This is a genomic window from Agrobacterium deltaense RV3, from assembly GCF_900013505.1.
In the GTDB taxonomy this organism is placed as follows: domain Bacteria; phylum Pseudomonadota; class Alphaproteobacteria; order Rhizobiales; family Rhizobiaceae; genus Agrobacterium; species Agrobacterium leguminum.
Genome location: NZ_LT009745.1, coordinates 1,928,609 through 1,986,279 on the forward strand (window position 1 = coordinate 1,928,609; position 57,671 = coordinate 1,986,279).

Sequence of the window (57,671 nt, forward strand, 5' to 3'; positions counted from 1 at the left end):
ACAAGCCCGAGCATGACGAAAGAGAGCTTTCAAAACCTTTCCAGGTCTAACCCACAGCGAACCGCAGGCTGTATCGAAGGCAACGGCTCCGGATATGGAGGTTACATCCCCTGCGGGCCGCGATTCATCGCCGCGATACCGGTGCGGCAAATCTCGATCAGGCCGAGCGGCTTGATGATCGCCACGAACTGGTCGATCTTCGACGACTTGCCGGTGATCTCGAAGATGAAATGCTCCACCGTCGCATCCACCACCTTGGCCTGAAACGCATCGGCAAGGCGCAGCGTCTCGGCACGGTCCTCGCCGGAACCGGCGACCTTGATGAGCGCCACTTCGCGCTCGATAGGCCGCTCCTGCCCGAGTTCGCGGGCGCGAACGGTGAGATCGAGAACCCGGTGCACCGGCACGATGCGCTCAAGCTGGGCCTTGATCTGCTCCAGCACGATGGGCGTGCCGCGCGTGACGATGGTGATGCGCGACAGATGCGCCTCATGTTCCGTTTCCGAAACCGTCAGGCTCTCGATGTTGTAGCCGCGGCCGGAGAACAGGCCGATGACCCGGGCGAGAACGCCCGGCTCGTTGCTGACGAGAACCGACAGCGTGTGGTTTTCAACGGCGGCCGTTTCCTTCTGGATGAAATAGGCCGAGCCGGTGGGTTGTAGGTGTGCGTTCATGTCCTTTTCCTCTCCCGGCTCAGACTAGCTGACGGCCCTTGGCGTCAATGGCGTTGGCAACCGCTTCATCCGTCGCCTCATCCGGCAACAGCATCTCGTTATGGGCTTTACCAGACGGGATCATCGGGAAGCAATTGGCAAGATTGGCGACGCGGCAATCGAAGATGACCGGCTTCTTGACCGCGATCATTTCTGCAATCTTGTCGTCCAGTTCCTTTGGATCGTCGCAATACATGCCGACCGCGCCATAGGCTTCCGCCAGCTTGACGAAATCGGGCATGGCTTCCGTATAGGAGTTGGACAGGCGGTTGCCGTGCAGCAGCTGCTGCCATTGGCGCACCATGCCCATATACTGGTTGTTGAGGATGAAGATCTTCACCGGCAGACCGTACTGGATGGCGCAGGACATTTCCTGAATGCACATCTGGATCGAGGCGTCACCGGCAATATCGATGACCAGCGCGTCCGGATGCGCGACCTGAACGCCGATGGCCGCCGGCAGGCCGTAACCCATGGTGCCGAGACCGCCCGAGGTCATCCAGTGGTTCGGCTCCTCGAAACCGAAGAACTGCGCCGCCCACATCTGATGCTGGCCGACTTCGGTGGTGATATAGGTGTCGCGGCCCTTCGAGGCCTCATAAAGCCGCTGCAAGGCATATTGCGGCATGATGACATCGTTGGAGTTCTTATAGGCGAAGGAATTGCGGGCGCGCCAGCGCTCGATCTGCGCCCACCAGTCGGCCGTCTGAGCCTTCTCAACCTTCTTCGGCAGAGCGCGCCACAGGCGAACCATATCTTCCAGAACATGGCTGACATCGCCGATGATCGGCACGTCGACGCGAACCGTCTTGTTGATCGAGGACGGGTCGATATCGATATGGATCTTCTTCGAATTCGGCGAAAACGCATTGATGCGGCCGGTAATTCGGTCGTCGAAACGCGCGCCGACGCAGACCAGAACGTCGCAATCATGCATCGTCATATTGGCTTCATAGGAACCGTGCATGCCCAGCATGCCGAGCCAGTTCTTGCCGGAAGCCGGATAGGCGCCGAGACCCATGAGCGTCGAGGTGATCGGGAAGCCGGTCAGCTCCACCAGTTCGCGCAGCAGCCGGGTTGCCTCCGGACCGGAATTGATGACGCCGCCGCCGGTATAGAAAACCGGCTTCTTCGCCTTCGACATCAGGTCGATGGCGGCATGAATGGCGTTCAGATCGCCCTGAACCTTCGGCTTGTAGCTCTCGTGCTGGGTGGCGGCGGAGGGCGGCGTATAGGTGCCGGTGGCGAACTGGATGTCCTTCGGAATATCGACGACGACAGGACCGGGACGACCCGTCTGCGCGATGCGGAAGGCTTCATGGATGATGCCCGCCAGCTCGTTGACGTCCTTGACCAGCCAGTTGTGCTTGGTGCAGGGGCGCGTGATGCCGACGGTATCGCATTCCTGGAACGCGTCGGAACCGATGAGCGTGGTGGGAACCTGGCCGGACAGGCAGACGAGCGGAATGGAATCCATCAGCGCATCCTGCAGCGGCGTGACCGCATTGGTGGCGCCGGGGCCGGAGGTGACGAGCATGACGCCGACCTTGCCGGTGGAACGGGCATAACCTTCGGCGGCATGGCCTGCGCCCTGCTCGTGGCGCACGAGGATATGCTGGATGTCTTCCTGCTGGAAAATCTCGTCATAGATCGGAAGCACGGCACCGCCCGGATAACCGAAGATGTGCTCGACGCCATTGTCCTTCAGCGCCTGCAGAACGATCTCCGCACCTGTCATGCGATTGCTGTTTTCCGTATTGTCCTTATCCGTCATTGCCTGTTTCCATCCCGCTTTGGCTTTGGATATCGAGGAGCCCGAGGGCCTGTTTGAAGACATAAAAAAAGGCCCCTAGAGGAGCCTCGTTCAGCGCATGGGTGCTTTCGCCGGATGGTTACACCATCCTGCCCATGCGCCGTCCCACCACGATAAGTACGTTAAGATTTTTCATGGGCCGGAGTGTTAGCCACAAAAGCCCCAGCCGTCAACGCATATTGCAGGAAAAAATCGCCGTCGCCTTCTTTTATTACCTGAAAGGCTGCTTGCGCGAAATTTTCGAACGCAGCCGATACACATGTTGTTAAGCATAATCTTTTAATATCGAGAACGCAGATACTGCCCGAACCACCGCGATCATCCGCATGTACCGGGAAAAAATGTGAGTAACGACACGTTTCATAATGCGTCCCGCATGGACGAAAACGAACGGCGATCCGGCCAGCAGCCGGCGAACCGCATGCTGGGCCGCGTCATCGCCTGTAACGGTGCGCATGCCACCATCGCCGCCGAAACGGAACCCGGCACCACCGATGTCTCGCAGCTCTGGTCCGTCGGACGCCTGATCTCCATCGAAATGGGTACGAGCCGTGTGGCGGCGCTGGTTTTTTCCATGCGAACCGGCGAGGACTACTGGGCGGCGGACAGGCCGAACAGGCTGCTGATAGAGGTTGAACTGGTTGGCGAAGTCTATCGCACCGAGGACGGCAGCGAGCGCTTTTCCACCGGCATCTCCCGTTACCCCTATCTCGGTGCAGTGGCGCATCGCATCCGCACCAGCGATCTTGCCAAGATTTACGACAGCGGCAAGCGCGACGCCTGCACGATCGGCAGGCTGACCCAGGACGACACGATCAACGCCACCATCAGCATTCCCCAGATGCTCGCCAAACATTTCGCCGTCGTCGGCTCGACGGGTGTGGGCAAGACCACCGCCGTCTCGCTGCTTCTGAACAAGGCGATCGAGACCGACCCGAAGCTGCGCGTCCTCATTCTCGATCCGCACAATGAATTCGCGGCCGCCTTTCCCGATCATTCGGTCGTCATCGACACCGATACGCTGGATCTTCCCTTCTGGCTGATGCGCCTTGAGGAATTTGCGGAAGTGATTTTCCGCGGCCGCAAACCCGTACCTGAAGAAATGGATGTCCTTCGCGACCTCGTTCCGGAAGCGAAAAAGGCATTTCGCGGCACCGAGGGTTCCGCCGTGCGCCGCACCTCCGACAAGAGCGCGATCACGCCGGATACGCCGGTGCCCTATCGCATGGCCGATCTTCTCGCCTTGATCGACGAGCGTATCGGCCGGCTGGAAGGGCGTGGCGAAAAACCCGCGCTGCGCTCGCTGAAAGGCCGCATCCTCTCGGCCATCAACGACACGCGCTATAATTTCATGTTCTCCAGCAATACGATCAGCGACACCATTCTGGAGACGGTCGCGCATATTTTCCGCATTCCCGGGGAAGGCAAACCGATTTCGGTGTTCCAGCTCTCCGGCATCCCCTCCGAAGTGGTGAATTCGGTGGTCTCCGTCCTCTGCCGCATGTCCTTCGAACTGGCGGTGCTGGCGCGCGGCTCGCTGCATATGCTTGTCGTCTGCGAGGAAGCGCACCGTTATGTGCCCGCCGACCCCGAGCGCGGCTTTTTCCCCACCCGGCAATCCATTGCCCAGATCGCCAAGGAAGGCCGTAAATACGGCATTTCGCTCGGCGTCATCAGCCAGCGGCCAAGCGAGCTGGACCAGACCATTCTGTCGCAATGCTCGACCGTTTTCGCCATGCGGCTGTCGAACGAGATCGACCAGAAGATCATTCTCTCCGCCGTACCGAACGCATCGACCTCGACCACCAGCTTTCTGTCTTCCATCGGCAATGGCGAGGCCATCGCCTTCGGCGAGGCCGTCAGTGTACCGATGCGCATGCGTTTCGACCGCGTGGCCACGGCCAAATTGCCGAAAGCAAGCGGCACCATCAGCCATACGAACCATGAAACCCCGGACACGGTCGATCTGAACAACATCGTCACCCGCATGCGCGCCACGGCCAAGCCTGTCATCACCGGCTTCCAGCAAAGCGTCGAAGCAGCCTTTTCCGATCTGCCGGAGCCGGCAGCCGCACCACGGGAGACAGACGATATCGACCGCTGGAAGCGGGAACTGGGAACGGCCGCACCGGAGGGATACGAGCCGTACCGCCCGGACATGCTGCCCGGCCGCACACTCTCCGCATCGCCAAATCCGGCGGCACCCGATGCGGCCTCCGGCGCCGTCAACGAATTGCGCAAGGCGAGTTTCCAGATGCAGGCACAGAATGGCCCACCGCCCGATGCACGTCCTTCGCTCCGCGAAAGCCTGCTGAAGAAACCGCTCGGCAGTCTCTACCGGAAAGACTGATGGGCGCTCTCACGGCTGGATACGTGTCCAGTCGTCCCCCATCTGGTTGCGAAACCAGGTCATCTGCCGTTTGGCATATTGACGTGTCGCGGCCGCCGATTTTTCGATCACCTCCGCCTCGCCGATGCGCCCGGCCAGCATATCGGCAATCTGGGCAACGCCGATCGCCTTCATTGCGGTGGCATCGGATGCGAGGTTGAGCGCGAGAAGCGCCTGCACCTCCTCCACTGCCCCGCTATCCATCATCATCTCGAAACGCCGGTTGATGCGGTCATGCAGCACCGGCCTTTCCGGCAGGACGACGAATTTTTGCGCCCGCTCGGGATCGACGATCATCGGGCCGCTGGCGCGCTGAAAATCCCGGATCGACTTTCCGGTCGCCTTGAGCACCTCCAGCGCCCGGACGATACGCTGGCCGTCTCCCGGCTGCAGCATATCCGCCATGGCCGAATCGTGCCGTGCGAGTTCGGCATGGAGCGCAGCCGCCCCCTCCCCGATCAGCCGGGCGCGCAGCCCATCGCGGATGTCATCGGGAATGGCGGGCATATCGGAAAGCCCACCCGTCAGCGCCTTGAAATAAAGCCCCGTACCGCCGACGACGACGGGCAAACGCCCCTGCCCGCGCAAATCCGCAAGCAGGGCAGAAATCTCCCGCAGCCATTCGCCCGTTGAATAGAGGCTGCTCGCCGGCACATGGCCATAGAGAAGATGCGGCACGCCCTCCATCTCGTCTTCGGACGGCCGCGCGGTCAGCACCCGCAGCGTGTCGTAAACCTGCATGCTGTCGGCATTGATGACGACGCCGTCCCGCTCCCGCGCCAGACGAAGCGCAAGCGCGGACTTGCCGCTTGCCGTCGGGCCGGTTATCAGGATCGCATCAAAATTCTCATCAAGGTTTTTCATCATGGCTCTCGTTGCCACGCTTATCGCCAATCCGTCAAATCCTGTTCTGACACCGGCCCTCGGCGAGGCGGCCGCAAAGGCCGCCAACGCATCGGGCCTTTATTGGCTGGCCGATGGCATCGCCTGCGATATCGCCCTGCCCTCCGGCACCGCAGCCGAGCAGGCTCGCAGTGCGATTACAGCCACGCTTGCCGGCCAGCCAGTCGATATCGTTATCCAGGAACAGGATCAGCGCCGCAAGAAACTGCTGATCGCCGATATGGATTCGACCATGATCGGCCAGGAATGCATTGACGAGCTGGCCGCCGAAGTCGGGCTGAAGGAAAAAGTTTCCGCTATTACCGCCCGCGCCATGAATGGCGAGATCGCCTTCGAACCCGCACTGCGGGAACGTGTGGCGCTGCTGAAGGGCCTGCCTGTCTCGGTTATCGACGATGTCATCGAAAAGCGCATCACGCTTACCCCCGGCGGCAGGGAGCTGATCGCCACCATGAAGGCCAAGGGCTATTATACCGCCCTCGTTTCCGGCGGCTTCACCGTCTTCACCGGCCGCGTCGCCGCCATGCTGGGTTTTGACGAGAACCGCGCCAATCTGCTCGGCGAAGCCGATGGTGAGCTTGACGGCACCGTGGCCGAACCCATCCTCGGCAAACAGGCCAAGGTGGATGCGCTGAACGATATTGCCGCAAAGCTCGGCATCTCGCCGGAAGAGGCGATGGCGGTCGGCGATGGCGCCAACGATCTCGGCATGCTGCATCTGGCCGGCGCCGGCGTTGCCCTGCACGCCAAGCCGGCAGTGGCCGCCGAGGCGCAGATGCGCATCGACCATGGCGACCTGACCGCGCTTCTTTACATCCAGGGCTATCGCAAGACGGATTTTGTCACTCCATGATCATCCGAGAGACGCCACGACTCATTCTGCGCGAGTGGAAGGAGAGCGACCGTGACCTGTTCCGCGAAATCAACGCCGACGAAAAGGTCATGGAGTTTTTCCCCTTCCGCCGCAGCCATGCGGAAGCGGACGCCGTGCTGGAAACCATCAACGGCATGATCCGCGGCAGCGGCTATGGCTTTTATGCCATGGAGCTGCGTGAAACCTGCGAAGTCATGGGCTTCTGCGGTATCTCCCCGGTCATGAACCTCGATCCCCCCTTCCCGGTCGGCACCATGGAGATCGGCTGGCGGCTCGCCACCCGCTTCTGGGGCCACGGCTATGTCACGGAAGCGGCGCAGTCGCTGCTCGTCATGGCCTTCGATGAAAAGGAAACGCCGGAAATCGTCTCCTTCGCCGTCCACGACAACCACCGTTCGACGGCGGTGATGGAGCGCATCGGCCTGAAGCGCGATCCTTCGCGCGACTTCGACCATCCGCGCGTGCCGGAAGACACACATCCGCATCTGCGGCCGCACGTCACCTATGCGCTGACGCTGGAAGAATGGCGGGCGCGATAAGACACCTGCCCGCCGGTTCCCAAGGTCATTTCACCGCGGCATTGCCGCCATCGGCGAACAGAGCGGCACCGGCGACGAAGCTCGCCATGGGGCTCGCGAGGAAAAGCGCTACCCGCGCAATTTCCGGCGGCTCAGCGATACGTTTCATCGCATGCAGGCCGGCGGCCCATTCCTTCTGGGCGTCGTCTCCCGCAGCAGCTGTATCGACCCCGCCGGGCAGCAGCGCATTGGCGCGAATGCCTTTGACCGCATAATCGGCGGTGATGCCTTTCACCAGCCCCATCAACCCCGCCTTGGCCGCGCCATAAGCCGCCATGCCCGGTATGCCGGCGCTGGTGCCGACAAAGCTTGAGGTAAAGACGATGGAACCGCCACCCCGCATCAACATCGGCGGAATCTGGTAACGCGCGCCCAGAAAGGCGGAGGTGAGATTGACATTGAGCGCATGATCCCATTCCGCAGGCGAAATCTCCGCCAGCGGTTTCATGGCTCCCACCGCTCCGGCATTGTTGACGCCAATATCGAGGCCACCGAAGACGCTTATGGCCGCATCCGCCAACCGGGCATGGGTTTCGGCAATACCGGCATCGCCGGCAACCGTGTGGACGCAACCGCCGGCCTCACGAATGTCGGCGGCAACCTCATGCAGGGCCTTTTCGCCGCGCGCATTGATGACAACGGCCGCACCTTCGGCGGCAAACAGCATCGCCGTCGCCCGGCCGATGCCGGATGACGCGCCGGTGATGATGGCAACCTTGTTTTCGAGTAATTTCATATCCTTGGCCTCCGTTCGATGGAGACCAAGAATTAGAGAGCAGCCGGGATCACAACCACCCGATTCCTGCCTGACCGGGCGGAAAGCGCCTTATTCCAGCGGCAGCGCCACGACGCGCAGATTGCCCTGCGCATCGGCCACCATCATATGCGCATTCTTGCGGCCTTCGGATTTCAGGCCGTTGACGCGCACCAGCACGTCACCCGGAACCTCCATGAAATCCTGCCCGACCTCGACGATGATATCGCCGGCCTTCATGCCCTTCTGTTCGGCGGGCGAGCCCGGATCGACGCTCGCCACCAGCACGCCTTCGACGCTTTCGGCAATGCCCTTTTCGGTGCGCAATTCGTTGCTCAGCACCACGAGGTTCATGCCGAGCACGCTCTGCGGCGCCTCGCGCACTTCCGGCGTCTGGTCCTGCGCCTGATCGTCGGCGCCGCCATCATCTTCCGGTGCAACCACACCGCCATCGCCGTCTTCACTCTGCTGATCTTCGGTCGAGGCCTTTTCGTCGGTCGTATCCTGCAATTGCCCGAGCTTGACCTTGACGGTTTCCTCCTTGCCGTCACGCAGGATCACCACATCGACCTCCTTGCCGACCGGGCTTTCCGCCACGATCCGCAAGAGGTCGCGCATCTCATGAATATCCTTGCCGTCGAATTTCAGCACGACATCGCCGGCCTGGATCGGGCCGTTCTCCACCGGTCCGCCCTTGGCGACGCCGGAGATCAGCGCACCCTTGGCGCTGTCCATGCCGAGGCTTGCCGCCACATCGTCGGTGACCGGCTGGACACGAACGCCAAGCCAGCCGCGGCGCGTCTCGCCGAACTCGATGAGCTGCTGGACGATATTCTGGGCAAGCTCCGTCGGCACGGCGAAACCGATGCCGATCGAACCGCCGCTCGGGGAAATGATTGCCGTATTGATGCCGATAACCTCACCCTTCATGTTGAAGAGCGGACCGCCGGAATTGCCCTTGTTGATGGCCGCATCCGTCTGGATGAAATTGTCATAGGGACCGGCATTGATGTTACGCCCGCGCGCGGAAATGACACCCACCGTCAGCGAGCCGCCAAGCCCGAAGGGGTTGCCGATGGCCATCACCCAGTCGCCGATGCGCATGCTGCGCGAATCGCCGAACTTGACGGCCTTCAGCGGCGTTTTCGGCTCCACCTTCAACACCGAAAGGTCGGTCTTGGTATCGGTGCCGACCAGCGTCGCCTTGAGCTTCGAGCCGTTCGGGAAAATCACCTCGATAGCGTCAGCACCCTCGATGACATGGTTGTTGGTGACAACGTAGCCGGCCGGATCGATGACGAAACCCGAGCCCAGCGAACTCACCTTTTCGCCACCCTCGGGCTTCTGGCTGTCGAAGTAGTCCTTGAAGAATTCCTGGAACGGTGAACCTTCCGGCAGCTTTGGCGGAACGGGCCCTTTGCCCTCGGTCTTGACGTTCTGCGACGTGGAAATATTCACGACCGCATCGAGAAGCGGCTCGGCGAGATCTGCCACCGATTCCGGCCCATGGCTCTGCGCTCTCGCAGCAACCGGTGCCGTCAGGCTGCCTGCCACAAGCGCGATGCCCGCGACTGCGGCGATGCTGCTGCGAAAAGGCGAAAGAAGGGTCACGGCCATAAGCGTCCTCGCGTTTCAAATAGTCTTGCCCTGCATATATCGGCAAAGCATAAGGCGGAATGATGAAGTGTAAAAATACCTTTTCGTGAACAGGCGGGGGACGCCTTGCCCTTAGCCACAGCATTGGCACGAAAACGGACCAAAAAGAAAGGGCCGGTAAAACCGGCCCCTCCAAAATCATTTTTTCCGCTATCAGTTCGCCGGCGCTGGCGCAGGGGCAGCCGGAGCGGCAGGGGCCGCACCGTCGATATTGTTGAAATAACGGAAGAAGGTCGAGTCCGGGGACAGAACCAGCGTCGTGCCGTTGCCGTTCAGCGCATTGGCATAGGCGGACATGGAGCGATAGAACTCGAAGAAGTTCGGATCGCGCTGGAAAGCCTCGCCGAACACCTTGTTGCGCTCCGCATCGCCTTCACCGCGCAGCACTTCGGACTGACGGCGGGCGTCGGATTCCAGCTCGACGACCTGACGGTCGGCGATGGCGCGGCGGCGCTGCGCCTCTTCGTTACCGCGGGCGCGGATCAGTTCGGCCTCGGCCAGACGTTCCGACTTCATGCGCTCGAAGGTCTGCTGCGAGACTTCCTGCGTCAGGTCGGTACGGCGGATGCGGACATCGACGATGCTGATACCGAGCGATTCCGCATCGGGACGCAGATCGTCACGCACTTCCTGCATCATCGATGCACGTGCGTCCGAAAGCGCCGATTCGAAGCCGCGCAGACCGTAGACCCGGCGCAGCGAGGCGTCGAGACGGGTACGCAGACGCGATTCCGCCGACATCTGGTCACCTGAGACCGTCTGCCGGAAGCGGCGCGCATCCGTGATGCGATAGACCACGAAGGCATCGACCTCGTAGAACTTGCCGCCGGAAACCTGAACGCGAATATTGTCGTGATCGAAGCGCAGCGCCCGGTTCTCGATATATTGTACCCGGTCGGCATCCATGAAGGCGAAGGGCAGCTTGAAATAGAGGCCCGGCGCGGTTTTCACATCCTGGATTTCACCGAAGCGGACAACGATGGCCTGCTGGCGCTCGTTGACGACGAAGATCGACGAGTAACCGAGGAAAAGCACGACGGCGAGGCCGACGAGAATGGCAGAAAGACGGTTACCCATATCAGTTGCCTCCCTGCTGTGCTGCGCCCGGATTGTTGCGCATGATCTCGTTCAGAGGCAGATAAGGCACCACGCCCTGTTTTTCGTCGATGATGATCTTGTTGGAACCCTTCAGGACCTGCTCCATCGTTTCCAGGAACATGCGCTGGCGGGTCACGTCCGGCGCGGTGCGATACTGGTCATAGATGGAGACGAAGCGCTGCGCCTCACCCTGCGCCTCGTTAACGACGCGCGACTTGTACGCATTCGCTTCTTCGAGGATCTGCGCGGCCTGACCGCGAGCGGCGCCGAGCTTCTGGTTGGCGTACTGGTTGGCTTCCTGAACGAAGCGGTCTTCGTCCTGTTCGGCACGCTGCACTTCATCGAAGGCATCGGCCACTTCGCGCGGCGGCGCCGCATCTTCGATCGCCACGGCATTGATGGAAATGCCGGCGCCATAACCGTCCATGGTGGACTGGATGATGGTGCGCACATCCGCCGCAATCGCCTGACGGTTATCGCGGAAAATGTCCTGTGCCGGACGACGGCCGACGACTTCGCGCATGGCGCTTTCGGAAACCTGCTGCAGGGTTTCGGCCGGGCTGTCGACGTTGAAGAGATAGGATTTCGGATCGGAAACCGTATAGAGCACCGAGAACTGCACGTTGACGATGTTCTGGTCGCCGGTCAGCATCACGCCGCTAGACGAAGACGATGAGGCGCGCGAGCCGATATTCTGCTGCTGCTCGGTGACCTTGACGATTTCAACCGTCTCGATCGGCCACAGATGGAAATGCAGACCGGGCATCGAGATTTCGTCCTTCGGGCGGCCGAAACGCAGTTCCACGCCGCGCTCGTCCGGCTGGACGGTATAGATGGACTGGATGCCGAGGAAAACCAGCACGACGAGAACCACGATGGCAACTGCGCCGCCGTTGAAGCCGCCGGGCAGCACATTCTTGAAACGGTCCTGGCTGCGCCGGATGATCTCTTCCAGATCGGGCGGGCCGCCATTGCCGCCGCCACCGCCGCGAGGCCGGTTAGGCCCCTGCCCCCATGGGCCGCCACCGCCGCCCTGGTTGTTTCCTCCACCGCCGCCGCCCCAAGGGCCGCCGCCGCCATTCTGATTGCTCCAGGGCATCAATACCTCTTTATAAAAGCCTCTCCCGGTTCCGTTCGAAAGCGATTGCTCGCGTGCGGCGGGAATATCGACCCGTTATAGGAAGGAGAAGCGTCCGTTTCAACGCAGAGGTGGTAACTAAATACCCAATCAGGGTAAATAGTTCACTTTGACGCGGCTCTTCGCACATAAGTGGTAAACAGAACCGGATAATTGTCCTTTTCCCCTGCGGGAGCAGGGATTTCCTCGATTTTCTCAAAAACGGCAGGATCGATTTCCGGGAAAAAAGTGTCGCCATCGAGCTTTACCGCGACATGGGTGACGGAAAGTTGATCGGCGAAGGGCATGGCCTGACGGTAAATCTCGCCACCACCGGCCACGAAGACCTCATCCACACCCAGTTCCACAGCCTTGCTTGCGGCAAGCTTCAAAGCCTCCTCCAGCGAGGAGACGACATCCACACCTTGCGGCCGGTAATCGGCATTGCGGCTGACGATGATATGCGGGCGGCCCGGTAATGGACGCTCGCCGACGGATAAAAACGTCTTGCGACCCATGATGAGCGGCTTGCCCATCGTCATCGCCTTGAAGCGCTTGAGGTCGGTAGAGAGTTTCCACGGCATGTCGAGGTCGCGGCCGATGACGCCGTTTTCGGACACTGCAACGATGATGGTGACGCGCGGTTCGCTCATACCGCGATCGGCGCCTTGATGCTTGAATCGGCCTCGTAGTTTTCCAGCGTAAAGTCTCCGAACTTAAAGGCGAAAAGGTCCTTCACATCCGGGTTGAGGCGCATCGTCGGCAGGGCCTTGGGCGTGCGGGTCATCTGCAGCTTCGCCTGCTCGAAATGATTGGCATAGATATGCGCATCGCCGAGCGTATGGACGAAATCGCCCGGCTTCAGGCCGGTGACCTGCGCCACCATCAGCGTCAGAAGCGCATAGGAGGCGATGTTGAACGGCACGCCGAGGAAAATGTCGGCCGAGCGCTGATAGAGCTGGCAGGACAGCTTTCCATCGGAAACATAGAACTGGAACAGGCAATGGCATGGCGGCAGCGCCATCTCGTCCACCAGCGCCGGGTTCCAGGCCGAAACGATGTGACGGCGGGAATTCGGATTGGTTTTCAGGCTCTCGATCAAAAGCGCGATCTGATCGACATGGCGACCGTCCGGCGCGGGCCAGGACCGCCACTGCGCACCATAGACCGGGCCGAGATCGCCGTTCTCGTCGGCCCACTCATCCCAGATGGAAACGCCGTTTTCCTTGAGATAGGCGATATTGGTATCGCCCTTAAGGAACCACAGCAGTTCATGAATGATGGAGCGCAGATGCAGCTTCTTGGTGGTGAGAACCGGAAAACCTTCGGAAAGGTCGAAACGCATCTGGTAACCGAACACCGAGCGCGTGCCCGTACCGGTGCGGTCTCCGCGGTCGGAGCCGGTTTCCATCACATGCCGGAGAAGATCGAGATATTGTTTCATGCGTTCTGCCGCCGATTCCCTGATATCAGGGCAATATAATAGCACAGGGCGGCAGAACCAATCATCTAATGCGGGCTTATCCCCGCTAAATCAAAGCGACTGGAGTTTGCCCAGTTCCTTGGCGACCAGATAATAAAAGGTCACGCGCGATTTGGAGCGGTCCGCAGCCATGGCCTTGGCAACGGCATCGATTGCCTGATCGGCCGTGCCGTCGGTCACACCGAGCTTCTTGCCGCACCAGCTCGCCTTCACACGTGCAAGCTCTTCCGGATCGGAAGCGGACACCAGCGAGGAATCCCGGTTGCGCAGGGCGATGCCGAGATGTTTGACGATCTTGCCGACCACCGCTTCGTCGGCTGCTGCGTCGTATTTCTTCACATCTGCGAGATAGTCAGTCATGTCCACTCCTTCGTGTGTCCCCGGCCCGGTGTTGCTTCTGGTGACCGGTTGCATGGACAATGGGACAGCAATCCCTCGTCGTCAAGAATTGTCTAAAGTGCGGGCCGCAATCACGAAACCTTTTCATGGAATTGTCATCGCCCCCCTTTTCTCAGGCGGTCGAAACGCCTATATGAGCCTTGCCGGGGCAACCCGGCTATGGCGATAAACGGTCGGTGTAATAAACCTATTGGACCCGGGGGCGGTACCCGGCGCCTCCACCAAAAACCGGCGGACTTTCATGAAACGAAGGCCGGCTTTTGATGGGGGCGAAATAGGATCGACAAGGGCGTAAAGATCGAACTTTTGCTCGGCATGATACCGCCGTTATCGGGTCACAAGTGTAGTTGCAAACGACAACAACGCTAAGGAATATGCTCTCGCTGCCTAATGGCGGTGCGGGAATTCCGCTCTAAAGTCCTCACGGCTAGCCCCGTGAGGCGGGGTTCGGAGGTACCTGGCAACAGAAACCTCCACCTTCTCCATTTTGCCTGAATTGGTTATATGATAGCTGACTCGCAATCGGCATCGGCTTTTCCGTTGCTGCCGTTCAGGACATTGCGTATACTTGGTCAACGCGTGAGCGTCAGGATCGGAAATGATCCCGGCTCAAGGATTACGCGAAGATTCAAAGTGTTACAGCGTCCTTGGCGCGCAAGCCGCGCCGTGCATTAAAAGACGTTCGAATAAGGGAAAGACAGGACCGCATGGGGCAGGATCATATCCGTTACGACATTCTCGCACAGGATGCCCTTCGCGGCGTTATTCGTAAGGTTTTGGGTGAAGTGGCCGCAACCGGTCGTCTGCCCGGCGACCACCACTTTTTCATCACCTTCCTGACCGGCGCGCCGGGCGTGCGGATTTCCCAGCACCTCAAGGCGAAATATGCCGAGCAGATGACCATCGTTATCCAGCATCAGTTCTGGGACCTGAAAGTAACCGAAACCGGCTTCGAAATCGGCTTGTCCTTCTCGGATACGCCGGAAAAGCTGGTGATCCCCTATAACGCCATTCGCGGTTTCTACGATCCTTCCGTCAATTTCGAGCTCGAATTCGACGTGCCTCTGGCCGAAGAGGAAGAAATCGAAGACGCAGAGATCACCGCTTATCCCGTTTCCCATGAGGCCAAGCCCGCTGCCGCTTCCGAGACGCCCAAATCCGGAGAGGAAAAGAAGGAAGGCTCGGTCGTTTCGCTGGATGCCTTCCGCAAGAAGCAATAACGGCTTTTACGCAGCGCTTACGAAACCCGAGGAGACATATCCCCATGGCGGCCGATATCGTCAATCTGCGTCAGTTTCGCAAACAGAAAGCCCGTAGCGAAAAAGAAAAGCAGGCGGAACAGAACCGCCTGTCCTTCGGCCGCACCAAGACCGAAAAAAATCTTACCTCGGCCCTGAACGAAAAGGCCGAAAAGGCGCTCGATCAGGGGCGGCTCGAAAAAAACGATGACGGGACCGGCAAAGACTGACGGGCCAGCCGGACGCCGCGGATTTCGGGACTATCGGAAAAGAATCGCAAAACAGGGACTTGCCGGGGAGACATGATTCAGACCTCCAACCGGTTTCACCGGAGACCGATCTGATGATCCGCAAGCACTCCGCGACGTTGCACGGCCACCGCACCAGCATTTCACTCGAGGATGCCTTCTGGGACGAGCTGAAAACCATTGCGGAAAGACGCAAGATCAGTTTCGCGGCCCTGCTTGCCGAAATAGACGACAACCGCTCCGCCGACAGCAATCTGTCCTCGTCACTGCGGGTTTATGTGCTGAACTGGCTGAAAACCCGCTGAGGTTTTCCCGGCGTCAGTAAAGGTGGATGCCTCTATCCGGATTTGTCCCCCGGACTACAAAAATTACTGCCAAAAACTCGTAACGCCGTGAAAGCATTCATTAAACATTGGCGGCCTAGTCTGCGCTGCAAGGCATTTCCCGTATTGCGTAGCCTTGCTTTCAAATACTGTTTCCAGACCTTTGCCATCCCTCACATCCACCGCAAAGCGTTCCCGGGTTTCCGCCATCAGGGAACGAGTTTACCGTGAGATTCTAGACTCATGCTCGAGGATGATGCAACGTTCCGGGACAGGTTTCCCACTTTCGCAATATGAAGGCCGATCAGCCCTCCCCTGCCCGCAAGCTCACGGCGTCGCGGGAGCATTTTCCGGCGCCAGTTGCCGGATGGCATTTTCCGTCGGAGGCACCACCAGAACCGGCGCGGATTGCCGCTCGGGCGTCGGCTGTTGCCCCTGTTCCTGCTGTTGCTGTTGCTGTTGCTGCTGCAACCGCTCCTGCTGTTCCTTTTCCTGACGCAGACGTTCTTCGGCTGCCGCCTTCAAACGCGCCTCTTCTTCGGCCTTGGCCTTGGCTTCCGCCTCCGCCCGTTCCTTCTCGGCCTGCCGCTCGGCCGCCTGCGAGCGATAAAGCGCCACTTCGCGGCGCAGGCGCTGCTTTTCGAGAACGCTGGCCTGCATGGCCTCCACTCGACGGCGTTCCTTTTCGAAAGCCCGGAGCGACAGGTAATTGCTGAGCGCCGAAACGTCGGTCGTCAAAGCCGGCGCGGCAAGCGGACCGTTATAATTCAGGCGCACCGAAGGCTCGGCCCCCGCAACCGTTTCGGTGCCGGGATTGAACATGAGATCGAGATCGCCGTTCACCGTCGAAGCCGCAAGATCAACCGTTGCATCGGCCGTCAGCGTTACCGGATCGATCCCCGCACGCAAATTCTTGAAATGAAGCGCGCCGCCATTCAGCGAGAACGGCAAGGCCACATCGCCTAGACCGATTTCACCCTGCCACAGGCTCTGGTCCACCAGCGGCCGCACCTTGGGCGCGTCGATCGGCTGCTGCAAGCCATCGGCCGCCTGCAGGATCGGCGGCAGGGTACCGGGATTTAACCCCTTCAGCACCAGCCCACCGACCCGGATTTCACCCGAGCCGCCTGCCGATTTCAGCATTTCACCGACGCTCTTGCCGGTCGATTCGGCCGTCAGGTCGATGGCGACCCGGCCTGCCGCAACCGGCCCGTTGGCATTCGCCCACAGGATCGGCTCCGGATTGGCGTCGGTCACCGCGATCTTGGTGCGGAAAATGCCCGCCCCCTCGCCCGTCGACATGGCGAGCCGTCCCGTGAGTTTGCCGCCCATGAAGGTGCCGGTAACTTCGTCGAGAGAGAGGCTGCCCGCATCATGCGTGACCTTGGCCGAAACACCCGTGACCGTGCCGAAAGTGCCGGCCTCGAAGCTCTCCGCTTTCAAGGCAAGCGAAGCCTTGAGCTGCGGGAAGGCGGCCATGGCCAGAGGCTTGGCGTTGAGCGCCCCGGTTTCCGGATCGATCACCGGCCCATAGATCGCATCACCCAGCCAGGCGAGATCGGCGGTTCTGACCGCAAGATCGCCGGTGACGGGATAGGGCGCGGCGCGCTGGAAGGTCAGATTACCCGAGAACGGATTTCCGCCCGCCTGCCCGCCTATCGAGGAAAGCGCGATCTTCTGCCCATCCACCGCCACTTTCGCGTTGGCCTTCAACGCCATGCCGCCGCCAAGCTGCGGCAGACCGACGGCATTCATGATGAGATAGGGCTCGATGTCGGCGCTTTCGAGCGCCACGTCGGCGCTGCCCTCACCGAAATTGGCGGATGAAACGGCAAAGGAACCGTTCATCGAAAAATGCGTGCGCTCCGTCGAGAAGCGCAGTTCCGTTTGGGCGGGCGAGCCGAGCGTGCCGTTGAGCTTGATGGACAAAAGGCCCTCGCCATCCGCATCAAAGGGCAGCGGATCGAGCCCCGCCTGCCCGAACAGGATGGCCGTCGACTGGTTTTTCAGAACCGCTTCCAGCGACATGGCGGTATCATCGGTGATCGACAGGAAATCCGGCATCTTGGCCACGGCCGACAGCCGGCTGCCATTGACCGTGCCGGAAACGGCGACATTGGCGCCGCCATTTTCGCTATTGACGGAAACGTCCATTGCCAGGTCGGAATTGGCGTACCACGGCGCACTCGCCGCCAGACGGCTGAGGAATGGATGGTTCGGCAACTTCTGCTGCAGCATGGTGAAGAACGGCTGCATATCCGCCGCATGCAGGTTCACCGTGCCCTTGCCCGCATATTTCAGCAGCGAACCCTGCAGCTCACCCCTTGCCCTGACTTCCGCACCGGCGATGTCTCCGGCCGTCATGTTCTCCAGCGAGAGAACGCCGCCCGCCATGGTGAAGGCGGTCTCGACATGATTGGCGGTCACACCGGCCATGTTGAACCGGTCGGCCTTGAATTTCGCGGCAATGCGGTGGTCGAGCACGGAACTGCCGACCTGATCGCCAAGCGCCAGACTGCCGAGCGCCTTCAGCGCATCGAGATCGATTTCATTGCCGGCAAGATCGATGGAAAGATTGGAAGTCTTGCCGTCGGAGCGCCGCTCCAGCTCCCCCTTCAGCGACGCATCGCCGACTGCAAGCTCCAGATTGTCGAAACGCTGGTTGAGCGTCGTCAGCGAGACATCGGCGGAAAAACCGGCGGCATTGAGCTGGCGGATCGCCGGATCGACGGAACCGGAAAGCCAGTTCGCCAGACCCGAGGGCTGATTGGAAGCGAGAAGCAGATTGCCGTTGAAGGCAGGGCCGCCGAGAAGCGTCAGCGACCCCTTGGCTTCGAGCTGCGTCCGGCCCGGCAGGGTCGCAACCGCATTCACCACCTGCCAGCCGCTGCCTTCAGGGCGCACATCCAGCCTGATGTCGCGAATGGTCGTATCATCGGAAACGAGCGCCGGAAGGCTGATGCTGGCCTTGCCCGGCACCGGCGGCACCGGAATGCGGGCCACCATGGCCGCAAAGGCCTCGATACGCTGGCGCACCGAGGCGGTGGGCTGGCGCGAGGTCTTGCCAGCCTGCACGACGGGCGGCGCAAAGCGAGCGACATCGATCTGCTGGCCATCGGCCGTCAGCAGGAATTCCGGCTTGGCGCCGGTATCAAGCGTCGCTTCCCCTGTCACGACATAGGGATTTTCGCTGCCGCCGAGCTCCATTCGGTAGCTCGGTATGCGCACGCTTTCATTGGTGAGTTCAAAGCTGCCGCGGGTGCGGGGCGAGGAAAACAGCGATTGTCCGGCCTGCTGCTTCTGCTTTTCGTCTTCGCGGAAACTGAAGGAGAAAGAACCGCTATAGGCCGGCTTTCCCGCCGTTGCGGCAATTGCGCCATCGAGATCGACCTCGACCGGGTGTTCGTCCGGCACCAGCCGCATCCTCAGCCCCATGCGGCCGGCGGCATAATCCGGCTCGCTGCTGGAGAGCGAGAAGGAGCCCGGATGTCCGTCGACGGCGGCGCGTCCCTCCGCCTTCCATGGCCCGGCCAGCGAATTGGCGGACATGTCGGCATTGAGACCGGTCACGACACGGTTGCGGCCGGATTGCTCATCGATGAATTCGATCTGCCCGCCTTCGATCTGTACGCTTTCCAGAACCACGGTGCGGGCGGGAATTTCCGCCCGGCTGCCACGCATCCAGTCCAGCGTGCCGTCCTTAAGCAGCCTTATCTTGGCCTTGGGTTCCTCGATGCGCATGTCGAAGATACGCGCCTCGCCCGAGAGGAAAGGCGCAAGCTCGGCATCCATGGAAAAACGCGCGACCTGAATGAGCGGCGATCCATCCGCATCCGTTCCGGCGCGCACATCATGCAATGTTACCGAAGGAAAAGGCAAGATACGGGCTTCGACGCGGCCATGCACCACCACCTTCTTGCCGAGAATACGGCTTGCCTGATCCTCGAAATCGCGGCGGAAATCCGTCCAGTCGACGAAATAGGGAATAAGCAGTGCCGAAAACAGCACCACGGCCAGCAGTCCGCCCAGAAAAACCAGAATACGTCCGAGCACTGACCTGCATCTCCCTTCGCGAACGCTGCAAACCTATTCTTTTCTGCCTTAACGGCAAGCAGCCTTTTGTACCAATCAAATATGAGAATGATCAGACAAGCCGGAACAACTTGCCCGGATTGAAGATGTTATCGGGATCGAGCGACGTTTTGATGGCGCGCATGAGATCCAGTGCATTGCCGGCCTCTTCGGCGAGGAAACTCATCTTGCCCTGGCCGATGCCGTGTTCACCGGTGCAGGTGCCGTCCATGGCGATGGCGCGGCGGTTGAGACGGGCGACGAAGGCTTCGGTTTTCGCCACACTTTCCGCGTCCTTGCCATCGAACAGAATAAGGACGTGGAAGTTCCCGTCGCCCGCATGGCCCACGATGGGTGCCAGAAATCCGTTTTCCTGAATATCCCGCTGCGTTTCCACCACGCAATCCGCGAGCCGCGAAATCGGCACGCAGACATCGGTGGAAAGCCCGTCGAGATGCGGCGCGAGCGCGCGGGAAGCCCAGTAGGCATCGTGCCGCGCCTTCCAGAGCTTGTTGCGCTCGGCAGCGTCGCTCGTCCAGCGGAAGTCGACGCCGCCGCATTCGGCGGCGATCTCGGCGAACTGCTGTGATTGCAGCGCCGCCGTTTCCTCGGTGCCGTGGAACTCCACAAAGAGTGTCGGTTTCTCGGCGTAGTTCAGACCAGAATAGGCGTTGCAGGCCCGCACCTGCACTTCGTCCAGCAATTCGATGCGGGCGACCGGAACCCCCATCTGGATCGTCATGATGACGGCATCGCAGGCCGCCTTGATGCTGTCGAAAGTGCAGACCCCGCCGGCGATCTTTTCCGGAATACCCTGAAGCCGCAGCGTAACGGAAGTGATGACGCCCAGCGTCCCCTCGGCACCCACGAAAAGCCGCGTCAGATCGTAACCCGCAGATGATTTGCGGGCGCGGCGGGCGGTGCGGATTTCCTCGCCATTGGCGACGACAGCCGTGACGGCCAGCACATTGTCCTTCATCGTGCCGTAGCGCACGGCATTGGTGCCTGAAGCCCGCGTCGAGGCCATGCCGCCGATGGAGGCATTGGCGCCGGGATCGATGGGGAAGAACAGGCCGGTATCGCGCAGATAGACATTGAGGTCCTCGCGCGTCACGCCAGGCTCCACCGTCACGTCAAGATCTTCGGCATTCACCTCAATGATGCGATTCATCCGGCTGAAATCGATGCAGATTCCGCCATTCGGAGCATTCACCTGCCCTTCCAGCGAAGACCCCGTTCCGAAGGGAATGACCGGCACCTTGTATTGCGCGCAGACCTTTACCACGGCCTTCACATCGTCCGCACTCTCGGCGAAAACGACGCCGTCAGGCGCCTGCAGCGTCAGATAGGTGGTGCTGTGGCCGTGCTGTTCGCGAAACGCCTGTCCAGTCTGGAGCCTGTCGCCAAGCTGTTCCTTCAGCACCGCGAGTGCCGACGCGATGCCCTCTTCGTTCCGCTTTCCCGCCACCACATCTTTCAGCGCCATCGTCCGTCTCCACCGCAACATCTGCCCGTAAAGGATTCGATCCGTTACGAAATTCCGTCAGGTGGTATGGGATAAGGTTAACGCTTTGTCCAGCATCGCGATTGCGCCAAACACTGTTTCGCGGCAACCGTTTTTATTCCGCCGCCAGCAGCGGCTTGTCCTCTTCCAGCGCCTTGCGGCGGGCGGCAAGTTCAAGCTCGCGGTGAAGACGGATTTCCTCATCCGCCTGCGGTTTCGCGAAGCGGGCGATCAGCAGGTAGGAGACCGGCGTGATGTAAAGCGTCACCAGCGTCGCAAAACCGAGGCCGCCGACGATGACCCAGCCGAGCGCGATGCGCGCCTCCGCGCCCGCACCCTGCGCCAGCACCAGCGGCACACCGCCGAGAATGGTCGCAATCATCGTCATCATGACAGGGCGCAGACGAATGCTGGTAGCCTTTTCAATGGCTTCCCGCACGGTTGCGCCCTGATCGCGCAGATGATTGGCGAATTCCACGATGAGAATACCGTTCTTGGCCATCACCCCGACAAGCAACACAAGCCCGATCTGGCTATAGACGTTGAGGCTTGAACCGGTAACGAGCAGCGCGATGACCGCGCAGGCAAGGCCTAGCGGCACCGTCGTCATGATGATGACCGAGCTCAGCACGCTTTCGAACTGCGCAGCAAGCACGAGGAAGATGATGGCGATGGCAAAACCGAAGGTCAGCAACATGCCGCTCGAATTTTCCTCGAGCGTCGCCGCTTCGCCCAGCGGCAGCAGGCGTGCGCCGGCCGGCATGACGGATTGCGAAAGCTCATTCACCTTTTGCAGCGCCTCACCCAGCGAAACGCCGTCCTTGAGATTGGCGGTAAAGCCGACGGAGGGAAGCTGCTGCTCGCGGTTGAGCTGCGGCGCAACCGCATTTTCCTTCAGCGTGGCGATGACCGACATCGGCACGATCTTGCCGTCGCCCGTCTTCAGGAAGACGTTTTCCAGATCGGTCGGATCGTTGATCGGCCGGGTGGAGGACAGGAGCCGCACCGGGATCGCATCGCCATCCACGAAGACGTCGACAATCGAGCGCCCTTCCAGCAGCGACTGCATGGCGCGCGACAGGCCGGTGATATCGATGCCGAGATCCGACGCACGCTCGCGGTCGATGGAGACGGAGATTTGCGCCTGATTGGGTTCATTGTCGAAACGCGGCGTATCGAACAGGCCGCTTTCCTCCATGGAAAGCAGCAATTTCTGCGTCGCCTCGGTCAGCGCGGCATAGTTGCTGCCAACCATCGCCATCTGCAATCCGTTGCCGGCACCGCGAATTCGCAGGCTGTTCGGCTGCATTGCATTGCCGCGCAGCGCCGGCACCCTGTTGGCGGCGGAGGTGACATCGGCGGCAATCTGGTTCTGCGTGCGCTCACGATCTGCCCAGGGCGCAAGCGTCAGCACCATGAAACCGGTATTGGACGAGCCGTTCATGCCGGTGATGGAGTAAATATTGCGGATTTCACCGCTGTCGCGCAGCGGCTGCAGGTTTTCTTCGATCCGCTGCAACTGGTCGCGGGTATATTCGAGGCTGACGCCCTGCGGCGCGGTGACCCGCATCATGATCGAGGCGCGGTCCTCGCGCGGCGTCAACTCGTTCTGGATCATGCCGAAGGCGATCCACGACAGGCCGGAAAAGATCAGCGCCACGACGATGACGATCAGCGGATTGTTGAGGCAGGCGGAAAGTGTCGTTTTGTAGGTGGAGGCAAAGACATTGCCGAACCATGCGAGCGGCCCCGTCGGCTCCTTCAGCCCCTCCTTCAGCATGCGCGAGGCGAGCATCGGGCAGAGCGTCAGCGCCACGATGGAGGACAGGCCCACCGCGAAGGCCAGCACGAAACCGAATTCACGGAACAGGCCGCCAAGCTGGCCCGGCAGGAAGGAGAGCGGAATGAACACGGCGGCAAGCGTCGCCGTCGTCGCGATGACCGCGAAGAAGACTTCCTGCGTGCCGAGAACGGCAGCGGCCCGCGGCCCCATGCCTTCTGCCCGGCGGCGCACGATATTTTCCAGCACGACGATGGCGTCATCGACCACGAGACCGGTCGCAAGAACGATGGCAAGCAGCGTCAGAATATTGACCGAGAAGCCGACCATATAGATGGCGACGATAGTGCCGATCAGCGCGACAGGCATGGTGATCGCCGGAATGAGGGTCGCACGCCAGTCGCGCAGGAAGAGATAAAGCACGACGACGACGATGATCGCCGAGAGACCGAGCGCCAGCTCGACCTCATGCAGCGCGCCTTCGATGAAGACGGCATCGTCACTGGTGACGACGATACGCGTACCTTCGGGCAGATTGGCCGACATGGCGTCGACGGCGGCCTTCACGCCGGTCGAGATGCTGAGCGTGTTCGACTGCGCCTGCCGGATGACACCGAGACCGACACCCTGCACGCCGTTGGAGCGCAGCGAGGTGGATTCATCATCCGCGCCCAGCATGACGGTCGCGACGTCCCTGAGGCGGATATTGTTCTTGATCAGGAGATTGGAGAAATCCTCGGGCTTCGTCAGGCTGGCGGTGGCGCGCACGACGATGTCCTGCGTCGTGCTTTTCAGCGACCCCGCCGGCACGTCGAGGGCTGCGCTGGCAAGCGCGTTCGAAACATCGGTCACCGTCAAACCGCGGCTGGCGAGCGCCGCCTGATTGAGATCGACACGGAAAACCTTTTCCTGATCGCCGTAAAGCTCCACATCGGCCACGCCGTCGACGGCAGCCAGACGGTCGATGATCTCGTCATCCACCAGCTTGGTCAGGTCTTCCATGCTGAGCGTGGAGGAAGTGACGGCAAGGCGCATGATCGGCTGGCTGTCGGAATCCGCCTTGATGATCTGCGGCTCGTCGGCATCGTCAGGCAACTGGTTGGTGACGCGGCCGATGGCGTCGCGCACATCGTTGGCGGCAACCGCCAGATCGACATTGTCGCCGAATTCCAGCGTCACGCGGCTGGTGCCGAATTGCGAGTTGGACGAGATGGACTTGACGCCGCTGACCCGCGCCACCGCACCTTCGATGGTTTGCGTCACTTCCTGATCGATGGTTTCGGGCGCCGCCCCCTCATAGGTGGTCCTGACGCTGATCGTCGGCCGGTCGACGTCAGGCAGTTCACGCACTTCAACGCCCACCAGCGCTGCAAGGCCGGCAACGACCAGCAGCGTGTTGAGAACCGCCGCCAGAATCGGCCGGCGCACGAACAATGCCGTAAAGGCGAGCTTGGAATCCTGCCCGGAGGGTGGCTGCGTCGTCATTGGCTGGCAACCTCTTCAGGCTTCGGCTGGTTGCCAACGCGGACCGCGCCGCCTTCCCTCACACGCTGAAGGCCCTCTATCACGACAGGTTCGCCATCCGCCAGCTCCGCCTTGACGAGAACGGCATCGGGATTGCGCTGCACGATCTGCACCCGCACTTTGTTCGATTTATTGTCGGCCACGCGCCAGACGTAAGAGCCTTCCGCATCCCACTGCACGGCGAGTGGATCGACCGAGGCATAAGTTTCCCCGGCAAAACGCATGGTGACGCCGAAGGACATGCCCGCCCTCAACTCGTCCTTCTCATTGCCGAATTTCGCCCGGATACGGATCGTGCGGCTTGCCTCATCGACGCGGTTGTCGACGGCCTCGATCTCGCCCTTGAAGGTCTCACCCGGCCGGGAAATGGACGTCGCCTCCACCGGCATGCCGACCTTGATCGCGGTTGCGAACCGCTCGGGAGCCCAGAAATTGACGAGAATTTCTGAACGATCATCGATGCTGACGATGGTTGATTGCGTGGTGACGTTATCGCCGATATTGGCGGCGACGATACCCGCCACACCCTCTATCGGCGCAACGATGTCGCGCCGCTTGAGATTGAGTTCGGCCGTGCTCAGCGCAAGCTTGGCGGCTTCCTCGGCAATCTGCGCATCCAGCACATCGAGGCGGGAGACGGATTTCAGGTTCTTGTAGGAATTGGATTTTTCAACGGCGCTGCGCAGCGCCACCTGCGCCTTGTCGCGCTCGATCACCTGCTCTTCATCGTCGAGCCGCGCCAGCACCTGCCCCTTCACGACACGAGCGCCGGACGACGTGCGAATTTCAGAAAGCGTGCCGGAAGCCTGCGGCATGACGACAACCGACTGGATCGCCTCGCCATTACCGATGGCGTTCAGCCGGTCATTGACCGTGCCTTTCTTCACCGGGGCCGTCACCACCAGTGTGGCGTTGCCGTTGCGGCGCGCACCGCCGGCGTTTTGACCCGAACCGGGCGTAGCGGCGGCAACCTCGACGGCGCTGGCAGGCGTTTTGCCAAGCCCCATGCTGGCGAGCACATTGCGGGCTTCGGGCGAATAGAAGCCCCAGAGACAGAGCCCCGCTCCCACCACGGCAACACTGACACCCACCTGTTTCCAGACCCGCATATATTTCTCCGGTTGATCCGCGCAGCATAAAGCATTCCCGAAAATCTGCGTTCCGGGACAGATGCAGTATTCCTGCTTGGCTGAGGCAAGGCAACGCACAAATCCGTTCCTTACGTAATTGTAATTTGGGCGCAATTGCCGCCAGAAGCAGCCAATCCGCAATCCATCCGTGCATTCCTGTCGCAAATATTCGCCATTGGGCTAATCTGCGCCCTCGATACGCCATAACCGGAGGGAGCCATGAGCACCGTGACGAAGACCGAAAACCCGGAAACCGACCCGCGCGTCAAGGCGGTGTTCGATGACATCCGCGCCACCCGCAAATCGGATTTCATCAACAATATGTGGCTCTACCTCGCCTTCGATGCCGATCTGCTTGAACAGACATGGGGTGAGGTCAAGGCGGTGATGGCGACACCTTCGGCGCTCGATCCCGTGGTGAAGGAAATGCTCTATATCGCCGTTTCCGTCACCAATGGCTGCTCCTATTGCGCCCATTCCCACACGGCAGCAGCAAAAGCCAAGGGCATGACCACCGAACAACATGCCGATTTGCTGCGCGTCATCGCGCTTGCCGCCAAGACCAACCAGCTTGCGGTGGCGTTGCAAGTGCCCGTTGACCCCGCTTTCGACGCCGACAGGCAGACATGAACGAAAAAAATGCCTTGGAATGGGCGTTTTGACGGTTGATACCGGAATAAAAGCAGAACACGGTTCTGGCCTTTATATCCCGAATCACTACATTGGGCCGCATGAGCAACAGTTTTGACGATATGCCGTTCTTCGATGAGGAACCCGCCGCACCGCGCAGGGCAACGAACAATGCCGGTGCGGAAAGCGGCGGCGGGCTTGGCATTGCCGCCCGCGCCATGGCGGCGCGCGATCAGACGCGTGCTGCGCCCGACTATCTTTCCGGCCTCAACCCGGAACAGCGCGATGCCGTGGAAACGCTGGACGGACCAGTTCTCGTGCTCGCCGGCGCCGGCACCGGCAAGACCCGCGTTCTGACCACCCGCATCGCCCATATTCTGGCCACCGGCCGCGCCTATCCAAGCCAGATTCTTGCCGTGACCTTCACCAACAAGGCTGCCCGCGAGATGAAGGAGCGTATCGGCGTTCTCGTCGGCGGCGCTGTCGAGGGCATGCCCTGGCTCGGCACCTTCCACTCCATCGGCGTCAAGCTTTTGCGCCGCCATGCCGAACTCGTCGGCCTGAAATCGGACTTCACCATTCTCGATACCGATGACGTGGTGCGGCTGATCAAGCAGCTCATTCAGGCCGAAGGGCTGGACGACAAGCGCTGGCCGGCGAAGCAGTTCGCCGGCATGATCGACGGCTGGAAAAACAAGGGCCTGACGCCGCTGGACATTCCGGAGGGTGACAGCCGCGCTTTCGCCAATGGCAAGGGCCGCGAACTTTACACCGCCTATCAGAACCGCCTGAAAACGCTGAACGCCTGCGATTTCGGCGACCTTCTGATGCATCCGATCAGCATCTTCCGCCGCCACACCGATATTCTGAAGGAGTATCACCAGAAGTTCCGTTACATTCTGGTGGACGAATATCAGGACACCAATACGGCGCAATATATGTGGCTGAGGCTGCTTGCCCAACGCGCCAAGGGCGAACCGCAGAACGTCTGTTGCGTGGGTGACGACGACCAGTCGATCTATGGCTGGCGCGGTGCGGAAGTGGACAATATCCTCCGCTTCGACAAGGATTTCCCCGGCGCCAAGGTCATCAAGCTCGAGCGCAACTACCGCTCCACCGAGCATATTCTCGGCGCGGCCGGCCATCTGATCGCCCATAATGAGGGCCGTCTCGGTAAGACGCTCTTCACCGAACGCAGCAGCCCGGATGACGAAAAGGTCGTGGTGCATGCCGCCTGGGATTCCGAGGAGGAAGCCCGCGCGGTCGGCGAGGAAATCGAACAGCTTCAGCGCAAGAACCATAATCTGAACGACATGGCGATCCTCGTTCGCGCCTCCTTCCAGATGCGCGAGTTCGAAGACCGTTTCGTGACGCTTGGCCTCAATTACCGCGTCATCGGCGGCCCGCGCTTTTATGAGCGCCTCGAAATCCGCGACGCCATGGCTTATTTTCGCGTTGTCTGCCAACCAGCCGATGACCTGGCTTTCGAACGTATCGTCAACACGCCCAAGCGTAGCATTGGCGAAACCACCAAAAGCGCCCTACATGCCTATGCCCGCGCCCGCGATATTCCCATGCTGGCGGCAGCAGCTGACCTCATCGAAACCGACGAACTGAAGCCACAGGCGCGTAAGGCGCTATTCGATGTGGTGCAGAATTTTCGCCGCTGGCAGGGCCTCTTGGAAAATACCGAGCACACCACGCTTGCCGAGCAGATTCTCGACGAAAGCGGCTATACCGCCATGTGGCAGGCCGACAAGACGGCCGAAGCGCCCGGACGGCTTGAGAACCTGAAGGAACTCATCCGCTCGATGGAGGCCTTCGAGAGCATGCGCGGCTTCCTCGAGCACGTCGCCCTCGTCATGGATGCAGAGCAGAACGAAAATCTCGATGCCGTCTCCATCATGACGCTGCACTCCGCCAAGGGTCTGGAATTCGACACCGTCTTCCTGCCCGGCTGGGAAGAAGGCCTGTTCCCGCACCAGCGGGCGCTGGACGAAGGCGGGCGCTCCGGTCTGGAAGAAGAACGCCGCCTCGCTTACGTTGGCATCACCCGCGCCAAGAAGCTCTGCCATATCTGGTTCGTGTCGAACCGGCGCATTCACGGGCTGTGGCAATCCACCCTGCCCTCGCGTTTCCTCGATGAATTGCCGCCCGCCCATGTGGATGTCGCGGCGTCCGACAGCAGTTACGGCGGTTATGGCGGACGCGGGGGCTACGGCCAGTCGCGTTTCGACAAGGCCGATCCTTTCACCAACAACTATTCCACCCCCGGCTGGAAGCGCGCGCAGCAGAACCGCAGCGACGCCACCCGTGACAATTGGGGCACGCGCTCCGGCCATGCGGTGGAACGGATCGGTTATGGCGAAAGCGGCCCGCGCACCCGCACGATCGACGGCGAACTGGTGGCGAAATCCGTCGCCGACACGCCATCGAAATTCTTTGTTGGCGACCGCGTCTTCCACCTCAAATTTGGCAATGGCAACATCGCCGCCATCGAAGGTAACAAGCTGACGATCGACTTCGACCGCGCCGGGCAGAAGCGCGTGCTGGACGGATTTGTGGAAAAGGTCTGATTCGGCAACCATGAGTGCCTGAAGGGTGCTTTTTCCATAGCCCGCGTCATGCCGTTGCAATAAAGGAGTTGCAATGGGGAAGTGGAACAGGCGAGGACAGCTTTGCATATATTACCGAAAAGCCAGCGCAGGCTCGCCGTTTTCCTGATCAATATGGACAGCGCCACCAAACGCCTCGCGGATATGACCGCGCGCCTCGATGCCATGGGGCTCAAGGCGGAGCGTGTCCCCGGCGTCAATGGCAGGGAACTGAATTACCCCATCCCGGAATTCAGCGAGATTTCCTACATGATCATGCATGGCCGCCGCACCTCGCCGCCGGAAATCGGCTGCTATCTCAGCCATGTCACCTGCGCCAATAAATTCATGGCGGGCGATGCCGATATCGCACTCATCCTCGAGGATGACGTGGTCTTCGACGATGATTTTCTCAACGCCATCGACGAGGCGGTGCTGAATGGCGGCGACTGGGATTTGCTGCGGCTCACGACCGTCAGCAATGGCCGCAAATTCCCGTTCCGCCAGCTTTCCAATGGTCGTTCGCTCGCCATTGCCATCACGCGGGAAAAAGGATCGGGAGCCTATCTCGTCAACCGCCGCGCCGGAAAATGGATATCGAAGCTGATCCCCATGCGGCTCGCTTATGACATCGCATTCGATCTGGAATATCTCGCAGGGCTGAAGGCGGCCTTCCTCTACCCGCTCTGCGCCACGCAGGATGCGGATGGGGAAAGCCAGATCCAGAACAATCTGCGCATCTACCGCCTGCCGCGCTGGCGCTATTTCACCGTTTTGCCCTATCGCGCCTATCTGGAAACCAGCCGGTTCCTGCTGCGCGGCATTCGCTTCGCAGTCGCCAAAGTGTCCGTTGCGATGGAGCGCGGCAAAGGCAAAACCGCCCCAGCCGGTCGTTGATCGATCCGTCTTATACTTCGCCGGGCGTGAAGCCGACGAGGTAGACCGCCGCGATCACGGCTGCGAGAATGAAAATAGAAATGACGAAAATCGTCATCCGGTTCAATGGTTTGCGCGTCGTCTTCTTCATGGTGGAATAATGCGTGGCCGCATCGCTTGTTCCGCAACGCACAGGATAATGTCGTCTAAAACCGTGAGCCGGCGCAATTCGATTCCGCTTCAGGCACATATGGGCTAAAGCTCGTCTCCATCTTCAGCTTTCCGGCCCGCCATGACAGACACGACGCATCCACGCCTCAACCCGCTGCATCTTGCCGCCGCCTTCGCCAGCGGCTGCCTTTTGACATTGATGGTGCATTTTAACGGTCAGCTTGCCCATTACGGCAATGCGCTGTTTTCCTCCTGGACGGCGCATGGCACCGGCACGGTGGCGGCGCTGATCTATCTCGCCATCATGCGCCCGAAGAAAGAAGTGGGCGCAGCGGAAAAACCGAAAGCGCCGCTCTGGGCCTATTGCGGCGGGGTCGTGGGTGCGGCCATCGTCATCCTCACCTCCACCGCCGTCAATTCGCCGCTGGCGCTTTCCGGCACCATTGCGCTCGGGCTTGGCGGACAGGTGATCTTCAGCCTCCTGGCGGATCTTTTCGGCCTCTTCGGCCTGCCCAAAAGAAAGCCGGACCTGCGGGACATGGCGGCGGTGGCGCTGATCCTGTGCGGCAGCGCACTCATCATCCTTGTCGGGAGAACGGCATGATCGTCTGGATCGCCATGGCCTTTACCGGCGGCGTCTTCGTGGCGCTGAGCCGCCAGATCAACGGCCGTCTCAGCCTGTCCAACTCACCGCTCATCGCATCGTTCTGGAACCACATTGTCGGTTTTGCCGTACTGACGGTCATTGGCCTCATCGTCGGCGGCCTCATTCCGCCGGGCGCCGCCGATGCGCCCTGGCTTGCCTTTATCGGCGGGCCGATCGGCGTCGTCTTCATCGCTTCGGGAAGCTGGCTCATTCCGCGCATCGGTGCGGTCAATACCGCCCTTCTGGTCATCAGCGGCCAGATGGTTTCAGGCGTGGTTCTCGATCTTTTCGGCGATCATCCGCCGAAACTCTGGGCAAGCGCACTCGGCATTCTGCTTATCCTCGCCGGCATGGTGCTGACACAGCGGCGCGGTCGCTAGAGCATTTCCAGCAAAAGTGCGCAGCGGTTTTACATCAGGAAAATGCGGAAAGCTCAGGAATCGCTGCCGCGCGAAAACATGCCGAGCAGGGTCTTGCCGCCGCTTTTACCGCCGCTGCTTGCAAGTGTCGGCCGGTTGCCGTTCAACTTCGGCACCACCACCATGCGCTTGACTTCGCCGCGCTTGAAGGCCGCAAGGAAGCGCGGGTAATCCCGAAACACCACGCAGCCATTCGATTCACCGCGTTTCGCCAGCATGTAGGTATGCGCCAGAAGACCGTCGCGGCCGTGCGGGTTGACGCCGTTTTCGGGCGTCAGGCGAATGGCCTCGACGCCATGGAACCGCGCCTCGCGCATCGTCAGACGATAGCTGGAAGGCGGCGTCGAACCGCGCATTCTCACATGCACGTAATCGGGGTTGTCGCGCATCTTGCCGATGCCGGAATGCGCTTCGAGCTTCTCGCCATTCGGCATGTGCACCACGCCGGAGGAAATATCGTAGATCGCCGTGCCGTTGCCGCGATCCGGCCACGGAACCGCATCCATCTTGCTCGGCTCACGCATCGGATTGTCAGGTTTTGCAAAGGCGAGCATGGCGCCGGTGCTCTGCTTCGGCGGCGCAGGCGCGCGAAGGGGAACCGGCGCATCGAAAGCCGGTGCCGAAGCGACGTCGGGAACATGGCCCTCGGTCTTGGACGATGTCGCGGGACGCGGTGACGGCTCAACCGTCTGAGCCATCGCCACCTCGGGACGGAAGCTCGGCAGCGGCACATCATCGGGCAGCAGGCTGCTTGCCTCTTCCTCGATCTGCGGCCGCGCCAGCGCCACTTCAAATGCCGGGTGCTGCGGAACGGCGCTCTGATAGGCAACCTCGGAGGTGCGACCCAGCGCCGAATCGACGATCGCCGACGGCTTGAGCGCGGCAAGCTGCTTCACGGTCGCCTGCCCCTTGGCATTGGCAGCCGCGCCGAAGCGCTCACTGAATTCCTTCGCGCCGATCTCGGGCATGATGCCGGCGAGGCGAACCGCCTTCTGCTGGCCATGGCTGTGGTCGCTCAGGCGAGAAAACTTGCGCACGTGAATATCCCGCGCGGCCGCGTGGGCAATTGCCGTCTCAGTGGAAGCGAATCGCGTCACCAGTGTCTTTTCAAACTGCCCGACACCATGCGAAGCGGCGGCCATGCTGTGCAGCGAGGCAAAGGCGGCGAAGGCGAAAAGGCCGGCAAAGGCGCCGCCGCCGAGAAGGGCGGACATTCGGCCGAACGCAAAGGATTTGCCTCTCTTGACGGAAGACGAACCGGCAAGGCCGGCGCCATTATAGGCCGCAGCAGAAAACGCCATGATACTCGTTACTCGAACCGTTCACGCACACCCGGCCGACGCCGGAGGGATTTTGGGACATCCGAAGGGCGGGCAAACACCACGCCGGTTTCGGAACTGACTGGTTCGAAGCATGACGAATTATGGTAACCAAAGTGTTTACGAGTCCCTGCAAAAATAATTCGTTAAGGTCTGCGCATTGTAAGGCGAAGGCAAAACAATGACTTGCGCCGAGACTGCGTGCATCCGCACTGCATCTTCCCGGGAAATGCCCCTCAAAGGGTCGTCATCGGCCTAAAAATTTCCGTCGCCGCATTGTCAGGTAAATTCCGACTTGGCCGGAAATTTGCTGCAATTGCGGCAGGACTGCGACAGGGCAAGCCCCCTGCCCAAACACCCGTGCCTGCCGGAGAGGTCGAAAGGGGCTTGATCCGTTAAAGCCGGCTTGGCATCCTGCCCTGAAAAGGGAGGCACATCATGAAGGCGCTGCTGCTCATCGATATCCAGAACGGTTTTTGCCCGGGCGGCAATCTGGCCGTTGCCGATGGCGACAGGGTCGTGCCCATCGCCAATGCCCTGATCGACAATGGCGGCTACGATCTCATCGTCGCCTCGCAGGACTGGCACCCGGAAAATCACGGCAGCTTCGCCTCCCAGCATCCCGGCAAGAAACCCTTCGACATGGGCGAACTCTCCGGCAAGCCGCAGATGATGTGGCCGGACCATTGCGTGCAGGGCACGCCGGATGCGGAATTTCATCCCGACCTCAAGACGGACGCCTTCGACTATATTCAGCAGAAGGGCGAAAACCCCGCCGTCGACAGCTATTCCGCCTTTCGCGACAATGATCAGGGCGCGACGACGGGACTGGCCGACTATCTGAGCCGTCAGGGTGTCACGCAACTCGACGTCTGCGGCCTTGCCACCGATTATTGCGTCAGTTTTTCGGTGCTCGATGCCCTCGACATGCTGCCCGGTGTGAATGTCCGTTTCATCGAAGATGCCAGCCGCGGCATCGATCCGCAGGGCATCAAGGCCGCGATTTCGACGATGCGGGAAAAAGGCGCGGCCATTCTCAAAAGCCGCGACATCTTGCGGGACTAGTTTAGCGCGGCTTCGGCTTCTCCAGCACGTCGATATCGCCTGCTGCATCCTCAAGGCGTCTCAGGATCGCGGCATGCGCATCCCTGAGCCCCTCATTATAAAATACATGCCCCAGCTCCTCGGCCAGAAAATCCACGAAGATTTCCGCCTGCAGATGGCCGATCTCGGCTTCGGTCTCCCGGGCAAGATAGTCCCGGATACGTGCGGCCAGGGCGGCCTTTTCCTGCTTTTCCAGCATCGATCTTCCAACGTCTGACTATTGAGGGGGTACGGGAGGACGGCGGTGAAACCGTCCGTCCGGCACCGGCCATGTGGGGCGTTACCGTAACGGAAGCTTCAAGGGAATCAATCGATCCATTCATGCAATTCGTTTGCCAGCCGGGCGGGACGGCGATAGAGCGGCGGGCAAGGAGTTTCCAGAAATGTTCAATGCAGATTTTCGCGAGGGATTGAAGAGCGGTTTCCCGATCGCCCTCTCCGCCGCCCCCTTCGGTGCGCTGTTCGGCGCGGTCGCAGTCGATAATGGGCTCAGCGTCACCGAAGCCACGATCATGAGCGGCACCGTCTATGCGGGCGCGAGCCAGCTCGTGGGTATCGAATTGTTCGGCCAGAAGGTTGCCCCCTGGCTGATCGTTCTTTCCGTCTTCGCCGTCAATTTCCGCCATATCCTCTATTCGGCCGCCATTGCCCGGATGATCTCGAACTGGTCTTTCCTGCAAAAAGCCGCGGGCTTCTTCGTGCTGGTCGATCCGCAATTCGCCGAATCGGTCAGGAAATACGAAAATACCGGCACGGTCGGCTTTTCCTGGTACATGGGCTTTGCAGCGCCGGTCTACGTGCTGTGGCTGGCCATGACCATTCTCGGCGCATCGCTCGGCAATATGGTCGGCGATCCAAAAGCCATCGGTCTCGATGTACTGCTGCCGATCTATTTCATGGGCATGGTCTTGAGCTTCCGCCAGCGGGAGAATTTCTACCCTGTCATGCTGGCAAGCGCGGTTGGCGCAACGGTCGCCTATCACATCGTCGGTTCGCCGTGGCATGTCAGCCTCGGCGCCGTCGCCGGAATTCTCGTCGCGGTCCTCTATCCGCCGAAGCCGAATTCTGAAAGCGGGGTGGAAACGCCATGAGCGACATGCTGCACGCCGATACGCTGATCCTGATCGCGCTCGCCGCCATCGCCACTTATCTCACCCGCATCGGCGGTTATGTGCTGATGACGCGGATGAAATCCATCCCGCCGCGCATGGAGGCGGGACTGAACGCCGTTCCCGTAGCGGTTTTGACCACGCTTGTCGCACCCGCCTTTTTCGAAGGCGGATACGAGGTGAAGATCGGCATGGTGGCAGCGCTTCTGGTCTGCCTGCGCTTTCCCGGCCTGACGATGCTGGCCGTCGGCTGGGCCATCGTCATCGCCATTAGGCATTTCGGGCTGCTTTAAGCGACCCGCTCCAATGGCTTCGTCGCGGCAACGAGCCACGCCTTAACCTCCTCGTCGGTGATCAAGGGAGAAAGCTTCTCCAGAACCCCGGCATGATAGGCGTTCAGCCAGTCCAGTTCTTCATCGGTCAGGAGAGCGGCGACGACCAGCCTGCGGTCGATGGGGCACCAGGTCAGCGTTTCGAAGGAGAACATCGGCTGGTCGCCGCCGGCCACCTCTTCCGCCTCGCGTACATAGATGAGGTTCTCGATGCGGATGCCGAAAGCGCCGGGCCGGTAATAACCCGGCTCGTTTGACAGGATCATGCCGGGCAGAAGCTCCTGTGTCGAAAGCCGCGAAATGCGCTGCGGCCCCTCATGCACCGAAAGATAAGAGCCGACGCCGTGGCCGGTGCCATGGGCGTAATCCGCTCCCGCCTTCCAGAGCGCAATGCGCGCCAGCGGATCGAGATCGCAACCGCGCGTTCCCTTCGGAAACCGTGCGGTGCTGATGCCGATCATGCCTTTCAGCACCAGTGTGAAGAAACGCTTCTGCTCTTCCGGCACCGTGCCGATTGCAACGGTACGGGTAATATCCGTGGTGCCATTGACATATTGCGCGCCGGAATCGACGAGGAACATCTCGCCGTCCGCAAGTGTGCGGTCGGTATCGGTGGTGACGCGGTAATGGATGATGGCGGCATGTTCGCCGGCGCCTGAAATCGTATCGAAAGACACGTCCTTGAGCGGGTTTTGCAGCCCCTGCCCCACCTTGAACCGAGCGGCCTCCAGCGCCTTGACGGCGGCGATTTCGGTGACGCTGCCCGGTTGCTGGCGGTCCAGCCAGCAGAGATATTCGACCATGGCCGCGCCGTCCTGCACATGGGCGGCTGACGAGCCGGCAAGCTCCGCCTTGTTCTTGCGCGCGCGCGGCAGGCGAACGGGATCGGCCTCCTCTATCAGCGAGCCGCCCGCCGCGGTGATTGCGCCGGTCAGCGCCACAGGGGTCAGATCGGCATCCACCATGACGCGGCCCTTGGCGCTGGCGATGGCATGCAGACGGTCAGCGATCTTCGACGGCGGCAATTGTGTCGCAAGCTGCGCCAGATAGGCCTCGGTCTCGATGCCGGTCTTACGCTTGTCGAGAAAAATATCCGCCCTGCCATCGGCGTAGATGATGGCGCGGGCGAGCGGATGCGGCGTATGCGGCACGTCATTGCCGCGAACATTGAAAATCCAGGCAATGGACGACGGATCGGTAACCAGCAGGGCATCCGCGCCCTTTGCCGAGACCGTCTCCGCCAGCGAGGCGATCTTTTCCTTCGCCAGCCTGCCAGTAAAGGCCTCTGGCTGGATAACGACGGGTTCCAGCGGCTCGGAGGGACGGTCCTGCCAAAGGGCATCGAGCGGATTCTTTTCCAGGAGAACGACCGAACCGCCCTTGCCGGCAAGCACCTTTTCCAGCCGCTTCAATTCCGCGCCGGTGTGCAGCCATGGATCGATGCCGAGCCGGAAACCCTGTGGAGCATGTTCGGCCAGCCAGACGGAGGGCGGCGCGCCAACCAGATCGCCGCCGCTGAAGACCGATTGATCGACCTGCGACTTAAGCTGCGTCGTATAACGGCCATCGACGAAAACCACCGCCTCCGTGCGCGTCACCAGCGCAATTCCGGCGGAACCGGTAAAGCCCGTCAGCCAGGACAGGCGCTCGGCGCACTCCGGCACATATTCCCCCTGATATTCATCGGCGCGCGGCACCAGAAAACCGTCGATACCAAGGGCATCGAAACCGGCGCGCAGCGCCTCGACGCGGGCCTTGCCAAATTGCGGCGCAGATTTGTTTTCGAAGGTCTGGAACATGGGCGTCTTTCGGGAACTGTCATGGAGAAAAGCTGCAAGGTGCGCCGTCAAATCATTGGCGCGTAACGACAATGCCACGCGGACAAAGCCGGTTTCAAGCCATATATGACAGACCGGATTGCGGCGATAAATTGTGCACATTTTGCGAAATAAGTAATACTCAAGGCAAAGTGACATGCGATAAATGCATATCTACCCTGAGATATCCCCTCTAACTAAACAAAAACACATCGCTTATCTTCAGATCAACACAGCGAGAGAGACACTCTCCTGGCAAACAAGGATTTGAAGCAATGGCAAAATCTTTCCTCCGCACCGCCTTCGATCGCGTCGTTGAAGCACGCGAGCGTCAGGTCAGCCGCCATGTCAACGCCGCCCTTCTGAACCTCGACGACAAGTCGCTGGAAGCGCTCGGCATGAACCGCGCCGATCTGCGTCGCAAGGCAAACTCCAGCTACGTATTCTGATGACGTCCGGCGCGGCGATCCTCCCTCCACCGCGCCGAACAGGGATACGTCGACCCGCTTGAGCAAGCTCCTCCCATGCTCGCGGGTTCCCAGGCGGCGCGAAAGCGCCGCCTTTTCTTTTGCCCGAAAGGGATGTCGCCGCTGGTTCAGTCTTTACGCAGATGCAGCGTGACCCAGCCGTTGCGCCAGATGGTGCGGATATGGGAAAGCCGGGCGCCATTATAGGCGGAAAGCACCTTCCAGCGCTGTGAGGCCAGAATGCCGGACAGGATGACGGTGCCGCCGGGCGCCAGATGCGTGACGAGCTGCGGCGCCATCTTGATGAGCGGCCGCGCCAGAATATTGGCGATGATGAGATCGAACGGACCATGCTTGCGGAAGGCGTCCGAGTGGAAGCCCGGCGCGGTCTCCAGCGCCATCCCGGAGACGATGCCGTTCAGCCGCACATTCTCCTTCGCCACCTTGACGGCGATGGGGTCGATATCTGTCGCCAGCACGGGAATGGGGCGCATCTTGCGCACCGCAATTGCCAGAACGCCGCTGCCGGTGCCAAGATCGAGCGCGTTGCGCACGGTGCGCGCCCGCAGAACCTCCTCAATCATCTCAAGGCAGCCGGCCGTCGTGCCGTGATGGCCGGTGCCGAAAGCCTGTCCGGCCTCGATTTCGATTGCCAGATCGTTCGCCCGCACCTTGTCGCGATCATGCGCCCCATGAACGATGAAACGCCCTGCCCTGACCGGTTTCAGCCCCTCGAGCGACTTTGCGATCCAGTCGACATCCGGAACGGTCTCCTTCTCGATGACGAGATCGGGAAAGGCCGGAGCAAGCAGGGCGCTGACACGCTCACGGAACTCTTCCTCCTGCTCGGCCATCAGATAGACCGAGGCTTCCCAGATATCGCGCTTCTCATCCACCTCGGTCGTGGCAATCGCAACATCCTCCTCGCCGAAATAGTCCGACATGAGATCGAGGATTTCACCCGCCTGGATTTCGGTCGTGGTGACGTAAAGTCGGATTTCGCTCACGGCGGGCTGCTTTCTCTGGATGAGGTTATTGTTCTTGCCTTTGCCACAAAACCTCGGCCAGTCCAATAAGCCCCGCGCAATTATGCCGCCTCTATCAGCCCTTCAGAAGATTCTGAAGCTTCTGCTCGGCAACTTCCGGGTTTTCGCCATAAGCAATGGTGCCGGAAAAACGGCCATTGGCATCGAGCAGGATGACGGACGCCGTGTGATCCATGGTGTAATCGCCATTCGGATCCTTCTCGTCCACCGGCACCTTCTTGGCATAGATGCGGTAGCCCTTCAGCGTTTCGGCAATCTTGTCCGCCGGGCCGGTGATGCCGGTGATGCGCTTCGAGACGTTGGAGACATATTGCTGCATGATCTCAGGCGTATCGCGCTCGGGATCGACGGAGACGAAATAGGCCTGCAGCTTGTCGCCGGCCGGGTCCACCTTCTCCATCCAGCCATTCAGCTCGAAAAGGGTTGTCGGGCAGACTTCCGGGCAATGGGTGAAACCGAAGAACAGCGCTGTCGGCTTGCCCTGAAAGGCCTTTTCGGTGATCGGCTGGCCGTTTTGCGCCGTGAGTTGGAAGGGCACGCCATAGGCCGTCTCCACCATTTCATTACGCGTCTTCGTCATTTCGATCGTCAACCAGCTGACAACGCCGGCGAGAACGAGCACGACGGCCCACAATACGATGCGAATATTTCTCATTGTCCAATCCTACCCCGAAAGCCGGCGGCATATCGCAGGCCCTGGCAGACAGATAACGAAAGGCGACGGGGACGGCAAATCAACTGGACGTATTTGCGGGAACCGCGCTGATTTGTCACAAATCCGCAGCCGGAAAACGCGTCACAGGCACCAGGCGATGCCGCTCTGCACCGTGGACAGGAAAATATCCGTGCCGTGCCGCACCCAGCCGTCAAAGGCAAGAAGCACGATGGCAAGCGAGGCCACAGCGGCAAGACTAGCCAGAATAAACTTCAGCGGATGGGAAACGAGTGCGTTCATATGCCCATCATAACCTGTTTGTGTGAGCGCGAAAACCGCCAAAATACTGGGTTTTGCCGGCGAGACCGGCGCAAATGTTAGGGAAAGTTTAAAATCTTGGTGTGCATTATGACCATAGCGGTTTTTAAGCCTCGACATGATGTCTCCCGGTCCATTCTCCGGCCACCGCATAAAGCTCAATCCTGCGCGGGCCTGTTAGAGAGCCATCAGAGGAAACCTGCCGTCATGTCCAACGCCATCAAGCAATCCGGCGCATATCTCGAAATCGTTTCCTTCCATCTGGGCGATCAGGAATTCTGCATCGACACCATGGCGATCCGCGAAATCCGCGGCTGGGCGCCGGTTACACCGATGCCGCACACCCCGCCTTATGTGCTCGGCCTCATCAACCTACGCGGCGCCGTCATTCCCGTCATAGACATGGCCGGCCGCCTCGGCATGAAGATGACCGAACCCTCCGAACGCTCTGCCATCATCGTCACCGATATCGGCGGCAAGCTGGTCGGCCTGCTGGTGGAACAGGTCTCCGACATGATGACCATCCGCTCCGAAGACCTGCAGCCCGCGCCCGATATCATTCCGGAAGAACAGCGCAGCTTCTGCCGCGGCATCGTGGCGCTGGAAAAGAGCATGGTCTGCTTCCTCAACCTCGACACCGTCATTGCGGACGAGCTGGCACGCGAAGCGGCCTGATCCAGGCATCTATAACGCAATTGAGAGGGGCAGGCCTTACGGCTTGCCCTTTTGCCATGTGACCTGCTGGTTATAAAGCGGCACCGTGGAAATCGCCATCTTGGCCGAACCGTCGGTCAGTTCCCGCGCATGTACCAGATAGATCAGCGTATCGTTCGCCCTATCATAAACGCGGCTGACGACGAGCTTCTTCCACACCAGCGACATGCCCTGCCGGAACACTTCTTCTCCGCCCTTGGAGAGATCGATATCGCCGATCTCCACCGGTCCAGTCTGGCTGCAGGAAATGGCGTTGTTGGAAGGGTCTTCGAACCAGTTGCCGTTCTTCAGCCGGTCGATGACGCCGCGCTCGAAATAGGTCACATGGCAGGTCACGCCCTTGATCTTCGGATCGGCGATCGCCTCGATGACGATGTCATTGCCGATCCAGTCGACGCCGACCTCGCCCACCACCTGCGAATGCGCCGCTGTCACCGGAAGCAATGCCAGAAAGCCCGCAAACAAACCCGACAGAGTTTTCATCGTCATCGCATCTTCTCCGTTACGCTGCTTCAAACATAAGTGCGAGGAACGGTTACGCAACCCGGGAGACGGCGCGTTTTTTCATGCTGCAGGGCTGGTAACCGGTGGAGGTGAGACGCCCCGCGACCATGCCGATCTTTTCCGGCAGATCGCGGATATGGGCAACGCGCAACGCCTTGGCCGCTGCAATCGAAGCGGCCGCGCAGACGACAGCATCTTCGGCGGCATTGTGATGCACGAAACGCAACTGGAGGTGATGAGCGATGACATTCAGCTTGTGCGACGCCAGATTGGGCCAGACATGCCGGGCGATCTTGACGCTGCACAGATAGGAAAGATCGGGATAGGACTGCCGGTATTTATCGAAAGACGCCCGCATGACGCTGAAATCGAAGGCGGCATTATGGGCGATCATGGTGGCGCCATGGAAGTCGTCGATGAACTCCTCCATCACATCAGGGAATTCCGGCGCATCTTCGACATCCGCCGGGCGGATGCCATGCACCGCGATGTTGAAGGGCGAAAACTGCATGTCCTTCGGCCGGATCAGCCGTTCCTCGACGCGAACGATCTCGCCGCCCTCTATCCATGCAAGCCCGACGGCGCAGGCGCTGCCCCGTTCCTCATTGGCGGTCTCGAAATCGATGGCGATGGTTTTCAAGAGTGATTCCCGTTGTTTCATTCCGGCATAGACCGGATTGACGTCAAAGAGAACCGGCCTCGGCAGAACCCGCTTCCGAAAGCATCCAGTCGATGAGCTTCACCAGATCGGGATTATCCAGCATGCGCCGCGGATAAACGAGGAAATAGGCGAGCGTGCTGGCCATGTCCTTGCCGAAGGGCGCAATCAATGCGCCTTCCGCAAGCTCGCGGGAAACCAGCGAACGCCGGGTCAGCGCAATGCCGTGCCCGGCCTTGGCCGCATCCAGCGCCCCGTTGCTGTCGATGAAGACGGTGCCGCCGGAGGCATCCACGTCCGATGCCCCCGCCGCCTCCAGCCAGCGCCGCCATTCATTGCGGTTTTCATCGTGCAGAAGCGGAATGGATTTGAGATCCCCCGCCTCCTGAAGCGGCCCATATTTCTCCAGAAGCTGCGGTGAACAGACCGGTAGGGTGCTGTCATCGATGAAGCGGATACTCTCCAGACCCTCATAGCGACCGAAACCGTGTCGTACCGCCAGATCGACATCGTCCCTTGAAAAATCCACCAGCCGGTTCGTCACGCTGATGCGGACATCCACCTGCGGGTGTTGCTGCTGGAAGGCAGGCAATCGCGGCATCAACCATTGAACGGCGAAAGTGGGCGTGCAGCTCAGCGTCAGAACCGTGATCTCGGAGCGCGCGGTCAGTTCCGCCGTCGCCTCGCGCATCATCCGGAAGGCGGTGCGAAGCGCGCCGTAATAACGCTCCCCCTCACGCGTCAGCTGGATGCTGCGCGGCTTGCGGAAAAACAATTGCACGCCAAGCCGCGCCTCCAGCTCCCGGATTTGCAGGCTGACGGCACCGGGCGTGACATTCAACTCATTGGAAGCAAGCGTGACGCTGCGATACCGCGCTGCGGCCTCGAAGGCCTGCAACCCTTTCAGAGACGGAAGTTCGGCTGCCATGATTTAGCTCATCTTAATTATCGAACGAGAAACAATCGTTTGAAAACACCATAAAACAGGGAGTAAATAGACGCAACAAGACCTGAAACGCAGTGAGAACCACCCATCTCCAGATTGAGCCAAACTCAACCGATATCGGGTGGATGGCGGCGAGCCGGCCTGCGATCATGTCGATACTCATGCTTTGGGAGATGACGATGGCGATACAGAAACAGATGGATGCCGGTGAATGGGCGATGCTTGTCGCGCTTTCGCTTCTCTGGGGCGGATCGTTCTTTTTCATCGGTGTCGCCGTCAAGGAACTGCCGCCCGTCACCATCGTCACGCTGCGCGTCAGCCTGGCGGCAATCGCGCTTCTCATCGTCTGCCGCATCATGGGCCTTCGCCTGCCGCGTGAATGGGCGGTGTGGCGCGCCTTTTTCGGCATGGGCCTGCTCAACAACATCATCCCCTTCTGCCTGATCGTCTGGGGCCAGACTCATATTGCCAGCGGACTAGCCTCAATCCTCAATGCCACCACGCCTCTCTTCACCGTCATTGTCGCCCATTTTCTCACCGCCGACGAGAAGATGACCGGCAACAAGCTCACCGGCGTGCTGATCGGCTTTGCCGGCGTGGCGACCATGATCGGCCCGGCGGCCTTCACCGGCTCATCCGGTCTCTGGGGCCAGATCGCCATTCTCGGCGCGGCCATCTCCTATTCCTTCGCGGGCATATTCGGCCGCCGTTTCAAGGCCATGGGCGTGCCGCCGCTGATGACCGCCACCGGCCAGATCTCCTCTTCGACATTGATGCTCATCCCGGCCGCCCTTCTCATCGATAAACCATGGACGCTCGCCATGCCGGGCCTCGGAACCTGGGGCGCGCTTGTCGGCATCGCCCTCTTGTCGACGGCACTCGCCTACCTGATCTTCTTCCGCATACTCGCAAGCGCCGGCGCCACCAACCTCGCCCTCGTCACCTTCCTTATTCCCGTCAGCGCTATTCTGCTCGGTTCGCTGCTCCTCGGCGAGCAGCTGGAGATGAAGCACTTCGCCGGCATGGCGATGATCGCCGCCGGTCTTGCCGCGATCGACGGCAGGCTGCCGGCAAAACTCAGAAGCCTGCTGCGCAACGCACCCGCTTGACAGGGCCATGCGGCAAAAGCATTCTGCGCGCATGATCGCAACGAAACAGAACACCACCCGTCGCCATACCATCACCGGCCACCCGGCAGGCAGAGGTATGTCGTCGCGTTAAGCGATCCATTTCCACCCTGCCACCAGAGCAGGGTCGCAAACCTGCTCCCATACGCCCAAGGAGACAGGCATGCAGAACATGAAATTTGCCGATTATGAAGATTCGCAATTCAGCTTGAACGAAGTCGTCCTGCGTGCGGCGCGTCTGGACGATGCCGAAGCCCTGACCGAAATGTTCAACCTGCCCGGCGTCCGTCACGGCACGCTCCGACAGCCGTTTCAGTCCGTTGAAAAAACGCGGAAATCGATGGAAAACCGCGGCCCGAACGATATCGCCATCGTTGGTGAATGGCGTGGAAAGATCGTTGCCAATGCAGGACTGTTTCGCAGGGCGGGAAGGCAGTCCCACATCGCCGATCTGGTGATCAGTGTTCACGACGATTTTGCGGGCAAGGGCGTCGGATCATATATTCTCGGGGCGTTGATCGACACGGCCGACAATTGGCACGATATACGCCGCATCGAACTGAACGTCTTCACCGATAATCTCCCGGCAATCCGGCTTTACGAGAAATTCGGTTTCGAACGCGAAGGCACCCTACGCAACGACGCCTATCGTGACGGAAAATACGTCGATGCCCACGTGATGGCGCGTCTTCGATAGTTCCGGTCAGTTGTCCAGGTGATCCGCAAACACTTCCCGAATGGTCCGGCGCGACCATTCGGCCATTTTGTCGTTACGCCCGCGCTCCGCATCCAGCACGATCAATGCCTTCCACAGCGCCCAGCCGCGCCCGCGCTGCCATGTCGCCTCATCCAGATCCAGCGCCCGGCGAAAAACGGCGCGGCTTTCCGCATCGAGCACATTCCACGCGAGGATGAGATCGGAAGACGGATCGCCGACGCCGGAACTGCCGAAATCGATGACGGCCGAAAGCCGGCCGTCCTTCACCAGCAGATTGCCCTCGGCAATATCGCCATGCACCCACACTCCCTGCTTCCGCCAGTGGCTCGAAAGTGCAAGCTGCCATATCTCCATGGCCAGCGCCTGATCCACCTCATCGGCAAGCCGCACCGCCGAAGCCTTCGCCTCCCCGTCATAGACCGAAAGCGAGCCGCCGCGATGGAAGTTATGTGCGCCTGCGGGCGGGCCATCCGAAGCATCCACCCCGTGCAATGCTCTTAAAAACGCGGCAACATCGACGGCGATGGTTGAAAGATCAACGCGATCCAGACCCCGGGCGAGCGGTTCGCCCTCAAGCCAGCGATAGACGGACCAGCGGAACGGATAACCCTGTCCCGGCTGCCCGAGCGCCAATGGCGCAGGAATCGGAAAAGGCAGGAGCGGCGCAAGCGCCGGCAGCCACCGATGCTCCTTCTCCACCTGCGCAACATACCGGGCGGCACTTGGCATGCGGATCAGCATCTCATTGCCAAGACGAAAGCTGCGATTGTCCCAGCCGCTCAGCTCCACCGGCCGGATATTTAACCCCGCCCATTGCGGAAACTGGCTGCCTACCAGCGCCCGGACCTGCTCTGTGCTGACGACAATGCGGTCATCCATGCTGTGCTCTCCGTGTCAGTCGCAAAGCTCTAGCGGCAGAGATCAACATGCCATGACGGTGTATGTATCAGCCGCCGATCAAGGCCAGCCACTCGTCCTCATCCATGGTCTGCACGCCCAGTTCCGTCGCCTTGGCAAGCTTGGAACCCGCCCCCGGTCCCGCCACCAGAATATCGGTCTTTTTCGAGACGGAACCGGCCACTTTCGCGCCGAGGCTTTCGGCACGCGCTTTGGCCTCGTCACGGGTAAATTTCTCCAGAGAGCCGGTAAACACCACCGTCTTGCCCGCCACCGGACTGCCATCGGTCGAGGGCTTCTCGGCTTCCTTCGGGCGAAGCTCCCGTATCAGCCGGTCGATGACATCGAGATTGCGCGGCTCCTTGTAGAATTCGACGATGGCGCGGGCCACCACTTCGCCGATGCCGTCGATGCTGTTGAGTTCGGCCCAGGCATCGCTCGCCGGGTCGGCTGCCGCCTTCATGCTCTCTTCGAAATGCTCGTAAGTCCCATAGGAGCGCGCCAGAAGCTTCGCCGTGGTCTCGCCCACATGGCGGATGCCGAGCGCGAAGATCAGCCGGTGCAGATCAATCTCGCGGCGGGCATCGATGGCGTCGAACAGCTTTCTGACGCTGACCTTGCCGAAGCCGTCGATATTCTCGAGCTTGGTCAGTTGCGAGGCTTCCTGCCGCGCCTTGAGGGTGAAAATCTCAGGCGCAGTCTTGATCGAAAGCGCCGGGTCGTCACTTTCGAAGAAGAAATCTATCTGCTTGGTACCAAGCCCTTCGATGTCGAAAGCATTGCGCGAGACGAAATGTTTGAGATGCTCCACCGCCTGCGCGCGGCAGACGAAACCACCCGTGCAGCGCGTGACCGAATCGAGTTTACCGGTCTTCTCATTACGCTCCCGCACCGCATGGCTGCCGCAGACCGGACATTTTCCCGGAAAGGCATATTTCACCGCATCAGTCGGGCGCTTTTCCAGAAGCACATCCAGCACCTGCGGAATGACATCGCCGGCGCGCTGCACGATCACCGTATCGCCGATACGGATATCGTGGTCCTCCGGGCGGATGCGCTCGCCGCTATTGCCGATGCCTTCGATATAATCGGCATTATGCAGCGTCGCATTGGTGACGACGACACCGCCGACGGTGATCGGGGTGAGACGCGCCACCGGCGTCAAGGCACCGGTGCGCCCCACCTGGATTTCGATATTCTCAACCGTGGTAAAGGCCTGCTCGGCCGGAAATTTATGGGCGGTGGCCCAGCGCGGGCTGCGCGAGCGGAAGCCCAGCCGTTCCTGCAGATCGAGCCGGTCGACCTTATAGACCACGCCATCGATATCATAATCGAGATCGGGCCGTGCGACGCCTATTTCATTATAATGCTCAAGCAATTGCGCGGCAGAGGTGAATCGCTTCATCAGCGGATTGACCGGAAATCCCCAGTCCCGGAATTTCTCCACGATGCCATATTGCGTATCGGCGATCCGCGCCGGCTGGCCGCCATTCGAAACCTCGCCCAGCGCATAGGCGAAGAACCGCAGCTTGCGTTTCGCCGTCACATTGGCGTCGAGCTGGCGCAGGGAACCGGATGCCGTGTTGCGCGGGTTCACATAGGTCTGCTTGCCTTCGGCCTCCATCTGGGCATTAAGCGCCAGAAAGTCGCTCTTGGCCATATAGACCTCACCGCGTACTTCCACCACATCGGGCGCATCGGCGGGCAGCTCGTTCGGAATTTCCTTGATGGTCCTGATATTGGCGGTGACATTCTCGCCCGTCGTGCCGTCTCCACGCGTCGCCGCCGTCTTCAGCCTGCGGTTCTCATAGCGGATCGACATGGAAAGCCCGTCGATCTTCGGCTCGGCGGTGAAGGCGATGGAATCGTCCGGCAGATGCCCGAGGAAGCGATAGACGGAACTCACGAAATCCCGCAAATCCTCTTCCGAAAACGTATTGTCGAGCGAAAGCATCGGCCGCGCATGCACGATAGGTGCGAAGGTCGGAAGCGGCGCGAAGCCGACTTTTTTCGACGGGCTGTCGGCCCGCACCAGCGCTGGGAAAGCTGCTTCGATGGCATCGTTGCGCCGCTTCAGCGCATCATATTCGGCGTCCGTAATCTCCGGCGCATCCTTGCCGTGGTAGAGCGCATCGTGGCGGGCAAGCTCGGCCGCCAGAAACGCAAGCTCGGAAGAGGCTTCAAGCTCGGTGAGGTTTTCGACGGATTTCTGGTCTTTCGACATGACGGCCTCTTTTGCGAATTACCGAACGCTTTTAGCCGAAATAACAAACATTAAAAACAGTTTTGCCGTTGGACTCACAAGCCGAATCCGCTCGCACAACGCAGCGGGCAGCGGTCAGTCCTTGGCCGCCAGCAGGCGAGCCGCCGCAGCCCTCGCCTCGTCCGTCACCGACGCGCCGGCGAGCATGCGGGCAATCTCTTCGGTGCGGTGTTTCGGCTCCATGGTGGCTACGCGCGTGGCGATACGCTCGCTGCCGTCGCCGGATGGGCCCTTGGAAATGAGAAGATGGGTCGCCGCCCGTGCCGCCACCTGCGGCGCATGGGTAACGGACAGAACCTGCACGGTTTTCGACAGGCGACGCAGCCGCTGGCCGATGGCATCCGCCACCGCGCCGCCGACACCCGTATCGATTTCATCGAACACCAGCGTCGGTGCCGAACCGCGATCTGCCAGCGCCACTTTCAGCGCCAGCAGAAAGCGGGACAATTCGCCACCCGAGGCCACCTTCATGATCGGTCCCGGCCGTGTGCCCGGATTGGTCTGGACGTGGAATTCAACCGTGTCGATGCCGTCGGCCGTCGCCTGTTCGGCATCGGAGGTCACCTCGACGGTAAACCGCGCCCGCTCCAGCTTCAGCGCCGGCAGTTCTGCCATCACCGCATTGGAAAGCGCATCCGCCGCATGGCGGCGTTTTTCGGAAAGCGATTGCGCGGCACGGTCGAAATCAGCCTTCACCAAGCCGAGATTGGCCTCGAGCTTGCCGAGCTGTTCTTCGCCGGCATCGAGATCGGCGAGATCGGCCACCATTTTTTCGGCGAGAGCCGGCAAGTCCGGCACGGCAACGTTATATTTACGCCCGGCAGCGCGCAGCGCGAACAGCCTTTCCTCCACCCGCTCCAGCTCACGCGGATCGAATTCGGTGCGGCGCAGCGCCGCCTCCACTTCCATCTGCGCATTGGAAAGGCTGTCGAGCGCGGCGTCCAGCAATTGCACCGTGTCTTCCAGCAATCCCGGCGCTTCATGGCTCTTGCGCTCCAGACGCCGCATCATCGAGGCGATGACAGGCACGGGCGAGGCATTGCCGTTCAGAAACTCGCTTGCCTCGGCGATATCGCCGGCAATGCGTTCGGATTTCTGCATCACCGCCCGGCGTTCGGCCAGCTCGTCCTCTTCACCGTCGCGCGGCGAGAGCGTTTCCAGTTCCTCGACGGAAGATCGAAGGTAATCCGCCTCGCGCGCTGCCGCCTCCACCTTGGCGCGGTGCGTCTTCAGCGCACGCTCGGCATCCTTCCAGGTGCGGTAGAGGCCCTGAACGGCACGAGCCTCATCGCTCAGCCCGGCAAAGGCATCCAGCAGCGTGCGGTGTGCATCGGTATCGACAAGCGCGCGATCATCATGCTGACCATGGATTTCGACCAGCAATTGCCCGAGTTGGCGCATCATTTGCACGCTGATGGCCTGATCGTTGATATAGGCCTTGGTGCGACCGTCAGAGGATTGCACCCGGCGGAAAATCAGGTCGCCATCGTCGTCGAGACCGTTTTCACGCAGGAGAAGCCGTGTCGGGTGATTGTTCGGGACTTCGAAAGTGGCGGTCACCTGCCCCTTCTCTTCCCCGTGCCGCACAAGGCCGCCATCGCCACGCCCGCCAAGCGCGAGCGAGAGACTATCGAGAAGAATGGATTTGCCCGCACCCGTCTCGCCCGTCAACACGGAAAGGCCCGCCTCGAAACCGAGGTCGAGCCTTTCGATGAGAACGATATCGCGAATCGAGAGCTGGACCAGCATGGCCTATGCCCCGTCTCAGGCGCCGATGAGCTTCTTGCCGGCGCGCGAAATCCAGGACCCCTTGTTTTCCCGCGGCTCCAGCCCGCTGCCCTTCAGCAGCTTGTAGGAATCCGAATACCATTGGCTGTCAGGATAGTTGTTGCCGAGAACGGCGGCCGCGGTCTGCGCTTCGTCCACCAGGCCCATCGCATAATAGGCTTCCGTCAGACGCGCCAGCGCTTCCTCGATCTGGTTGGTGTTCTGATACTGCTCTACGACGATGCGGAAACGCGAAACGGCGGCGAGATATTCCTTGCGCTCAAGATAATAACGGCCGACCTGCATTTCGCGGCCGGCGAGCTGGTCGCGGGCGAAACGGATCTTGGCCTGTGCGTCGGCGACATATTCCGAATCGGGATAGTCGTTGACGACCTTGTTCATCGCCTCGACGGTGCGCTGTGCGGCGCGCTGGTCCTGCGTGACGTCGGAAATCTGCTTCGAATAGGCAAGTCCGATCATGTACTGAACGTAAGCGGCATCCTTGGAGCGCGGATATTGGCGCAGGAACCGGCTGCCATTGGTAATGGCCACATCGTTCTTGTTGGTGCGCGTGGCAATGAAGGTCTGCATCACCAGCGCCTTCTGGCCCCATTCGGTGAAGGGGTACTGCTTGTCGATCGCCTCGAACTTGCGTGAGGCTTCCGTCATGTTACCGGCGTTCATGTTGGCAAGCCCCTGCTTGTACAGAACATCCGGCGGATCGGTCTCGACGCCGAGCTTGGTGATGTCGATATCCGGATCGGACTGGCAGGCCGTGACGGCGACACTCGCGCCGACCAACATCAACGAGACGGCGATCCCCCGCATCGTACCCTTCATTGCACCAGACCCTACATGCTTCATTCGACAGTTCCCACTTCCCGCGCAAATACATAAGCATCGGCTTTGCACTGGCGTTCTAGCCATAAAAGCATCCGCAGGGCAACGCAATGATGACGCATTAACGCATTTTTATGGCATCGACCCGTGCAATCGCATGAATATCAGGCGATATTACGCAACTTCTTGTTCCCATCACGAAAAAGCCGCCCCAAAGGGAGCGGCTTTTTCTGTCAATTGATAGCCTGCGAAGGAATTCACGCAGACCAGGGTGCGAATTCCGGCATGTTGACCGCAACGAATTCGCGGGCGCGTACCATCTGGTTGCGGGCAGCCGGCGCTTCGACGATCTCATAGGCGGTGCGGTCGCTCAAAAGCGCCTTCAGCGCATTCGCATTGACCTTGTGGCCGCCGCGATAGGAGCGGTAGCAGCCGATGAACTGCGCACCGGCAAGCGCCAGGTCGCCCACGGCGTCCAGCGTCTTGTGACGGACGAATTCGTCCTTGGCGTAACGCAGGCCTTCCATGTTGATAACGCTGTTGTCGTCGGAGATGACGACCGAATTCTCAAGCGAGGAACCGAGCGCATAACCGGCGGCCCACAGGCGCTCCACATCACGCATGAAGCCGAAGGTGCGGGCGCGCGACAGCTCGTTCTTGAAGCTCTCCGCCGTCAGGTCGCCCTTCCAGGACTGCTTGCCGATCAGCGGCGTATCGAAATCGATGTCAACCTCGAAGCGCGTACCGTCATAGGGACGGAATTCCGCCCAGGAGGCGCCCGAATCGATGCGCACCGGCTTGGTGACGCGAATATAACGGCGCTTCACGCCGAGGCTCTTGATGCCGACCGATTCGATCGCTTCGATGAAAGGTGCCGAGCTGCCATCCATGATCGGCGCTTCCGGACCGTCGACTTCAACGATGAGGTTATCGAGGCCCATGGCGTAGATGGCGGCCATGACGTGCTCGATCGTCGCAACCGACTGGGAAAGCGAACGGCCGAGCACGGTGCACAGGTCGGTATTGCCGACATTGGCCGAAACCGCCTTCAACTCGGTAACGCTGCCATTGTCATGAAGGCGATGGAAGACGATGCCCGTTCCGGCTTCTGCGGGCTGGAAGGTCATCGAAACCGGATTGCCGGAATGCACGCCAATGCCTTTGAGCTGAACAGCATTTGCGATAGTTGTCTGAAATCCGAGCAGTCCGATAGTCATGCGAATATGCCTTGTTTTTGCAAACCGCGCCGCTTGAGCGCCGTTCAAGTTTTCGAGCCGGTTTGGCAACCGGCCAAGTCCGTGTTTTCCTTTACCCAGCCTCATACATACGCACATGTAGGTGCCACGACAAATCACTGTTCGTTTCGGATTGTTACACGCGTAAACCTTTGAAAATACGAATTAATTTAGTGTTAATAACGTAAAATAAACAAAACGCCCGGATCGTGAAACCCGGGCGTTCGAAGAGGCGGATGGAATCGCCCTTAGTTGGACTGGCGGCGCAGGAAGGCCGGGATTTCCAGCTGGTCGTCGTCGTGATGGCTGGCCGAAGAAGGCGTTGCGCGGCCGTGGTCGTCAAGCTGGCCACGACGCGGTGCGTAGAGGCTTGCTTCCGGCGAAAGCGGCGCGCGGCGCTGCTGCGGCGCCATGCTCGGCGCATCCATCATGTCGGACGGAACTTCTTCTTCTTCACGGCGACCAAGCGAGTTGGTGATGCGCTTCAGAAGACCCATCGGGCCACGCTCTTCCTGCGCGGCAGGAGCGGCATGGGTGCGATGTTCCATCTCGGCCTTGACGACCGGCGGGAAGTCTTCGACCTTCGGCATGCGAACCGGCTCGGGCTGGCGGGCAACCGGTGCGGGTTCCTGATAGACAGGAGCCTGTGGCTGCTGCATGCGCGGCGCCGGAGCGGCAACCTGTTCCGGAGCATGATAAACGGGCGCCGGAGCGACCGGTGCCGGAGCGGCCTGCTGAACCGGCTGGGCCGGACGGAGAGCCGCCGGCGCTTCAGCCGGAGAAGATGCGAACAGCTTGCTCTGGGGACGGAAATCCTGAGCCGGCTGCTGGTGTGCGGCGAAACCGAGTTCGCGTTCCATTTCGGCTTCTGCCGAACGGATGGTCTGGGCGATCGGGTCTACGGCCTTCTGTGCCTGCGATACTGCTGGAGCAGGCTGAACTGCGGCCGGAGCGGAAGCAACGGCCGCGGAAGGACGGATAAGCGGCTTGGCAACGGCTGCTGCGGCACGCATATCGGCAACGTTCTGTTCGCCGACGCCAGCAACGCGGTCGATGCCGGTCGCAACGACGGAGACGCGGATGAGACCTTCCAGAGCTTCATCGAAGGTTGCGCCGAGGATGATGTTCGCATCCGGATCGACTTCTTCGCGAATACGGGTCGCAGCTTCGTCGACTTCGAACAGGGTCAGGTCGCGACCGCCGGTGATGGAGATCAGCAGGCCCTGTGCACCCTTCATCGAGGTTTCGTCGAGCAGCGGGTTGGCGATCGCCGCTTCCGCAGCCTGCATTGCGCGGCCCGGACCGGAAGCTTCGCCGGTGCCCATCATTGCACGGCCCATTTCACGCATGACCGAGCGAACGTCGGCGAAGTCGAGGTTGATGAGACCTTCCTTCACCATCAGGTCGGTGATGCAGGCAACGCCCGAATAGAGAACCTGGTCAGCCATGGCGAAGGCGTCGGCAAAGGTCGTCTTGTCGTTGGCAATACGGAAGAGGTTCTGGTTCGGAATGACGATCAGCGTATCGACGGACTTCTGCAGTTCCTCGATGCCCTGTTCGGCAAGACGCATACGGCGGCCGCCTTCGAAGTGGAAAGGCTTGGTGACGACGCCGACCGTCAGGATGCCCTTGTTGCGGGCTGCCTGTGCGACGACAGGAGCAGCACCCGTGCCGGTGCCGCCGCCCATGCCGGCTGTGACGAAGCACATATGGGTGCCGTTCAGGTGGTCGATGATCTCATCGATGCATTCTTCAGCGGCGGCGCGGCCGACTTCCGGCTGGGAACCGGCGCCGAGACCCTCGGTGACGTTGACGCCGAGCTGGATGACCCGGTCTGCCTTCGTCATGGTCAGCGCCTGCGCATCCGTGTTGGCGACGACGAAGTCGACGCCCTGGAGGCCGGCCGTGATCATGTTGTTGACAGCGTTACCACCACCACCGCCGACACCGAAAACAGTGATGCGTGGCTTCAGCTCGGTGATATCAGGCTTTTGCAGCTGTATCGTCATTTTAGCATTCCTTCTTTCTCTGGCCGCATCGCCCCGCTGGCCGATTCTTGAAAACTCAACTCTGAAACCTCCGGCTTACGCCACGAGGCCACTCAAAAACTCTCTTTCAGCCATTGCCCCACCCGGGCTATCCGGCCGCTACCCGTACCAAACGGCGAGAACATTCCGCCTTGCGCCGCATGAATTTCGATGTCCGCCACCTGCGGATAGATCATCAGTCCGCACGCCGTCGAAAAGGCAGGCCCCTTTGCCGCGACCGGAAGACCGGCGACCCCCATGGGGCGGCCGATACGAACGTTGCGAGCAAGAATGCGCCGTGCCGTTTCCGGCAGCCCCGTCAGCTGGCTTGCGCCGCCGGTCAGGACAACGCGCTTGCCGACGATGGGGCTGAAGCCGGACTTCTGGATGCGATCACGGATCAATTCCAGCGTCTCTTCGATACGCGCCCGTACGATACGGGTGACCAATGCTCTTGAAACTTGCGATGGTTGATCGCGATCGTCTTCGCCAATCGGCGGGATCGAAATCATGTCGCGCTCATCCGCGCCATTCAGCAAAGCCGAACCATGCACCACCTTCAGTCTCTCTGCATCTTCGATTCGTGTCGAGAGGCCTCGTGCAAGATCTGTCGTAACGTGATGGCCGCCAAGGCCGATCGCGTCGGTGTGAATGAGACGGCCTTCGGCGAAAACCGAGATCGTCGTGGTGCCGCCGCCCATGTCGATGGCGGCACAGCCGAGTTCAACTTCATCGTCTACCAGCGCTGCAAGACCGCTGGCGTAAGGCGTCGCCACCATGCCTTCGACGGACAGATGCGCACGGTTCACACAAAGCTCGAGGTTCTTCAGCGCGGTGCGTTCGACCGTGACGACATGCATGTCGACGCCGAGAAGATCGCCATACATGGAGAGCGGATCGCGAATGCCGCGCTCGCCATCCAGCGAGTAACCTGTTGGCAGCGAATGCAGGATGGCCCGGTCCTGACGCATGGATTGCTGGCTTGCCGCCACCAGAACCTTGCGCAGATCGCTTGCTTCCACTTCCTGCCCGCCGAGATCGATGCTCGCGGTATAGATATCGCTTGCCAGCCTGCCGGCCGAAACATTGACGATCAGGCTGTCGACGGTAAGCCCCGCCATGCGCTCGGCCGCATCAACGGCGAGACGGATAACGCCTTCCAGCGCATCGAGGTCGGCAATCACGCCTGACTTCACGCCACGCGAACGCTGGTGGCCGATGCCGATGATTTCGACCTTGTGGGTGCGGCCCGGCAGGATTTCGCTTTCCTGGCGCGGCGTCAGCCGGCCGATCATGCACACGACCTTGGTCGAGCCGATGTCGAGCACCGAAACGATGTGGCTGCGCTTGGAAGAAAGCGGCTTCAGGCGAGGCAGGCCGAAATGGGAAGAACCGAAAAAGCTCATGTGTTCTTCTCCGCCTTCTTGAGAGCCTTGGTACGCGCATCGACAGCGGCCTGGCGGCGCTCCGTGGCGCCCTCGGTCAACTGGATCGTGGTGCGGTCAGCAAGCCGGAGATCGACGGCGGCGACATCGCGCGACAGCACCTTTTCCTCGAGATCGAGCCGCGCCAGCAATTGCAGCGCCTGCGGCAGGTTTTCTTCCGGCAGCTTGACGACGATGCCGTTATCGAGATGCAGATCCCAGCGACGGCCGGCAATGCGGACATAAGCGCGGACACGGTTGCGGATTTCCGGCCAGTCGGCCAGCTGCTCGACGAAACCGGCAGCACCCGTTTCCGCGTCACGGCCGACGAAGAGCGGCAGGGCGGCGAACTTATTGTCCCGCAGCGGCGCAATCACGCTGCCGCTTTTTTCGATCAGCGACAGTTCCGTTCCATGCTGCCAGATGCCGAAGGCCTGACGCTCCTTCAGCCGGACTTCCACGGTCTTGGGGTACACCTTGCGGATATCGACATCTTCCACCCAGGGAAGCTGCACCAGCTTGCGGCGCGCCGCATCGATATCGAGCGCGATCAGCGAGGTGCTGCCATCGAGGCCGAGAAGCTGGAACACTTCGATTTCGGAGGTCTGCAGATTGCCGGAAACCTTCACGTCCTCGACCGCAAAGCCTGCTGCCGACGTCGTGGTCTGGGTAACGATATTGGTGTGCCCGCCGAGCGACATGCCGTAAAGCCCGGTCACCGCGTAAAAGGCGACGGCCGAAATCGTACCGGTATGGGCGGGAATGTGAATGCGTCCGGTCGCAAGGCTGACACCGAAACGCACGAAGCGACGCAGGGGACGCGGCAATACCATGCGGTCGTCGGCGCTGGCCGCCGCCGCGAATTGTTCGCGCTTTTTTGCCGTCGACTTTTTGCCGATCACCGCAAACACGAAGCGTCCTCCACCATCCAGCTGACAAGGTTACCAAAGGAGCGGCCAGCATGAGCCGCCATTTCCGGCACCAGGGAGGTCGGCGTCATGCCCGGCTGCGTATTCACTTCAAGCCAGATAACTTCGCCATCTTCTGAGAAACGGTCGTCGTAACGAAAGTCTGAACGGCTTACGCCACGGCATCCGATCGCCCGATGCGCCATAACCGCCAGTGTTTGAATTTTTTGGTAAATTTTCGGTGAAATTTCTGCGGGAATGACATGTTTCGAGCCACCAGCCGCATATTTCGCATCATAATCATAGAAATTGTGACCGAGCGGCACCACTTCGGTGACGCCCAGCGCCTCACCGTCGAGTACACCGCAGGTCAGTTCGCGGCCGTGAATATAGCGCTCGACCATGACCTGATCGCCGTAGCGCCATTCCGAAGAGGTGAGGATTTGCGGCGGATGCGACTGGTCTTCCTTGACGATCACGACGCCGAAGCTCGAACCTTCACGCACCGGCTTCACGACATAAGGGGGTGCAAGCGGATGTTCGCTGGTGAAATCGAAGCGGTTCATGACGCGCTCGGCAGCCACCGGGATGCCGGCAGCAGCGGCAACCTTCTTGGCCTGCGCCTTGTCCATGGCGAGCGCGGAAGCGAGCACACCGGAATGGGTATAGGGAATGGCGAGATATTCGAGAATGCCCTGAATGGTGCCGTCTTCGCCAAAGGGACCGTGCAGCGCGTTGAAGGCGACATCCGGGCGCAGCTCGGCAAGCACAGCGGCGATATCGCGCCCCACATCGACCCGGGTGACCTTATAGCCCTCGTCTTCCAGAGCCTGCGCGCAAGCGTTGCCCGACGACAGGCTGACCGGCCGCTCCGACGAAAATCCACCCAAAAGAACAGCTACGTGCTTGCCGCTCATCGAACCCTCTGACACCAACTCTCCGTTACGAACCACGCTCCGAAACCACCGAATTTGACGAACGGTGATTCTGGCACATGACCCTTGAGATCAGTTAAACGCCATTAAGGTTAATGAATCGTTTACTTTCGTTAACCGCCGCGTCCAACGTGCCGAGTTTCGTTAAAGAATCAGCACCGATCCGGATTCCCTCCTTGGAATCAGAGAGTTGCATGGATTGCAACATGCAGGTTTTCAATGATCGGAAATAAAACGATGCTCGCGCGCCTGCCGCCCATCGATAAAGGCAAGGCCGAAACGTTAACAGACGGGATTATTCCCCAGGGAAAACTATCTGGCGTTTCAGCGTTTTAAAACCGCGGCCTGAATCAGTCTCTCAATCGCCAAAGCATCCCCGGGAGGCATAACCATACGTATCGCACTGATGGATCACATTATCTGCATTATTTCTTTTTTAGCATTCCATAAGAACAAAAATTGCGTTAACGCAGTGGTCGCCTCCCAAGGCATGACATTGCAATCATCCAAAATGGAACCAATACCATGACCGACGCGATATCTCCGGTATCGCCGACCGCTGACACTTCGAACGTTGTAAAGACAAATTCGCCTGCACGAGTTCTCACTGCCAGCCTGGTCGGCACGACCATCGAGTTTTTCGATTTCTACGTTTACGCCACGGCCGCAGTGCTCGTGTTCCCCACTTTGTTCTTCCCGAACAATGACCCGATGACGGCGCTTCTGGCGTCCTTCGCCACCTTCTCCATCGCCTTTTTCGCCCGCCCGCTGGGCGCTGTGGTCTTCGGCCACTATGGCGACCGCATCGGCCGCAAGACCACCCTTGTCGCGGCGCTGCTGACCATGGGCGTCTCGACTGTCGTGATCGGCCTGCTGCCCTCCTATGAGACCGCCGGCGTTCTGGCCCCGCTGCTGCTCGCGCTTTGCCGCTTCGGCCAGGGTTTCGGCCTTGGTGGCGAATGGGGCGGCGCCGTCCTGCTCGCCACGGAAAACGCACCTCCGGGCAAGCGCAGCTGGTACGGCATGTTCCCGCAGCTCGGTGCCCCCGTTGGCCTGTTCCTTTCGTCCGGTGTGTTCTGGATCCTGCTGCACTTCATGTCTCAGGAAGCGCTTTTGAGCTGGGGCTGGCGCATTCCCTTCGTCGCTTCGATCATCCTGATCGCTGTCGGCATGTGGGTTCGCCTGTCCATCACCGAAACGCCCGACTTCCAGAAGGCAATCGAAAAGGAAGAACGTGTGGCCGTACCTGTCGCGGAACTGTTCCGCAACCACAAGCGCAGCCTCGTGCTCGGCACCTTCGTGGCGCTGGCCACCTTCGTGCTCTTCTATATCGGCACCGCCTATCTTCTGTCCTACAACGTCAAGGTCCTGAAAATCCCGTTCCTCGACGCGCTGGAAGTGCAGATCCTCGGCTCCATCGTTTTCGGCATCTTCATTCCGATCGCCGGCAAGCTCGCCGAAAAATTCGGTCGTCGTGAAATCCTGATCCTGACGACGGTGCTGATCGGCCTGTTCTCGTTCCTCCTGCCAAGCCTGATGTCCGGTGGCGAAGGCTCGATCTTCGTCTTCGCGGCTCTTGCCATGATGCTGATGGGCATGACCTACGGCCT

At 60.5% G+C, this 57,671-nt stretch carries 51 protein-coding genes and 1 other RNA gene (1 of these 52 cut by a window edge); 20 read left to right on the plus strand and 32 right to left on the minus strand.

The window, feature by feature from the left end:
• Positions 1-101: 101 nt before the first annotated feature.
• Together ilvN and AGR7B_RS09825 are read right to left on the minus strand one after the other, a co-directional pair.
• Positions 102-674, minus strand: coding sequence for an acetolactate synthase small subunit (ilvN, locus tag AGR7B_RS09820; protein ID WP_003522378.1), 573 nt, complete (start codon positions 672-674; stop codon positions 102-104).
• Between the two features lie 19 nt (positions 675-693).
• Complete coding sequence (locus AGR7B_RS09825; RefSeq protein ID WP_035239227.1) at positions 694-2,487, minus strand: acetolactate synthase 3 large subunit; 1,794 nt, start codon at positions 2,485-2,487, stop codon at positions 694-696.
• Positions 2,488-2,869: 382 nt separating this feature from the next.
• Here AGR7B_RS09825 and AGR7B_RS09830 point away from each other — a divergent pair, with 382 nt between their 5' ends.
• The gene (locus tag AGR7B_RS09830) at positions 2,870-4,876 is read left to right on the plus strand and encodes an ATP-binding protein (RefSeq protein ID WP_080856550.1); all 2,007 of its coding nucleotides are present in this window, start codon (positions 2,870-2,872) and stop codon (positions 4,874-4,876) included.
• Between the two features lie 9 nt (positions 4,877-4,885).
• Here the strand turns inward: AGR7B_RS09830 and miaA are convergent, their stop codons facing one another.
• Positions 4,886-5,782 carry a tRNA (adenosine(37)-N6)-dimethylallyltransferase MiaA gene (gene miaA, locus AGR7B_RS09835; RefSeq protein ID WP_080856551.1) on the minus strand — a complete coding sequence of 299 codons (897 nt, stop codon included), beginning with the start codon at positions 5,780-5,782 and terminating at the stop codon, positions 4,886-4,888.
• On the opposite strand from miaA, the gene serB reads away from it, so the two are divergent.
• Positions 5,781-6,671 carry a phosphoserine phosphatase SerB gene (gene serB / locus AGR7B_RS09840; protein WP_080856552.1) on the plus strand — a complete coding sequence of 297 codons (891 nt, stop codon included), beginning with the start codon at positions 5,781-5,783 and terminating at the stop codon, positions 6,669-6,671. The genes miaA and serB overlap by 2 nt on opposite strands.
• A complete protein-coding gene (locus AGR7B_RS09845) occupies positions 6,668-7,231 on the plus strand; it encodes a GNAT family N-acetyltransferase (RefSeq protein ID WP_065655842.1) in 564 nt (187 codons plus the stop codon). The genes serB and AGR7B_RS09845 overlap by 4 nt, the downstream gene beginning before the upstream one ends.
• Before the next feature lie 25 nt (positions 7,232-7,256).
• On the opposite strand, the gene AGR7B_RS09850 is transcribed toward AGR7B_RS09845, so the two are convergent.
• From AGR7B_RS09850 to AGR7B_RS09880, 7 genes are all read right to left on the minus strand, one after another.
• Positions 7,257-8,006: an SDR family oxidoreductase gene (locus AGR7B_RS09850; protein WP_080856553.1), complete on the minus strand. Its 750-nt coding sequence runs from the start codon at positions 8,004-8,006 to the stop codon at positions 7,257-7,259.
• Between the two features lie 90 nt (positions 8,007-8,096).
• Positions 8,097-9,641 (minus strand): Do family serine endopeptidase, encoded by a 1,545-nt coding sequence (locus AGR7B_RS09855; RefSeq protein WP_080856554.1) that lies wholly within the window; start codon positions 9,639-9,641, stop codon positions 8,097-8,099.
• A 192-nt stretch (positions 9,642-9,833) separates the two neighbouring features.
• On the minus strand, positions 9,834-10,757 hold the full coding sequence (gene hflC, locus AGR7B_RS09860) for a protease modulator HflC (RefSeq protein ID WP_020812048.1): 924 nt from the start codon (positions 10,755-10,757) through the stop codon (positions 9,834-9,836).
• 1 nt (position 10,758) lies between these two features.
• Positions 10,759-11,877 carry an FtsH protease activity modulator HflK gene (hflK, locus tag AGR7B_RS09865; protein ID WP_003522368.1) on the minus strand — a complete coding sequence of 373 codons (1,119 nt, stop codon included), beginning with the start codon at positions 11,875-11,877 and terminating at the stop codon, positions 10,759-10,761.
• 143 nt (positions 11,878-12,020) lie between these two features.
• A complete protein-coding gene (locus tag AGR7B_RS09870) occupies positions 12,021-12,548 on the minus strand; it encodes a dihydrofolate reductase (protein WP_080856555.1) in 528 nt (175 codons plus the stop codon).
• Complete coding sequence (locus AGR7B_RS09875; RefSeq protein ID WP_080856556.1) at positions 12,545-13,339, minus strand: thymidylate synthase; 795 nt, start codon at positions 13,337-13,339, stop codon at positions 12,545-12,547. The genes AGR7B_RS09870 and AGR7B_RS09875 overlap by 4 nt, the downstream gene beginning before the upstream one ends.
• A 90-nt stretch (positions 13,340-13,429) precedes the next feature.
• Positions 13,430-13,738, minus strand: coding sequence for a DUF2853 family protein (locus AGR7B_RS09880; RefSeq protein ID WP_003522365.1), 309 nt, complete (start codon positions 13,736-13,738; stop codon positions 13,430-13,432).
• A gap of 142 nt (positions 13,739-13,880) precedes the next feature.
• Here AGR7B_RS09880 and ssrA point away from each other — a divergent pair.
• The 4 genes from ssrA to AGR7B_RS09900 all read left to right on the plus strand — a co-directional run bounded on the left by ssrA (position 13,881) and on the right by AGR7B_RS09900 (position 15,568).
• Positions 13,881-14,255: a transfer-messenger RNA gene (gene ssrA, locus AGR7B_RS09885) on the plus strand.
• A gap of 229 nt (positions 14,256-14,484) precedes the next feature.
• Positions 14,485-14,997 (plus strand): SspB family protein, encoded by a 513-nt coding sequence (locus AGR7B_RS09890; protein WP_020812051.1) that lies wholly within the window; start codon positions 14,485-14,487, stop codon positions 14,995-14,997.
• A 44-nt stretch (positions 14,998-15,041) separates the two neighbouring features.
• The gene (locus tag AGR7B_RS09895) at positions 15,042-15,245 is read left to right on the plus strand and encodes a DUF4169 family protein (RefSeq protein ID WP_003522363.1); all 204 of its coding nucleotides are present in this window, start codon (positions 15,042-15,044) and stop codon (positions 15,243-15,245) included.
• A 113-nt stretch (positions 15,246-15,358) separates the two neighbouring features.
• Positions 15,359-15,568: a ribbon-helix-helix domain-containing protein gene (locus AGR7B_RS09900; protein ID WP_003522362.1), complete on the plus strand. Its 210-nt coding sequence runs from the start codon at positions 15,359-15,361 to the stop codon at positions 15,566-15,568.
• Between the two features lie 345 nt (positions 15,569-15,913).
• On the opposite strand, the gene AGR7B_RS09905 is transcribed toward AGR7B_RS09900, so the two are convergent.
• The 4 genes from AGR7B_RS09905 to AGR7B_RS09920 form a co-directional block, all read right to left on the minus strand.
• Positions 15,914-19,639: an AsmA family protein gene (locus AGR7B_RS09905; protein ID WP_078051869.1), complete on the minus strand. Its 3,726-nt coding sequence runs from the start codon at positions 19,637-19,639 to the stop codon at positions 15,914-15,916.
• Positions 19,640-19,730: 91 nt separating this feature from the next.
• The gene (locus AGR7B_RS09910) at positions 19,731-21,143 is read right to left on the minus strand and encodes an FAD-binding oxidoreductase (protein WP_078051868.1); all 1,413 of its coding nucleotides are present in this window, start codon (positions 21,141-21,143) and stop codon (positions 19,731-19,733) included.
• 133 nt (positions 21,144-21,276) lie between these two features.
• Positions 21,277-24,426, minus strand: a complete 3,150-nt coding sequence (locus AGR7B_RS09915; protein WP_003522359.1) for an efflux RND transporter permease subunit — start codon at positions 24,424-24,426, stop codon at positions 21,277-21,279.
• Positions 24,423-25,574, minus strand: coding sequence for an efflux RND transporter periplasmic adaptor subunit (locus AGR7B_RS09920; RefSeq protein WP_078051867.1), 1,152 nt, complete (start codon positions 25,572-25,574; stop codon positions 24,423-24,425). Before AGR7B_RS09920 ends, AGR7B_RS09915 begins: the two co-directional genes overlap by 4 nt.
• A gap of 240 nt (positions 25,575-25,814) precedes the next feature.
• On the opposite strand from AGR7B_RS09920, the gene AGR7B_RS09925 reads away from it, so the two are divergent.
• From AGR7B_RS09925 to AGR7B_RS09945, 5 genes are all read left to right on the plus strand, one after another.
• On the plus strand, positions 25,815-26,225 hold the full coding sequence (locus tag AGR7B_RS09925) for a carboxymuconolactone decarboxylase family protein (protein ID WP_078051866.1): 411 nt from the start codon (positions 25,815-25,817) through the stop codon (positions 26,223-26,225).
• 101 nt (positions 26,226-26,326) lie between these two features.
• Positions 26,327-28,801 (plus strand): ATP-dependent helicase, encoded by a 2,475-nt coding sequence (locus tag AGR7B_RS09930; RefSeq protein WP_078051962.1) that lies wholly within the window; start codon positions 26,327-26,329, stop codon positions 28,799-28,801.
• A gap of 102 nt (positions 28,802-28,903) precedes the next feature.
• Entirely contained in the window at positions 28,904-29,716 is an 813-nt protein-coding gene (locus tag AGR7B_RS09935; RefSeq protein WP_080856557.1) for a glycosyltransferase family 25 protein, read from the plus strand.
• 271 nt (positions 29,717-29,987) lie between these two features.
• Entirely contained in the window at positions 29,988-30,470 is a 483-nt protein-coding gene (locus AGR7B_RS09940) for a DMT family transporter (protein WP_065655829.1), read from the plus strand.
• Complete coding sequence (locus AGR7B_RS09945; RefSeq protein ID WP_078051864.1) at positions 30,467-30,892, plus strand: DMT family transporter; 426 nt, start codon at positions 30,467-30,469, stop codon at positions 30,890-30,892. Before AGR7B_RS09940 ends, AGR7B_RS09945 begins: the two co-directional genes overlap by 4 nt.
• Before the next feature lie 53 nt (positions 30,893-30,945).
• Here the strand turns inward: AGR7B_RS09945 and AGR7B_RS09950 are convergent, their stop codons facing one another.
• Positions 30,946-32,232, minus strand: coding sequence for a DUF2778 domain-containing protein (locus tag AGR7B_RS09950; protein WP_078051863.1), 1,287 nt, complete (start codon positions 32,230-32,232; stop codon positions 30,946-30,948).
• Positions 32,233-32,688: 456 nt separating this feature from the next.
• Between AGR7B_RS09950 and pncA the strand changes: the two genes are divergently transcribed.
• Positions 32,689-33,315 carry a bifunctional nicotinamidase/pyrazinamidase gene (gene pncA / locus AGR7B_RS09955; RefSeq protein WP_003522349.1) on the plus strand — a complete coding sequence of 209 codons (627 nt, stop codon included), beginning with the start codon at positions 32,689-32,691 and terminating at the stop codon, positions 33,313-33,315.
• Position 33,316: 1 nt separating this feature from the next.
• Here pncA and AGR7B_RS09960 read toward each other — a convergent pair whose 3' ends face one another.
• Positions 33,317-33,553, minus strand: a complete 237-nt coding sequence (locus AGR7B_RS09960) for a DUF2164 domain-containing protein (RefSeq protein ID WP_003522348.1) — start codon at positions 33,551-33,553, stop codon at positions 33,317-33,319.
• Positions 33,554-33,737: 184 nt separating this feature from the next.
• Here AGR7B_RS09960 and AGR7B_RS09965 point away from each other — a divergent pair, with 184 nt between their 5' ends.
• Together AGR7B_RS09965 and AGR7B_RS09970 are read left to right on the plus strand one after the other, a co-directional pair.
• Entirely contained in the window at positions 33,738-34,445 is a 708-nt protein-coding gene (locus AGR7B_RS09965) for an AzlC family ABC transporter permease (protein ID WP_080856558.1), read from the plus strand.
• Entirely contained in the window at positions 34,442-34,756 is a 315-nt protein-coding gene (locus tag AGR7B_RS09970) for an AzlD family protein (protein WP_004430802.1), read from the plus strand. Before AGR7B_RS09965 ends, AGR7B_RS09970 begins: the two co-directional genes overlap by 4 nt.
• On the opposite strand, the gene AGR7B_RS09975 is transcribed toward AGR7B_RS09970, so the two are convergent.
• Positions 34,753-36,594, minus strand: a complete 1,842-nt coding sequence (locus tag AGR7B_RS09975; RefSeq protein WP_080856559.1) for an aminopeptidase P family protein — start codon at positions 36,592-36,594, stop codon at positions 34,753-34,755. The genes AGR7B_RS09970 and AGR7B_RS09975 overlap by 4 nt on opposite strands.
• 293 nt (positions 36,595-36,887) lie before the next feature.
• Between AGR7B_RS09975 and AGR7B_RS25865 the strand changes: the two genes are divergently transcribed.
• Positions 36,888-37,061 (plus strand): hypothetical protein, encoded by a 174-nt coding sequence (locus AGR7B_RS25865; protein WP_020009313.1) that lies wholly within the window; start codon positions 36,888-36,890, stop codon positions 37,059-37,061.
• Positions 37,062-37,207: 146 nt separating this feature from the next.
• Here the strand turns inward: AGR7B_RS25865 and AGR7B_RS09985 are convergent, their stop codons facing one another.
• The 3 genes from AGR7B_RS09985 to AGR7B_RS09995 all read right to left on the minus strand — a co-directional run bounded on the left by AGR7B_RS09985 (position 37,208) and on the right by AGR7B_RS09995 (position 39,218).
• Positions 37,208-38,086 (minus strand): 50S ribosomal protein L11 methyltransferase, encoded by an 879-nt coding sequence (locus AGR7B_RS09985; protein WP_078051858.1) that lies wholly within the window; start codon positions 38,084-38,086, stop codon positions 37,208-37,210.
• A gap of 94 nt (positions 38,087-38,180) precedes the next feature.
• Entirely contained in the window at positions 38,181-38,780 is a 600-nt protein-coding gene (gene sco, locus AGR7B_RS09990) for a cytochrome oxidase assembly protein Sco (RefSeq protein WP_003522341.1), read from the minus strand.
• 141 nt (positions 38,781-38,921) lie between these two features.
• The gene (locus tag AGR7B_RS09995) at positions 38,922-39,218 is read right to left on the minus strand and encodes a hypothetical protein (RefSeq protein ID WP_245317701.1); all 297 of its coding nucleotides are present in this window, start codon (positions 39,216-39,218) and stop codon (positions 38,922-38,924) included.
• Positions 39,219-39,305: 87 nt separating this feature from the next.
• On the opposite strand from AGR7B_RS09995, the gene AGR7B_RS10000 reads away from it, so the two are divergent.
• Positions 39,306-39,773, plus strand: coding sequence for a chemotaxis protein CheW (locus AGR7B_RS10000; protein WP_080856560.1), 468 nt, complete (start codon positions 39,306-39,308; stop codon positions 39,771-39,773).
• 36 nt (positions 39,774-39,809) lie between these two features.
• Here AGR7B_RS10000 and AGR7B_RS10005 read toward each other — a convergent pair whose 3' ends face one another.
• The 3 genes from AGR7B_RS10005 to gcvA are packed head-to-tail and all read right to left on the minus strand — an operon-like array spanning position 39,810 to position 41,902.
• A complete protein-coding gene (locus tag AGR7B_RS10005; protein ID WP_020810267.1) occupies positions 39,810-40,301 on the minus strand; it encodes a CreA family protein in 492 nt (163 codons plus the stop codon).
• A gap of 46 nt (positions 40,302-40,347) precedes the next feature.
• Complete coding sequence (locus tag AGR7B_RS10010) at positions 40,348-40,956, minus strand: 3'-5' exonuclease (RefSeq protein ID WP_080856561.1); 609 nt, start codon at positions 40,954-40,956, stop codon at positions 40,348-40,350.
• A gap of 43 nt (positions 40,957-40,999) precedes the next feature.
• Positions 41,000-41,902, minus strand: a complete 903-nt coding sequence (gene gcvA, locus AGR7B_RS10015) for a transcriptional regulator GcvA (protein WP_080856562.1) — start codon at positions 41,900-41,902, stop codon at positions 41,000-41,002.
• A 197-nt stretch (positions 41,903-42,099) separates the two neighbouring features.
• Between gcvA and AGR7B_RS10020 the strand changes: the two genes are divergently transcribed.
• A complete protein-coding gene (locus AGR7B_RS10020) occupies positions 42,100-43,029 on the plus strand; it encodes a DMT family transporter (protein ID WP_031233882.1) in 930 nt (309 codons plus the stop codon).
• A gap of 181 nt (positions 43,030-43,210) precedes the next feature.
• Complete coding sequence (locus tag AGR7B_RS10025; protein WP_080856563.1) at positions 43,211-43,744, plus strand: GNAT family N-acetyltransferase; 534 nt, start codon at positions 43,211-43,213, stop codon at positions 43,742-43,744.
• A gap of 6 nt (positions 43,745-43,750) precedes the next feature.
• Here AGR7B_RS10025 and AGR7B_RS10030 read toward each other — a convergent pair whose 3' ends face one another.
• From AGR7B_RS10030 to AGR7B_RS10070, 9 genes are all read right to left on the minus strand, one after another.
• Entirely contained in the window at positions 43,751-44,644 is an 894-nt protein-coding gene (locus AGR7B_RS10030) for an aminoglycoside phosphotransferase family protein (RefSeq protein WP_080856564.1), read from the minus strand.
• Positions 44,645-44,711: 67 nt separating this feature from the next.
• Positions 44,712-46,886: an NAD-dependent DNA ligase LigA gene (gene ligA, locus AGR7B_RS10035; protein WP_080856565.1), complete on the minus strand. Its 2,175-nt coding sequence runs from the start codon at positions 46,884-46,886 to the stop codon at positions 44,712-44,714.
• Positions 46,887-47,000: 114 nt separating this feature from the next.
• Positions 47,001-48,674, minus strand: coding sequence for a DNA repair protein RecN (recN, locus tag AGR7B_RS10040; protein ID WP_078051854.1), 1,674 nt, complete (start codon positions 48,672-48,674; stop codon positions 47,001-47,003).
• A gap of 15 nt (positions 48,675-48,689) precedes the next feature.
• Positions 48,690-49,556, minus strand: coding sequence for an outer membrane protein assembly factor BamD (locus AGR7B_RS10045; RefSeq protein ID WP_003522209.1), 867 nt, complete (start codon positions 49,554-49,556; stop codon positions 48,690-48,692).
• Between the two features lie 233 nt (positions 49,557-49,789).
• The gene (lpxC, locus tag AGR7B_RS10050; protein ID WP_003522208.1) at positions 49,790-50,749 is read right to left on the minus strand and encodes a UDP-3-O-acyl-N-acetylglucosamine deacetylase; all 960 of its coding nucleotides are present in this window, start codon (positions 50,747-50,749) and stop codon (positions 49,790-49,792) included.
• Positions 50,750-51,015: 266 nt separating this feature from the next.
• Positions 51,016-52,776, minus strand: a complete 1,761-nt coding sequence (ftsZ, locus tag AGR7B_RS10055) for a cell division protein FtsZ (protein ID WP_003522207.1) — start codon at positions 52,774-52,776, stop codon at positions 51,016-51,018.
• 92 nt (positions 52,777-52,868) lie between these two features.
• Entirely contained in the window at positions 52,869-54,200 is a 1,332-nt protein-coding gene (gene ftsA, locus AGR7B_RS10060; protein ID WP_080856566.1) for a cell division protein FtsA, read from the minus strand.
• Positions 54,197-55,129 (minus strand): cell division protein FtsQ/DivIB, encoded by a 933-nt coding sequence (locus AGR7B_RS10065; RefSeq protein ID WP_003522205.1) that lies wholly within the window; start codon positions 55,127-55,129, stop codon positions 54,197-54,199. The genes ftsA and AGR7B_RS10065 overlap by 4 nt, the downstream gene beginning before the upstream one ends.
• On the minus strand, positions 55,117-56,043 hold the full coding sequence (locus tag AGR7B_RS10070; protein WP_059756663.1) for a D-alanine--D-alanine ligase: 927 nt from the start codon (positions 56,041-56,043) through the stop codon (positions 55,117-55,119). The genes AGR7B_RS10065 and AGR7B_RS10070 overlap by 13 nt, the downstream gene beginning before the upstream one ends.
• 543 nt (positions 56,044-56,586) lie before the next feature.
• Here AGR7B_RS10070 and AGR7B_RS10075 point away from each other — a divergent pair.
• Positions 56,587-57,671 carry the 5' portion of an MFS transporter gene (locus tag AGR7B_RS10075; RefSeq protein WP_080856567.1) on the plus strand. Its footprint extends 220 nt past the window's final position, so the window shows 1,085 of its 1,305 coding nt (coding positions 1-1,085); its start codon is at positions 56,587-56,589; its stop codon lies off the right edge, out of view.

Bases quoted from the DNA above. Each gene is read 5' to 3' on its own strand.
- sco (WP_003522341.1), bottom strand. From the start codon at position 38,780: ATGAGAAATATTCGCATCGTATTGTGGGCCGTCGTGCTCGTTCTCGCC.
- AGR7B_RS09960 (WP_003522348.1), bottom strand. From the start codon at position 33,553: ATGCTGGAAAAGCAGGAAAAGGCCGCCCTGGCCGCACGTATCCGGGAC.
- AGR7B_RS09875 (WP_080856556.1), bottom strand. From the start codon at position 13,339: ATGAAACAATATCTCGATCTTCTCCGGCATGTGATGGAAACCGGCTCC.
- AGR7B_RS10030 (WP_080856564.1), bottom strand. From the start codon at position 44,644: ATGGATGACCGCATTGTCGTCAGCACAGAGCAGGTCCGGGCGCTGGTA.
- lpxC (WP_003522208.1), bottom strand. From the start codon at position 50,749: ATGACTATCGGACTGCTCGGATTTCAGACAACTATCGCAAATGCTGTT.
- AGR7B_RS09930 (WP_078051962.1), top strand. From the start codon at position 26,327: ATGAGCAACAGTTTTGACGATATGCCGTTCTTCGATGAGGAACCCGCC.
- AGR7B_RS09900 (WP_003522362.1), top strand. From the start codon at position 15,359: ATGATCCGCAAGCACTCCGCGACGTTGCACGGCCACCGCACCAGCATT.
- AGR7B_RS10005 (WP_020810267.1), bottom strand. From the start codon at position 40,301: ATGACGATGAAAACTCTGTCGGGTTTGTTTGCGGGCTTTCTGGCATTG.
- ftsZ (WP_003522207.1), bottom strand. From the start codon at position 52,776: ATGACGATACAGCTGCAAAAGCCTGATATCACCGAGCTGAAGCCACGC.
- AGR7B_RS10045 (WP_003522209.1), bottom strand. From the start codon at position 49,556: ATGAAGCATGTAGGGTCTGGTGCAATGAAGGGTACGATGCGGGGGATC.
- AGR7B_RS09890 (WP_020812051.1), top strand. From the start codon at position 14,485: ATGGGGCAGGATCATATCCGTTACGACATTCTCGCACAGGATGCCCTT.
- AGR7B_RS09825 (WP_035239227.1), bottom strand. From the start codon at position 2,487: ATGACGGATAAGGACAATACGGAAAACAGCAATCGCATGACAGGTGCG.
- pncA (WP_003522349.1), top strand. From the start codon at position 32,689: ATGAAGGCGCTGCTGCTCATCGATATCCAGAACGGTTTTTGCCCGGGC.
- serB (WP_080856552.1), top strand. From the start codon at position 5,781: ATGGCTCTCGTTGCCACGCTTATCGCCAATCCGTCAAATCCTGTTCTG.
- ftsA (WP_080856566.1), bottom strand. From the start codon at position 54,200: ATGAGCTTTTTCGGTTCTTCCCATTTCGGCCTGCCTCGCCTGAAGCCG.
- hflK (WP_003522368.1), bottom strand. From the start codon at position 11,877: ATGCCCTGGAGCAATCAGAATGGCGGCGGCGGCCCTTGGGGCGGCGGC.
- AGR7B_RS09925 (WP_078051866.1), top strand. From the start codon at position 25,815: ATGAGCACCGTGACGAAGACCGAAAACCCGGAAACCGACCCGCGCGTC.
- AGR7B_RS09850 (WP_080856553.1), bottom strand. From the start codon at position 8,006: ATGAAATTACTCGAAAACAAGGTTGCCATCATCACCGGCGCGTCATCC.
- recN (WP_078051854.1), bottom strand. From the start codon at position 48,674: ATGCTGGTCCAGCTCTCGATTCGCGATATCGTTCTCATCGAAAGGCTC.
- AGR7B_RS09880 (WP_003522365.1), bottom strand. From the start codon at position 13,738: ATGACTGACTATCTCGCAGATGTGAAGAAATACGACGCAGCAGCCGAC.
- AGR7B_RS09915 (WP_003522359.1), bottom strand. From the start codon at position 24,426: ATGACGACGCAGCCACCCTCCGGGCAGGATTCCAAGCTCGCCTTTACG.
- AGR7B_RS09950 (WP_078051863.1), bottom strand. From the start codon at position 32,232: ATGGCGTTTTCTGCTGCGGCCTATAATGGCGCCGGCCTTGCCGGTTCG.
- AGR7B_RS09910 (WP_078051868.1), bottom strand. From the start codon at position 21,143: ATGGCGCTGAAAGATGTGGTGGCGGGAAAGCGGAACGAAGAGGGCATC.
- AGR7B_RS25865 (WP_020009313.1), top strand. From the start codon at position 36,888: ATGGCAAAATCTTTCCTCCGCACCGCCTTCGATCGCGTCGTTGAAGCA.
- AGR7B_RS09940 (WP_065655829.1), top strand. From the start codon at position 29,988: ATGACAGACACGACGCATCCACGCCTCAACCCGCTGCATCTTGCCGCC.
- AGR7B_RS10020 (WP_031233882.1), top strand. From the start codon at position 42,100: ATGGCGATACAGAAACAGATGGATGCCGGTGAATGGGCGATGCTTGTC.
- AGR7B_RS09870 (WP_080856555.1), bottom strand. From the start codon at position 12,548: ATGAGCGAACCGCGCGTCACCATCATCGTTGCAGTGTCCGAAAACGGC.
- AGR7B_RS09945 (WP_078051864.1), top strand. From the start codon at position 30,467: ATGATCGTCTGGATCGCCATGGCCTTTACCGGCGGCGTCTTCGTGGCG.
- AGR7B_RS09995 (WP_245317701.1), bottom strand. From the start codon at position 39,218: ATGTCGAGGCTTAAAAACCGCTATGGTCATAATGCACACCAAGATTTT.
- AGR7B_RS10000 (WP_080856560.1), top strand. From the start codon at position 39,306: ATGTCCAACGCCATCAAGCAATCCGGCGCATATCTCGAAATCGTTTCC.
- ilvN (WP_003522378.1), bottom strand. From the start codon at position 674: ATGAACGCACACCTACAACCCACCGGCTCGGCCTATTTCATCCAGAAG.
- AGR7B_RS09845 (WP_065655842.1), top strand. From the start codon at position 6,668: ATGATCATCCGAGAGACGCCACGACTCATTCTGCGCGAGTGGAAGGAG.
- AGR7B_RS09965 (WP_080856558.1), top strand. From the start codon at position 33,738: ATGTTCAATGCAGATTTTCGCGAGGGATTGAAGAGCGGTTTCCCGATC.
- AGR7B_RS09855 (WP_080856554.1), bottom strand. From the start codon at position 9,641: ATGGCCGTGACCCTTCTTTCGCCTTTTCGCAGCAGCATCGCCGCAGTC.
- AGR7B_RS09975 (WP_080856559.1), bottom strand. From the start codon at position 36,594: ATGTTCCAGACCTTCGAAAACAAATCTGCGCCGCAATTTGGCAAGGCC.
- hflC (WP_020812048.1), bottom strand. From the start codon at position 10,757: ATGGGTAACCGTCTTTCTGCCATTCTCGTCGGCCTCGCCGTCGTGCTT.
- AGR7B_RS09920 (WP_078051867.1), bottom strand. From the start codon at position 25,574: ATGCGGGTCTGGAAACAGGTGGGTGTCAGTGTTGCCGTGGTGGGAGCG.
- gcvA (WP_080856562.1), bottom strand. From the start codon at position 41,902: ATGGCAGCCGAACTTCCGTCTCTGAAAGGGTTGCAGGCCTTCGAGGCC.
- AGR7B_RS10025 (WP_080856563.1), top strand. From the start codon at position 43,211: ATGCAGAACATGAAATTTGCCGATTATGAAGATTCGCAATTCAGCTTG.
- ligA (WP_080856565.1), bottom strand. From the start codon at position 46,886: ATGTCGAAAGACCAGAAATCCGTCGAAAACCTCACCGAGCTTGAAGCC.
- miaA (WP_080856551.1), bottom strand. From the start codon at position 5,782: ATGATGAAAAACCTTGATGAGAATTTTGATGCGATCCTGATAACCGGC.
- AGR7B_RS09895 (WP_003522363.1), top strand. From the start codon at position 15,042: ATGGCGGCCGATATCGTCAATCTGCGTCAGTTTCGCAAACAGAAAGCC.
- AGR7B_RS10070 (WP_059756663.1), bottom strand. From the start codon at position 56,043: ATGAGCGGCAAGCACGTAGCTGTTCTTTTGGGTGGATTTTCGTCGGAG.
- AGR7B_RS09970 (WP_004430802.1), top strand. From the start codon at position 34,442: ATGAGCGACATGCTGCACGCCGATACGCTGATCCTGATCGCGCTCGCC.